Source organism: Lactobacillus sp. M0393 (assembly GCF_016102025.1).
Classification (GTDB): Bacteria; Bacillota; Bacilli; order Lactobacillales; family Lactobacillaceae; genus Lactobacillus; species Lactobacillus melliventris.
This window is the reverse complement of sequence record NZ_JACFPK010000010.1, coordinates 1-57,671: the sequence shown is the minus strand read 5'-3', so window position 1 is coordinate 57,671 and position 57,671 is coordinate 1. Positions and strand designations below refer to the sequence as shown.

Annotated in this window: 47 protein-coding genes and 2 pseudogenes (1 of these 49 running past the window's edge); 33 read left to right on the top strand and 16 right to left on the bottom strand. The window is 37.3% G+C overall.

Annotation, left to right across the window (positions count from 1 at the left end; translation table 11 throughout):
- The 3 genes in view from glpK to H3R29_RS08680 are tightly spaced (at most 26 nt apart) and all read left to right on the top strand, a layout consistent with a single transcriptional unit that may run on beyond the window.
- On the top strand, positions 1-2 hold a 2-nt sliver of the coding sequence (glpK, locus tag H3R29_RS08690; protein ID WP_198203036.1) for a glycerol kinase GlpK. Its footprint begins 1,501 nt before the window's first position; only 2 of the gene's 1,503 nt are visible here; its start codon lies beyond the left edge, outside the window; only part of the stop codon is in view: it crosses the left edge, with 2 bases visible at positions 1-2.
- Between the two features lie 26 nt (positions 3-28).
- Positions 29-802, top strand: a complete 774-nt coding sequence (locus H3R29_RS08685) for a tyrosine-protein phosphatase (protein WP_198203037.1) — start codon at positions 29-31, stop codon at positions 800-802.
- Between the two features lie 12 nt (positions 803-814).
- Positions 815-1,765 carry a LacI family DNA-binding transcriptional regulator gene (locus H3R29_RS08680; protein WP_046325650.1) on the top strand — a complete coding sequence of 317 codons (951 nt, stop codon included), beginning with the start codon at positions 815-817 and terminating at the stop codon, positions 1,763-1,765.
- A gap of 577 nt (positions 1,766-2,342) precedes the next feature.
- Here the strand turns inward: H3R29_RS08680 and H3R29_RS08675 are convergent.
- Entirely contained in the window at positions 2,343-3,461 is a 1,119-nt protein-coding gene (locus tag H3R29_RS08675) for an NAD(P)-dependent alcohol dehydrogenase (RefSeq protein WP_198203038.1), read from the bottom strand.
- Between the two features lie 214 nt (positions 3,462-3,675).
- On the opposite strand from H3R29_RS08675, the gene H3R29_RS08670 reads away from it, so the two are divergent.
- From H3R29_RS08670 to H3R29_RS08635, 8 genes are all read left to right on the top strand, one after another.
- Positions 3,676-5,343, top strand: a complete 1,668-nt coding sequence (locus tag H3R29_RS08670) for an alpha-glucosidase (RefSeq protein WP_198203039.1) — start codon at positions 3,676-3,678, stop codon at positions 5,341-5,343.
- Positions 5,344-5,354: 11 nt separating this feature from the next.
- Positions 5,355-7,079 carry a glycoside hydrolase family 13 protein gene (locus H3R29_RS08665; protein WP_198203040.1) on the top strand — a complete coding sequence of 575 codons (1,725 nt, stop codon included), beginning with the start codon at positions 5,355-5,357 and terminating at the stop codon, positions 7,077-7,079.
- Positions 7,080-7,226: 147 nt separating this feature from the next.
- Positions 7,227-9,500, top strand: coding sequence for a glycoside hydrolase family 65 protein (locus H3R29_RS08660; RefSeq protein WP_198203041.1), 2,274 nt, complete (start codon positions 7,227-7,229; stop codon positions 9,498-9,500).
- Complete coding sequence (gene pgmB, locus H3R29_RS08655) at positions 9,485-10,162, top strand: beta-phosphoglucomutase (RefSeq protein WP_198203042.1); 678 nt, start codon at positions 9,485-9,487, stop codon at positions 10,160-10,162. Before H3R29_RS08660 ends, pgmB begins: the two co-directional genes overlap by 16 nt.
- A gap of 4 nt (positions 10,163-10,166) precedes the next feature.
- Positions 10,167-11,273, top strand: a complete 1,107-nt coding sequence (locus H3R29_RS08650; protein ID WP_122038132.1) for an ABC transporter ATP-binding protein — start codon at positions 10,167-10,169, stop codon at positions 11,271-11,273.
- Between the two features lie 70 nt (positions 11,274-11,343).
- Entirely contained in the window at positions 11,344-12,567 is a 1,224-nt protein-coding gene (locus H3R29_RS08645; RefSeq protein WP_198203043.1) for an extracellular solute-binding protein, read from the top strand.
- Between the two features lie 66 nt (positions 12,568-12,633).
- Positions 12,634-13,992, top strand: coding sequence for a carbohydrate ABC transporter permease (locus H3R29_RS08640; RefSeq protein ID WP_122038130.1), 1,359 nt, complete (start codon positions 12,634-12,636; stop codon positions 13,990-13,992).
- Positions 13,993-13,994: 2 nt separating this feature from the next.
- Positions 13,995-14,852 (top strand): sugar ABC transporter permease, encoded by an 858-nt coding sequence (locus H3R29_RS08635; protein WP_046325641.1) that lies wholly within the window; start codon positions 13,995-13,997, stop codon positions 14,850-14,852.
- 102 nt (positions 14,853-14,954) lie between these two features.
- Here the strand turns inward: H3R29_RS08635 and H3R29_RS08630 are convergent, their stop codons facing one another.
- Genes H3R29_RS08630 through H3R29_RS08620 form a run of 3 tightly spaced genes read right to left on the bottom strand, consistent with a single transcriptional unit; the run spans position 14,955 to position 18,191 of the window.
- Positions 14,955-16,406, bottom strand: coding sequence for a glycerol kinase (locus tag H3R29_RS08630; protein ID WP_198203044.1), 1,452 nt, complete (start codon positions 16,404-16,406; stop codon positions 14,955-14,957).
- A gap of 14 nt (positions 16,407-16,420) precedes the next feature.
- Positions 16,421-17,365, bottom strand: coding sequence for a transketolase family protein (locus tag H3R29_RS08625; protein ID WP_198203045.1), 945 nt, complete (start codon positions 17,363-17,365; stop codon positions 16,421-16,423).
- On the bottom strand, positions 17,358-18,191 hold the full coding sequence (locus H3R29_RS08620; RefSeq protein WP_198203046.1) for a transketolase: 834 nt from the start codon (positions 18,189-18,191) through the stop codon (positions 17,358-17,360). The genes H3R29_RS08625 and H3R29_RS08620 overlap by 8 nt, the downstream gene beginning before the upstream one ends.
- Before the next feature lie 135 nt (positions 18,192-18,326).
- On the opposite strand from H3R29_RS08620, the gene H3R29_RS08615 reads away from it, so the two are divergent.
- The 7 genes from H3R29_RS08615 (at position 18,327) to H3R29_RS08585 (ending at position 28,079) form a co-directional block, all read left to right on the top strand.
- A complete protein-coding gene (locus H3R29_RS08615) occupies positions 18,327-19,343 on the top strand; it encodes a LacI family DNA-binding transcriptional regulator (protein WP_198203047.1) in 1,017 nt (338 codons plus the stop codon).
- A 114-nt stretch (positions 19,344-19,457) separates the two neighbouring features.
- Entirely contained in the window at positions 19,458-20,903 is a 1,446-nt protein-coding gene (locus H3R29_RS08610; protein ID WP_198203048.1) for an L-fucose/L-arabinose isomerase family protein, read from the top strand.
- 19 nt (positions 20,904-20,922) lie between these two features.
- The gene (locus H3R29_RS08605; protein ID WP_198203049.1) at positions 20,923-22,215 is read left to right on the top strand and encodes a DUF4038 domain-containing protein; all 1,293 of its coding nucleotides are present in this window, start codon (positions 20,923-20,925) and stop codon (positions 22,213-22,215) included.
- A 164-nt stretch (positions 22,216-22,379) separates the two neighbouring features.
- The gene (locus tag H3R29_RS08600; protein ID WP_370567397.1) at positions 22,380-23,249 is read left to right on the top strand and encodes a PRD domain-containing protein; all 870 of its coding nucleotides are present in this window, start codon (positions 22,380-22,382) and stop codon (positions 23,247-23,249) included.
- Positions 23,236-25,437, top strand: a complete 2,202-nt coding sequence (locus H3R29_RS08595; RefSeq protein ID WP_198203051.1) for a beta-glucoside-specific PTS transporter subunit IIABC — start codon at positions 23,236-23,238, stop codon at positions 25,435-25,437. Before H3R29_RS08600 ends, H3R29_RS08595 begins: the two co-directional genes overlap by 14 nt.
- A gap of 185 nt (positions 25,438-25,622) precedes the next feature.
- Positions 25,623-26,129 (top strand): O-acetyl-ADP-ribose deacetylase, encoded by a 507-nt coding sequence (locus H3R29_RS08590; protein ID WP_198203052.1) that lies wholly within the window; start codon positions 25,623-25,625, stop codon positions 26,127-26,129.
- A gap of 345 nt (positions 26,130-26,474) precedes the next feature.
- Positions 26,475-28,079: an ABC transporter ATP-binding protein gene (locus tag H3R29_RS08585; protein ID WP_198203053.1), complete on the top strand. Its 1,605-nt coding sequence runs from the start codon at positions 26,475-26,477 to the stop codon at positions 28,077-28,079.
- A 157-nt stretch (positions 28,080-28,236) separates the two neighbouring features.
- Here the strand turns inward: H3R29_RS08585 and H3R29_RS08580 are convergent.
- The 5 genes from H3R29_RS08580 to H3R29_RS08560 form a co-directional block, all read right to left on the bottom strand.
- Positions 28,237-29,618 (bottom strand): IS3 family transposase gene (locus tag H3R29_RS08580; protein WP_370567398.1). Its coding sequence is split into 2 segments (ribosomal slippage): positions 28,237-29,132 and positions 29,132-29,618, totalling 1,383 coding nucleotides; the frame shifts between segments, so codons are not numbered across the junction.
- Between the two features lie 92 nt (positions 29,619-29,710).
- Positions 29,711-31,327 carry an alpha-glucosidase gene (locus tag H3R29_RS08575; RefSeq protein ID WP_198203054.1) on the bottom strand — a complete coding sequence of 539 codons (1,617 nt, stop codon included), beginning with the start codon at positions 31,325-31,327 and terminating at the stop codon, positions 29,711-29,713.
- Positions 31,328-31,410: 83 nt separating this feature from the next.
- On the bottom strand, positions 31,411-32,484 hold the full coding sequence (locus H3R29_RS08570; RefSeq protein ID WP_198203055.1) for a P1 family peptidase: 1,074 nt from the start codon (positions 32,482-32,484) through the stop codon (positions 31,411-31,413).
- Positions 32,485-32,781: 297 nt separating this feature from the next.
- The gene (locus H3R29_RS08565) at positions 32,782-34,782 is read right to left on the bottom strand and encodes a MucBP domain-containing protein (RefSeq protein ID WP_198203056.1); all 2,001 of its coding nucleotides are present in this window, start codon (positions 34,780-34,782) and stop codon (positions 32,782-32,784) included.
- Between the two features lie 322 nt (positions 34,783-35,104).
- Positions 35,105-36,058, bottom strand: coding sequence for a class A sortase (locus H3R29_RS08560; RefSeq protein ID WP_198203057.1), 954 nt, complete (start codon positions 36,056-36,058; stop codon positions 35,105-35,107).
- A gap of 254 nt (positions 36,059-36,312) precedes the next feature.
- On the opposite strand from H3R29_RS08560, the gene H3R29_RS08555 reads away from it, so the two are divergent.
- The 3 genes from H3R29_RS08555 (at position 36,313) to H3R29_RS08545 (ending at position 40,734) form a co-directional block, all read left to right on the top strand.
- Entirely contained in the window at positions 36,313-37,182 is an 870-nt protein-coding gene (locus tag H3R29_RS08555) for a PRD domain-containing protein (RefSeq protein ID WP_198203058.1), read from the top strand.
- A 144-nt stretch (positions 37,183-37,326) separates the two neighbouring features.
- Entirely contained in the window at positions 37,327-39,273 is a 1,947-nt protein-coding gene (locus H3R29_RS08550; protein ID WP_198203059.1) for a beta-glucoside-specific PTS transporter subunit IIABC, read from the top strand.
- A gap of 12 nt (positions 39,274-39,285) precedes the next feature.
- Positions 39,286-40,734 (top strand): glycoside hydrolase family 1 protein, encoded by a 1,449-nt coding sequence (locus tag H3R29_RS08545; RefSeq protein WP_305067115.1) that lies wholly within the window; start codon positions 39,286-39,288, stop codon positions 40,732-40,734.
- 769 nt (positions 40,735-41,503) lie between these two features.
- Here H3R29_RS08545 and H3R29_RS08540 read toward each other — a convergent pair.
- Both H3R29_RS08540 and H3R29_RS08535 read right to left on the bottom strand, forming a co-directional pair.
- Positions 41,504-42,139, bottom strand: coding sequence for a hypothetical protein (locus H3R29_RS08540; protein WP_198203061.1), 636 nt, complete (start codon positions 42,137-42,139; stop codon positions 41,504-41,506).
- Positions 42,140-42,336: 197 nt separating this feature from the next.
- Positions 42,337-43,200, bottom strand: coding sequence for a helix-turn-helix domain-containing protein (locus tag H3R29_RS08535; protein WP_198203062.1), 864 nt, complete (start codon positions 43,198-43,200; stop codon positions 42,337-42,339).
- Between the two features lie 104 nt (positions 43,201-43,304).
- Here H3R29_RS08535 and H3R29_RS08530 point away from each other — a divergent pair, with 104 nt between their 5' ends.
- Positions 43,305-44,546, top strand: coding sequence for an MFS transporter (locus H3R29_RS08530; RefSeq protein WP_198203063.1), 1,242 nt, complete (start codon positions 43,305-43,307; stop codon positions 44,544-44,546).
- 572 nt (positions 44,547-45,118) lie between these two features.
- Here the strand turns inward: H3R29_RS08530 and H3R29_RS08525 are convergent.
- The 3 genes from H3R29_RS08525 to H3R29_RS08515 form a co-directional block, all read right to left on the bottom strand.
- On the bottom strand, positions 45,119-45,451 hold the full coding sequence (locus H3R29_RS08525; RefSeq protein ID WP_198203064.1) for a type II toxin-antitoxin system PemK/MazF family toxin: 333 nt from the start codon (positions 45,449-45,451) through the stop codon (positions 45,119-45,121).
- Positions 45,445-45,696 carry a hypothetical protein gene (locus H3R29_RS08520; RefSeq protein WP_052059690.1) on the bottom strand — a complete coding sequence of 84 codons (252 nt, stop codon included), beginning with the start codon at positions 45,694-45,696 and terminating at the stop codon, positions 45,445-45,447. The genes H3R29_RS08525 and H3R29_RS08520 overlap by 7 nt, the downstream gene beginning before the upstream one ends.
- A gap of 157 nt (positions 45,697-45,853) precedes the next feature.
- Positions 45,854-47,092 (bottom strand): MFS transporter, encoded by a 1,239-nt coding sequence (locus H3R29_RS08515; RefSeq protein ID WP_122038106.1) that lies wholly within the window; start codon positions 47,090-47,092, stop codon positions 45,854-45,856.
- Between the two features lie 142 nt (positions 47,093-47,234).
- Here H3R29_RS08515 and H3R29_RS08510 point away from each other — a divergent pair, with 142 nt between their 5' ends.
- From H3R29_RS08510 to H3R29_RS08475, 8 genes are all read left to right on the top strand, one after another.
- Complete coding sequence (locus H3R29_RS08510) at positions 47,235-48,173, top strand: cytochrome C5 (RefSeq protein ID WP_370567399.1); 939 nt, start codon at positions 47,235-47,237, stop codon at positions 48,171-48,173.
- 234 nt (positions 48,174-48,407) lie between these two features.
- Positions 48,408-49,751, top strand: a complete 1,344-nt coding sequence (locus H3R29_RS08505; RefSeq protein WP_187157118.1) for a 6-phospho-alpha-glucosidase — start codon at positions 48,408-48,410, stop codon at positions 49,749-49,751.
- A gap of 21 nt (positions 49,752-49,772) precedes the next feature.
- Positions 49,773-51,398 (top strand): alpha-glucoside-specific PTS transporter subunit IIBC, encoded by a 1,626-nt coding sequence (locus tag H3R29_RS08500; protein WP_198203065.1) that lies wholly within the window; start codon positions 49,773-49,775, stop codon positions 51,396-51,398.
- A gap of 73 nt (positions 51,399-51,471) precedes the next feature.
- Positions 51,472-52,263 (top strand): MurR/RpiR family transcriptional regulator, encoded by a 792-nt coding sequence (locus tag H3R29_RS08495; RefSeq protein ID WP_198203066.1) that lies wholly within the window; start codon positions 51,472-51,474, stop codon positions 52,261-52,263.
- Entirely contained in the window at positions 52,253-52,744 is a 492-nt protein-coding gene (locus H3R29_RS08490) for a hypothetical protein (protein WP_122026575.1), read from the top strand. The genes H3R29_RS08495 and H3R29_RS08490 overlap by 11 nt, the downstream gene beginning before the upstream one ends.
- 9 nt (positions 52,745-52,753) lie before the next feature.
- Entirely contained in the window at positions 52,754-53,236 is a 483-nt protein-coding gene (locus tag H3R29_RS08485) for a PTS glucose transporter subunit IIA (protein WP_046325615.1), read from the top strand.
- Between the two features lie 220 nt (positions 53,237-53,456).
- Complete coding sequence (locus H3R29_RS08480) at positions 53,457-53,789, top strand: hypothetical protein (protein ID WP_198203067.1); 333 nt, start codon at positions 53,457-53,459, stop codon at positions 53,787-53,789.
- A 20-nt stretch (positions 53,790-53,809) separates the two neighbouring features.
- Entirely contained in the window at positions 53,810-53,986 is a 177-nt protein-coding gene (locus H3R29_RS08475; RefSeq protein WP_198203068.1) for a hypothetical protein, read from the top strand.
- Between the two features lie 85 nt (positions 53,987-54,071).
- Here H3R29_RS08475 and H3R29_RS09265 read toward each other — a convergent pair.
- Positions 54,072-54,459 (bottom strand): annotated as a pseudogene (locus tag H3R29_RS09265) (type II toxin-antitoxin system HicB family antitoxin).
- Between the two features lie 258 nt (positions 54,460-54,717).
- Entirely contained in the window at positions 54,718-55,971 is a 1,254-nt protein-coding gene (locus H3R29_RS08465) for a Fic family protein (protein WP_198203069.1), read from the bottom strand.
- 384 nt (positions 55,972-56,355) lie between these two features.
- Between H3R29_RS08465 and H3R29_RS08460 the strand changes: the two genes are divergently transcribed.
- The 3 genes and pseudogenes from H3R29_RS08460 to H3R29_RS08450 form a co-directional block, all read left to right on the top strand.
- Positions 56,356-56,778 carry a helix-turn-helix domain-containing protein gene (locus tag H3R29_RS08460; protein ID WP_198203070.1) on the top strand — a complete coding sequence of 141 codons (423 nt, stop codon included), beginning with the start codon at positions 56,356-56,358 and terminating at the stop codon, positions 56,776-56,778.
- On the top strand, positions 56,771-57,370 hold the full coding sequence (locus H3R29_RS08455) for a Fic family protein (RefSeq protein ID WP_198203071.1): 600 nt from the start codon (positions 56,771-56,773) through the stop codon (positions 57,368-57,370). Before H3R29_RS08460 ends, H3R29_RS08455 begins: the two co-directional genes overlap by 8 nt.
- A gap of 56 nt (positions 57,371-57,426) precedes the next feature.
- A pseudogene (locus H3R29_RS08450) lies at positions 57,427-57,671 on the top strand (filamentation induced by cAMP protein fic); the annotation flags it as partial.

The following is a 57,671-nucleotide window of genomic DNA, read 5'->3' as shown; positions in this document are numbered from 1 at the left end:
AATTTTATGATAAAAGGAGGATAAGAAAGTGGCACATGATCGAATAATTGCATTAGATAGTCCGATGAACTTTCGCGATGTTGGAGGTTATCAAAGTGTAAGTGGTCAGACAGTTAAATGGAATAAAATTTATCGTTCAGATTCACTCAGCTCTTTAACAGCAAGAGACCAGGTTAAATTAGCTAAGTTACGCGTCACTGTCGACTGTGACCTGCGCTCTGAATACGAAAAGTCCTCTTCACCTGATATGTCATGGCCCGATGTGAAATATGTTGATTTGCCGGTATACTCAGACAATATCAATGATGTGCAAAATAACCGGTCAATCTACCGCTTTTTGCATCATATTCCTGATATGCATCATAATTTTATTGGTCGGATTTATCAACAAACTTTGCTAAGCTCCCACAGCCAGGAAATGTTTGCCCGCGTTTTTGCGGAACTGTTGGAATTGCCAGAAGATGAAGCACTGGTTTACCACTGTAGTGCTGGTAAGGACAGAACGGGAATGGTATCTGCCTTGATCTTAATGGCATTAGACGTAGACGATGACACTATTGCCCGTGATTATTTGTTAACCAATGAACTTTATGATTTTGCAGTTTCTCGGCAATTGCCAAGTAATGATGAAATTACGCAAATGGTTTCCAAAATGAACGTCACTAAAGGTGAGGGCATAGCAATTCGCGGCATTACGGAAACTGTTCGTGGCGGCTGGGGCGATTTTCCCACCTTTTTTAAAAAAGTATTGGGCTTTAATGATGATGACTTGGCTCAACTAAAACGAATGTACTTAGATTAGAGGCGAATCGTGATGGTAACCTTGCTTGATGTTGCTAAAAAGGCTAATGTTTCAAAGATGACAGTTTCGCGGGTGATTAATCATCCTGAACAAGTAACCGATGAATTGCGCAAATTAGTTGAACAGGCGATGGATGAACTGGATTATCACCCTAATTATGTTGCTCAGGCTTTGGTAAATAAGCGGACAAATGTGATTAAATTTGTCACGCTGGAAGATGTGGATACGACAGAGCCATATTATATGAACCTGTTATTTGGTATTGCTCGCGGGTTATCTAAAAAGCAATATGCCATCCAGCTGGTTACAGACAGAAATCAAATAGAAGATGGCAACTTTGACGGCTACCTGATTACTGGTGCCCGCTCCAGTGATTATGCTTTATTTGACAGCCTTAAAAAACCCTTTATTTTATTTGGCGAAAATCATCATGGCTATGATTATGTGGATAATAATAATCAGTATGGTGGAGAACTGGCGACAAAATATGCACTTTCGCGGTTATACCAAAACGTTATTTTCATTGGCATTGATGTCAGAGAGCCATTTGAGTATTCGCGTGAAACGGGTTATGTCAATACTTTACAGAAGCATAAAAAGGTCCCGCAAATCTACCGCATTGCTAATCACAGTCACGCTGCGCAAGAAGTAATCAAAAATAATTTCCACAAGTTTCCTAAAGATACTTGTTTTATCTGTGCCAGCGATCGTATTGCTACAGGAGTGGTCAGGCAATTGCAGGATGAAAAGGCTAAAGTTCCGGCTGACTTTGGTGTGATTGGTTACGATGGCGTTTTTCTGGATCAGGTTTCCAACTTGAAGTTAACTACCGTTAAACAGCCAATTTTTAAAATGGGTGAACTCTTGGCCAACATGCTCTTACGCAAAATTGATCAAAAAGGGTCTCCTCAAGGAGAGGCACTAATTAAGCCTTCCTTAGTTAAAAGAGAATCAACCAGGTGAAATATAAGTACAAACAGAAATACACATAATAATCAGGTATCGGCTTGATTACTATGTGTTTTTTGACGTCTAGTCTTTTTTAGGCAAAAAAAGTGAATGGACAGACAACATGTCTGACCACTCACCAACACTAAAGTAGATTATTACTTCTACTTACTTAATCACAAACTACGGTAAAAAATATGAATAACAGATTTACTTTGCACCCATTTATTTTAGCACAGATTAGCTTAAAATAATGATTTTAATATGTATATTTTTACGGTATGAAATCCGCGCAAGAGAATTGAACTGATATAAATAAACTCACAAAAAATGCCAAAACAACTAAAAAAGTTTTGGCATTAATTATTTAAAAATAAATATATCTTGCTTTTCCCAAATTTCACACATTTCTGGGGTATTGAACAAGAATTAAATTGTCCAATACCAAAATCTTATTATGAAATTAAGCCAAAGGCAAGTAAGAATGATATGACCCTCAAATTTGTCCTAAATTTGGGGGTCATATTTTCTGGAGAAAAACTAATTCTCTCAGACTCTAAGAAATGGTTTTAATGTAAGATTGTTTTCTTTATTATTCAGGTTTGTAATCAGGATCGATAATTAAAACAGGTTTGATTGTTTTACCAGAAATTGAATCAGCATTAGCCTGATTAATATCTTCAAATTGATAAAACTTTTCAGTCTTATCAAATGGAAACTTCCCTAATTGATAGAACTCAAGCAATCTTGGTATGTCAACTTGTGGAATGGCATCACCCATGTTAACGCCAACCACTTTTCTATCATCTACACAAAGATCGTTCCAAGTAGAAATAGTCAGGTTCTGAGCTGTTACGGCAATTGCTGCGCAAGTGCCGCCCTGTGCCAAGGCCTCAACAGCATTTTTAATAACGCCAGAAACACCAGTAGTATCAACTGTCCAGTCAACACCATATCCACCAGTTAATTCCTTGATCTTGGCAACTGGGTCTTCTTCTTTACTGTTGATTGTATGTGTGGCACCTAATTCTTTAGCTAATTCAAGCCGCTCTGGAACAACATCAACTGCTATTACTTTGGTGCAGCCACTAATTACACCAGCCATCATTGCAGCTAATCCTACTGCGCCAGTACCAAAGACAGCAATAGTATCGCCTGGTCTAGCTTTCAGAGTGTTGAAAACAGTACCGGAACCGGTAACGTAGCCGCAGCCTAGAGGGCCAACCTTGCGCAAGTCGATACTATCATCAATTTTTACTGCATTTCTCTGATCAACTACAGTAGTGGTAGTGAATGATGATTGGTTAAACATATCACAAATTCTGTGACCATCTTTTTGGAAATGATCATCACCATCTGCACGGACACCGGAAAGATTATAGTCGCTATAATGACGGCATTGGGTTGGGATACCCTTTAAACAATTATCACAAATACCATCAGCGTAGAAAGATAAAATTACGTGATCGCCTACACTGAAGTTTTTAACTTGGTCACCAACTTTTTCAACAATACCAGAACCCTCATGTCCTAGAATTACCGGGTAGCCAACACTTGAATCACCTTTGCGCAAGGCTTCATCTGAGTGGCAGATTCCGCTTGCCACCATGTGAATTTGCAAGTCAGTTGGTCCTACTTCGTGTAAATCAATATTGTCTTCGATCTCAAATGGATCGCCCATTTTTTTAACAACAGCAGCTTTTATTTTCATAAAAAAATCCTCCTTACCTGTTAGCGATTTCAAGATTATTGTGAACCTGTACACATAAAAATGCAATAGTTTTTTAGGAAAAAACATACCTGAATATACCGCACAACGCTAATTTAATTGAACTAGCGGCGATTTTTTTGATAGCGGTAACATTGCCATTACCATTGCCTCTCACCTGGTTTCTCAGCTAAACTTTAAGTGGAGGTATAAATTTATGACGCACTGGTATGAGCATGCAATAATTTACCAAATTTATCCCAAGTCTTTTCAAGACAGTAATGATGATGGTATTGGTGATTTAAATGGCATCAGGCAGAGATTACCTTATTTACAACAGCTCGGTATTAATACTATTTGGCTAAATCCTATCTTTGTTTCACCGCAGGTTGATAACGGCTATGATGTGGCAGATTACTTTAAAATCGATCCCCGAATGGGAACAATGGCAGATATGAAAGCTCTAATTGCTGCTTGTCATCAAGTAGGGATTCATGTGCTTTTAGATTTTGTTTTAAACCATACTTCTGATCAAAATGAATGGTTTCAAAAGGCCAAAAGTGATCCGCATAGTCAATACCGCGACTACTATATTTTTGCAGGTGCAAATAATCAGCGTCCCAATAACTGGGGCAGCTTTTTTGGCGGCAGCGTTTGGGAACCGGATCCGGCAGGTACGGGCCAATTTTATTTCCATTTGTTTGACAAGCACATGCCCGATTTAAACTGGCGTAATCCCAAAGTAAGACAAGAAATGCTCAAAATTGCGGAATTTTGGCTGGCTCAAGGAATAGATGGCTTGCGACTTGACGCTTTTATTCATATTGCCAAGGCAGATTTACGGCAAAGTTTTCCGGTAAAGAAAATAGCAAATGAAGATGACCAAACGATAGTTGCTGAACCCTTTTTTGCTAATTTGCCCCAAGTTCAGAAATGGCTGCGCCCATTTTGTGAGCAAATAAAAAAGGATTATCCGGAAGCTTTGCTTTTGGGGGAAGCTGCCAGCGCTAATGTTAACTTAGCAGCGGACTATACGATGAAAGATCACCATCTTTTAGATAGTGTTGTTACTTTTCGTTATTTTAAGGATGATCAAAGGCACATTGATCCTAACTTGCCTGCAGATTTTCAGCCTAAAGGACTTGACTGGGATGCTTTTAAGAAGACACAGGTTATTTGGCAGCAAACTCTGGCGCAGGTTTCTCAACCTACATTATATTGGAGCAATCACGACATGCCGCGACTGGCTAGCAGAATAGCAAAAACTGAAACACAGGCACGCAGCTTAGCAATGCTGATGTATTTGCAACGGGGAATCCCCATTATCTACTATGGCGAAGAATTGGGTTTAAAAAACCTGCTTTTTACTGCTGAAGAAGAGTTTAATGATCAAGAAGCGGAACGCTTTATCACGAAAGCTGCAGATTGGGATCTAACAAAAGCGGAAGCATTAAAAATGGTCAGTCAAACGCATAAAATGCCGGCACGAGGGCCGATGCCGTGGACAGCTAAAAAGCCAAATTATGGTTTTTCAAAAGTGAGTCCGTGGCTTGAAGGGCAAAGTCAAAATAACGCTAATGTTCAGGCCGAACTGGATGACCCTGACAGTATGTTTAACTTCTACAGACAACTGATTAGTTTGAAAAAAACGGCTTTGTTTCAATCAGGTAGTTTTTACATGCTAGCAACCGCGAATGACAGCTACGTTTATCAGCGGGATTTAGCAAATGATAGTGCAATCGTGGCTGTTTCACTAAGCAGTCAAAAATTAAAAATTAAACTACCTGGTGAATATAGGAAAGTCATGTTAACTGCCGGACAGCATTATTTAAATAATGATGAATTAATTTTGATGCCGTATTCTGGTGTGGTTTTAAGTAAATAATGGAGGAAAAAATGCAATTAGCAGCCCTGAAACATAGAACAGAAAGCGAAGACTGTTTTGTCATTAGTCAGCACCATGTGCGGATTCGGTTCCATAGTGCCAAAAATGATGTTAAAAAAGTAATAGTTCATTATACTGATAATTATCTTGATACCAAGACTGATAAAACCGTGGCCATGACTAAGGCGGGACAAGGGCAGGTAACTGATTATTGGGTAGCAACTTTGAAAGCTCCTTATCGCCGCCTTAAATATACTTTCGAAGTCATTGGCCAGGATGACGGCCATAAAATTGTTGGAGACCGCGGGATCAAAGACTTTACCGCAGCAAATTTAGCAGCTGACAGCAGCTACTTCAAATTGCCTTACTTGCATGAAATTGATCAAACCAAAACCCCTGACTGGGTTAAAAATACTGTTTGGTATCAGATCTTTCCTGAGCGTTTTGCCAATGGTGATAAAAATAATGACCCTCAAGGTACAAAACCCTGGAATCCGCAAGATCATCCCGGACGAGAAGACTTTTACGGGGGCGACTTACAGGGTATTATTGACCATCTGGACTATTTAAAGGAACTGGGCGTTAATGGGTTATACCTGTGTCCGGTTTTTAAAGCTAGCTCCAATCATAAGTATGATACGATAGACTATCTGCAAATTGACCCTGATTTTGGTGACAAGGATTTGTTTGCCAAGTTTGTGAGTGAAGCTCATAAAAGGGGAATGAAGGTAATGCTGGACGCTGTCTTTAATCATTTAGGCGGCCAGTCAATGCAGTGGCAGGATGTAATCAAAAATGGCACTAAGTCGCGGTTTGCATCCTGGTTTCATATTAATCATTTTCCAGTTAAACCATATCAAGGACCTGAGGCAGGCGGACCAAATTATGATACCTTTGCTTTTGAAGGACAAATGCCCAAATTAAATACTGCCAATCCTGCAGTCCAAGATTTTCTGCTGGAAATCGCAACTTATTGGGTAAAATATTTTGATATTGATGCCTGGCGGCTGGATGTTGCTAACGAAGTAGACCATCATTTTTGGCGAAAATTTCATGATGCGCTTACTGCAATTAAACCGGACTTCTATATTGTAGGTGAAATTTGGCATAGTGCACGGCCTTGGCTCAACGGTGACGAGTTTTCTGCAGTGATGAATTATCCGTATACTTTACAGATTGAGGAGCATTTTCTGCACAAAACAAAAACAGCCCAGGAACTAGTTGCGGCTCTTACTGATCAACTAATGATGTACCGCGACTGCACGAATCAGGCCATGATGAATATGCTTGATTCTCATGATACCGCCCGTTTACTGACACTTGCAGGTGAAAATAAAGCGCTGGCTTTGCAAACCCTGACTTTTATGTTCGTGCAGACTGGCAGCCCGTGCATTTATTACGGTACTGAAATGGGAATGACGGGAGGAGAAGATCCCGATTGCCGCAAGCCAATGGACTGGCAAAAAGAGGGCACGCCTTTTTGGTATGAAGTGCAAAAGCTGATTGCTTTTAGAAATAACCATGCTGCTACTTTAGGTAACGGCACAATCAGTCTAAGCGTTACGTCTACCGGCTTAATCAAAGTTAAGCGAATTGGTGCAGAAAAGATCACTGCTCTTTTTAATACAAGTCCTGATAAGATTGCTGTTGCCACAAAGGGCCAGGTAGTATTAAGTCAGAATTTTGCAGCTGGGCAACTTGCCGAGCACGGATTTGTCATTGAACTTGCAAATTAATTTTAAAAACAACTAGTTGGTGCTGGTTGTTTTTTTAAAACATGATTCTGATACCGTTAACAGCGATTTTGCTATTGTCAAATACCTCGTTTTTGCGAATAATGAAAGCGTAAACAAAAAACCTCACCAAAGAGGGAGCGAAAGTAAATGAAACGAATTTTTGAGGTTGACCCATGGAAAGTTGCCACACACAAGTTTTCCCCGGTGGATAAAAGGCTGCAGGAAAGCATTACTGCGATTGGCAATGACTATATGGGGATGCGCGGTAATTTTGAGGAAGGATATTCTGGCGATCAACTGCAGGGTACATACTTAGCAGGTGTCTGGTTCCCAGATAAAACGCGAGTAGGCTGGTGGAAAAACGGCTATCCGAAATATTTTGGCAAAACCATTAATGCCCCCAGCTTTATTGGAATTGGCATCACAGTTAATAATGAAAAAATTGACTTAGCCAAGATTAAATTTACAGATTTTTATTTTGAATTAGATATGCATCAAGGTTTGCTTAGCCGCAGTTTTATTTATGAGGGTGCAAATACTAAAATCAAGTTTGAATTTCAGCGTTTTTTACACATTAGGTTAAAAGAAGCGGCTTTAATCACTGTTAAAGCTACTGTACTTGCAGGTCAGGCAGAAATTGAGTTTAATTCAACGCTTGATGGCACAGTTACTAATGAAGACAGTAACTATAATGAACATTTTTGGCTTAGCTGCAATGAGAATGCTGCAAAGCGTTCTATTCAAGTTATAACCAAGCCTAATCCTTACGATGTGCCTCAATTTACGGTTTTATTAAAAGCAGGCCTGAGAAATAATAATCATGTTGTTAAGGGTACTGTTAAAACGGCAAAAGCAAAGTTAAGTGAGAAGTTGGCAGTTACTCTAAATGCTGGAGAAAGTTACACTTTAGAAAAAGATGTGATCGTAATTACCAGTCGTGATGTAGCACCCGAAAAGCAAAGTGATCGTGCGGATGAGTTGATGCAACAATTGCAATCAAAAAGCTTTGCAGAAAATTTGGCTGATCATACTGCGGTTTGGCAAAAGCGTTGGACTAAAAGTGATGTAGTTATTACTGGTAATGATGAAGCGCAGCAGGGTATTCGTTTTAACATTTTACAGCTATTCATGACGTATTACGGTGAAGACAAGAGACTTAATATCGGTCCTAAAGGTTTTACTGGTGAAAAATATGGTGGCGCCACATATTGGGACACAGAGGCTTTTATCTTTCCGATGTATCTTTGTATTACTAAGCCGAATGTCACGCGGGCGCTATTACAATACAGGCATGATCAACTTGACGGTGCCTATTATAATGCTAGGCAGCAGGGCTTAGCCGGAGCACTTTTCCCAATGGTAACCTTTAACGGGATTGAATGTCATAACGAGTGGGAAATTACTTTTGAAGAAATACACCGTAATGAAGATATTCCCTTTGCAATCAAACAGTATACTAGTTATACGGGAGACGACTCATACGTTAAGAACGAAGGCATGGATGTCCTGGTAGGCACTGCCAGATTTTGGGCTGATCGAGTCCATTATTCTAAATGGCGGCATAAATATGTTATCCACGGAGTAACAGGACCTGATGAATACGACAATAATGTTAATAATAATTGGTTTACCAACATTATGGCGCAATGGGTACTGCAATATACTTTAAAGAGACTGCCACTTGCGGATAAGGCTGCCCAGGAGCGTTTAAATGTAACTAAAGAAGAAAAGGCAAAATGGCAGGACATTATTGAAAATATTTATTTGCCTGAAGATAAAGAACGCGGCATTTTCTTGCAGCAAGATGATTTTTTGGATAAAGATATTAGACCGGCTACAGAAATTCCGCTTGACCAAAGACCAATAAATCAGCATTGGTCTTGGGATAAAATTTTACGGTCACCTTTCATCAAGCAGGCCGATGTATTGCAAGGTATTTATTACTTGGATGACAGGTTTACCAAGGAGCAAAAAGAGCGTAACTTTGCATTTTATGAGCCGTTGACGGTGCATGAAAGCTCCCTTTCCGCCTGTATCCATTCAATTTTGGCAGCGGAATTAGGGCGTAAAAAGCAGTCAGTAGAATTTTATGAACGCACGGCACGCCTAGATCTCGATAACTACAATAATGATACGAATGACGGCCTACACATTACTTCGATGAGCGGTTCTTGGCTGGCAATAGTCCAGGGATTTGCTGGCATGCGTTATGATCACAATCAATTGAGATTTAATCCTTTTGTGCCAGATAATTGGACCGGGTATAGTTTTAAAATTAATTATCGCGGCCGCTTAATTCAGGTGGAAGTGACGCAGCAGGAGACATGTATTACGTTAATTAGCGGACAAGAATTGACAATTTTAGTTAAAGAGCAAAAGGTTACTTTAAAAGAGGGTGAACAGAATTGCTTAAAGGCTTAATTTTTGATTTAGATGGTGTCCTAACGGATTCAGCCAAATTTCACCTGGCGGCGTGGAATAATTTAGCTCAAGAACTGGGTATTAAATTAACTAGCGCGCAGTTAGATTCTCTGCGGGGAATATCACGGATGGATTCTCTTAATTTAATTCTGAAGTATGGCAAGCAGGAAAATAAGTACACCAAGACCCAAAAAGAAGAATTTGCGGCAGAAAAAAATGAAAAGTTTTTAGAGCAGGTTGAAACCATGACGCCAGCTGATATTTTGCCCGGAATTACAGAATTATTAGCAGACGCCAAAAATGCAGGTCTGACAATGTGTATTGCTTCTGCTTCTAAAAATGCCCCCAAAATCTTGAGTAAATTAGGTATTGCTGATCAGTTTGATCAAATTGTTAATCCTGCTTTACTGGAACGCGGTAAGCCGGATCCGGAAATTTATCAAAAAGCACAGCAGTTGCTAAAGCTGCATAATGATGAAGTGATTAGCTTTGAAGATGCGGCTGCCGGTGTTGAGGCAATTAAGGCTGCGCACCAGTTTGCAGTGGGAATTGGAGATAAACAAATACTTAAAGGAGCTGATTATATCGTTAAATCTACAAAAGAATTAAAGCTGGATAAAATTGTGGCTGTATTTAAGAAAAATAATAAGAAGGTAGGTTAAAGATATGGTTGAAGTTGACTTAAACCATATGTGTAAAAAGTATGAAGGCAATGATCACTATTCAGTGAAAGACTTTGATTTACACATTAAAGATAAAGAGTTCATTGTTTTTGTCGGCCCCTCAGGCTGTGGTAAATCAACTACTTTAAGAATGATTGCGGGATTAGAGGATATTAGCAAAGGTACTCTTGAAATTGATCATAAGGTAATGAATGATGTGGCACCTAAAGACCGTCATATTGCCATGGTTTTCCAGAACTACGCGCTTTATCCGCACATGTCAATCTACGATAACATGGCATTCGGTTTGAAACTGCGCCATTATCATAAAGATGAGATTGATAAAAGGGTACAAAATGCTGCCAAGATTCTTAATTTGCGTGAATATTTGGATAAAAAGCCGGCAGAGCTTTCTGGTGGTCAAAGGCAAAGAGTTGCACTAGGACGGGCAATAGTGCGGGATGCTCCCATCTTCTTGATGGATGAGCCGCTGTCAAACTTGGATGCGAAACTGCGTGTTTCCATGCGGGCAGAGATTGCCAAGCTGCACCAGAACTTAGGTACAACTACGATTTACGTTACTCATGATCAGACTGAAGCTATGACCTTGGCTGACCGGGTAGTCGTAATGTCAGTTGGTAAAATTGAACAGATTGGGACACCGCAGGAAGTATATAACCATCCAGTTAATCAATTTGTCGCCGGCTTTATCGGTTCACCGCAAATGAATTTCTTTAATGTCCACTATCACGACGGTCAAGTCACTGATGGCAAGGGCCTTAATCTGGGAATACCTGAAGGCAAGTCAAAACTGCTTAATGAGCAGGGTTATAATGACCGCGACTTGATACTGGGTATTCGGCCAGAAGATATCCACGCAGAAGAGGCCTTTTTAGAAACTTGGCCTGACGCGGTGGTCGAATCTGAAGTCGTTGTTTCTGAACTCTTGGGAGCTACTATTCAGCTTTACCAAAGAGTGGATGAAACTGAGTTTGTAGCTAACATCAATGCCCGAGATGTTTATCAACCAGGGCAAAAGGTCAAGATGGGCTTTGATTTAAACAAAGCACACTTTTTCGACAAGGATACAACCTTGGCTGTAGTTAATTAGGGAATAAAATCAGTGACTTTAGTTGTCATTGATATAAAAACATGTTGTTTTATATTAGGAGGTAAATAACATGAATATTTGGAAGAAAGTAGCTTTAGGAAGTACAGCAGTTTTAGCTGCAATGTCACTTGCAGCATGTTCTAATGGTAAGTCAGACTCTTCGTCAAGCAGCAGTAGTAATCAAAATACTAAGTTGACTTTATGGGTTGATACTAACCAGGTATCATACTACAAGAAAATTGCCAGTGATTTTACTAAATCACATAAGAATATTTCAGTGCGCGTTACGCAAAATCCAACCGGATCAGCTAATGCTAAAACTGATGTGGGTAAGGACCCTTCAAAAGCAGCCGATGTTTTTGAAGCACCAAATGATCAATTAGGTCAACTGGCAGATTCTGGTTATATTAACCCGCTGTCACCAAAAGATAGTAACAATATCAAGTCTAATTACATTGACGTTGCAGCTAAAGGTGTAACTTGGAAAGGCAAGATCTATGCTTATCCTTATGCACAACAGGCACAAACAATTTATTACAACAAGTCTAAATTATCAGCAAGCGATGTAAAAGACTGGAAGACTTTAACTTCAAAGGGAGTTGTGGCAACAGACTTTACTAACGCTTATGTTATGTGGCCGGTATTCTTCTCTGCTGGTACAAAGCTTTATGGTGACAGTGGTGAAGATTTGAAGGGCTCAACCTTTAATTCTGCTAAAGGTGTTAACGCATTGAAGTGGTTTGCAGAGCAAAAGAATAACAAGGGCGTAATGCAGACCTCTAATGCTTTGAACCAATTGAAGAAGGGCAACGCTCAAGCCATCTTGGATGGTCCTTGGAACGCGGCTAACATTAAGAAGATTTTAGGTAAGAACTTTGCTGTTGCTAAGTACCCAATGATTAATGTTGGTGGCAAGAATGTGCAAATGCAGGCCTTTTTGGGAATCGAAGGGTTCGCTGTTAATGCTCATACCAAGAGTCCTAAGGCTGCATCACAATTAGCAGCATTTATTACAGATAAAAAGTCACAATTAATTGCGCACAAAGAAGCTGGTCAAATCCCTGTTCTTAAGGAAGCAGTTAATGACCCAGTAATTAAGAATGATCCAGTTGCTGATGCGGTTATTGAAATGTCTAAACCTGGCAATTCAGTCTTAATGCCGAAATTACCACAAATGTCTGTCTTCTGGAACGATGTTCCTCCTCTAATCAATGGTGCATATGATGGTAAAGTTAAACCTGATCAATATAAAGCACAACTTGATAAATTAGCTAAGCACTCATCAAAGAAATAGTTAATTAAAATACTTAAAGGTTGGACAAGTAGTGCCCAACCTTTTTGTTCAAGAAGAGGAAGAATTATGTTTAGAAAGAAAAAACATGCGGCACCTGAGGCAACCTTTAAGGAAGTATGGTCTAAAGGCAATATTGCTACTAAATTATCATTCTTTTTTATGGGTTCCAATGCTTTGGCAAATAAGCAATGGGTAAAAGGCCTAGCATTATTGCTGGCAGAAGTGGCCTTTATTGCTTGGTTTGTTTTTAGTGGCATATCCGCAATTAGTATGTTGTCAAGTTTGGGACCAATTAAAAGTAAAAAGGTTGTTTATGATAGCGCACAAGGCGTTTATATTACCAAGCAACCTTCAAATTCAGTTTTGATTCTTTTGTTTGGCTTACTGGCAATTATTGTTTGTATTGCAATGGTTTACTTATACATTGTCAATCTGCGCTCTACCAGAAAAAATTATGTGCTCCAGCGAGATGGCAAACACATTTTAACCAATAAAGAAGAACTGGCAAACTTGTTTGATTCTCGTTTGCATGATACTCTGATGACTTTTCCAATCATCGGTATTCTTTGCTTTACCATTTTGCCAACAATCTTTATGATTTCAATGGCATTTACCAACTATAACCGGCAACACCCAATTGCCTTTTCTTGGACAGGATTTCAAGCTTTTGGCAATGTCCTTAGTGGTGACCTCTCAGGCACGTTCTTTCCGGTTTTGGGCTGGACTCTTGTCTGGGCGGTAGCTGCTACGGCAACAACATTCTTTTTTGGAGTTTTGCTTGCCTTGCTGATTGAATCTAAAGGAATAAAACATAAAGGCTTCTGGCGGACAATCTTTGTGATTGTCTGGGCTGTACCTCAGTTTGTTTCTTTGTTAATGATGGCTCAGTTCTTAGATTATCAGGGCGCACTCAACAATATCTTAATGAATATCGGCTGGATTTCTCATCCGTTACATTTTATTGACAGTCAAGCCTCACCTTTGGTAGCACGAATAACGGTTATTATTGTTAATATGTGGATCGGTATCCCGGTTTCAATGCTGGTTTCGACTGCGATTATTCAAAATTTGCCAACTGATCAAATTGAAGCCGCAAAAATTGATGGTGCTAATGCATTACAAGTATTCAAATCAATTACTTTTCCACAAATATTATTTGTGATGGCGCCTTCTCTTATTCAACAGTTTATTGGTAATATTAATAACTTTAACGTGATCTTCCTGTTAACTGGAGGAGCACCAATGAATAACAAGTATAATGGTGCGGGTTCTACCGACCTGTTGGTAACGTGGCTGTACAACTTAACCTTTGGTCAGGAGCAGCGCTACAATGCATCAGCGGTCTTGGGTATTCTCATCTTTATTATTAGTGCGGTATTTTCATTAATTGCATACCGCCATACCAATGCTTTTAAGGAGGGCTAAAAATGAAATCATATCAAAATCAAAAACGCCTTTCACTCATTTTTCGTTATCTATTATTAATTATCCTGGCCGTAGTTTGGATTTTACCAATTATCTGGATAATATTAGCCAGTTTTTCCTATAATGATACGGGATTTGTTTCAACTTTTTGGCCTGAAAAATTTACTTTTGACAACTACATTGGTATTTTTACTAATTCACAGTACCCACTAGTCAGCTGGATTATTAACACATTGATTGTTTCTATACTATCAATGATCATTTCTACTTTTTTAACGATTTCGGTTGCTTATGTTTTGTCACGGTTACGCTTTTCGTTTAGAAAGCCGTTCATGCAGATTGCACTAGTCTTGGGAATGTTTCCTGGATTTATGTCAATGATTGCTCTTTATTACATTTTAAAGGGCTTAAACATGTTAAACCTGGGCGGCCTGCTACTGGTATATGTCGGTGGCGCCGGACTAGGATTCTACGTTGCCAAAGGCTTCTTTGACACGGTACCATTTTCAATTGATGAAGCAGCTGAAATTGATGGGGCCACTAAATGGCAAATCTTCATGCACGTTGATTTGCCATTAGCTAAGCCTATGATAGTTTACACTGCTTTAACAGCCTTTATTGGTCCGTGGACTGACTTTATTTTCTCGGGAATTATTTTGTCAACCTCTGGCAATCCTAAAACATACACAATTGCGTACGGACTTTATAACATGGTGCACAACACTAAAGGCAATGCTACCGCGTACTTTGCGGAGTTTGTTGCTGGTTGTGTGATTATCGCTATTCCAATCACGATCTTATTCGTCTTCATGCAGAAGTTTTACGTCAACGGTATTACTGCTGGCGCAGAAAAGGGATAGGACTTAGTAAGAAAAATGCGGCTCACATGGGTCGCATTTTTTGTTTGGGTAATATTTTATGAAATCGTTAAGTGGTCGTTAACATTCAATTTGTAATAATAGTTAGGCAAGTTTGTTAATCCAACTATGCCATTCTTGGATATAAAAATTAGAGTCACGTGGATCCATTTTAGGAATATAGAAAGTTGAATAATTTATTTCTTTAGAATAATGAACTGCATTATTTGCACTGCCGAAAGCACTGAGTTCTGAAATTGCGGCAGTTTTAACGTTTCTTTGAGCAATGTTACTCAAATACTGCATTAGATACTGATTGTGAATCATTCCCCCATCAGTATGAATTTCATGGTTGACATGAGGGAATAACTTTTTGAACTCAGAAAGGATATCTACAATCTGATAAACTAAGGAATTTAGCGTGGCTTTTATAAGTTCATTTTTACCAGTTGAAGAGGTCATTCCTACAAACGCTGCTTTCATGTTAGGTTTCCAATATGGGGCACCTAATCCGGCAAATGCTGGGATGAGATAAGTGCGATCGTTAGGATTGGCACTAAGAGCTAAATTACTTGTTTCTTCTGGAGACTTGATTAAATTCAAATTATCTTTTAGCCAGGTAATGCAAGCTCCTGCGTAATTAATATTGCCTTCAAGTACGTACGAAAGCTTGCCATTAAGGGACCAAGCAATAGAAGTATTTAATTTATTATTGATATTGTCTGGTAGTTTTTGCCCGATGTTTAACATAACGGAGGAGCCTGTACCAAAAGTAACTTTAAAATCGCCGGGATTAAAACAGCCCTGAGCAAATAAAGCTGCTTGTGAATCACCTAAAACACTCATTATGGGAATTGGTTGGTCCAGCAAGCCAAATAAGTCTGTGTCACCAAAATAAGCATTTGAATCTACTATTTCAGGTAAATCATCCAATTCAATACCAAAAATTTCTCCTAATTCTTTATCCCAAGTTCCTGTATGGACATTCATTAATTGAGTGCGACACGCATTTGAGGGCTCGGTTTTAAAGCTCTTTCCGTTAGTTAATTGGTAAATTAACCAACTGTCCATAGTCCCTAGACATAGGTCATTGTTTTGGTGTGCTTGAATGACTCTAGGCTCATTTAAAAGCATCCAACCCCATTTTGCACCTGTAAAATAGGGTGAAAGGGCTAAGCCAGTTTTTGCTTTGACAGTGTTAACTAATTCAGGATATGAAATACGGTTTATCAATTTTTCTGTTCGATTATCTTGCCACACTATTGTAGGACAAAGAGGACTACCAGTCTTTTTTGACCAGGCAGCAGCTGATTCACGCTGATTAGTAATTGCTAGCCCTGCGAGTTGGTCGGGGCTTATTCTTTTTAGCACCATCTTGAAAAGCACACTGAGATTATTCTTAATTTCATTTAAATCGTGACTAATCCATCCCTGATCGTTAATTATTTGTTTATGCGGTAAATCTGCTTTCCAAACCAGCTTCATATGCTGATCAAAAAGAATTAATTTAGTCGCTTGGGTACTCTGATCAATAGTTAAAATATATTTTTCAGGCATATAATTACCGGCTTCTATTCTGACAAAAAATCTTTGACTGATTGCTTAATACCTGCAGTATCTATACCATAGTGGTGAAAGACTTCGTCTTGTGTTCCTTGAATAGCAGGCTTGTCTGGAAAGCCTAAAATTCTCAGTTTAGCATGACTATATTTAGCTGCCTCACACGCTACTGCCGCACCAATACCGTTGATAACATCGTGTTCTTCGACAGTAACCAGATAGTCAAAATTTTGTGCTAATTTAGCAATCATTTCAGTATCAAGCGGCTTAATAGAAGCAAGGTCAACTACTGCTGCATTAATATTATCATTAGCCAGTTTCTTAGCAGCCTGAAGGGCAAAGTATAAAGTCTCACCTGTGGAAATTAAGCACACGTCTTTACCAGAAAGGATTACTTTAGCTTTACCAGGAACGAACTCGAAATCTTGCTGATAAACGTTGTCAAGCTTGCGTTTACCAATACGAACATATGCTGGCTTATCGGAATTTAACAGGTATTTAAATAATGCCCGAATTTGGTATTTATCACATGGTTGATAAACTTCAAGGTCGGGAATTGCTCGGGTGATTGCTACATCATTAAGAGAATGGTGAGTGTTACCCAGCCAAGTGTATGAATTACCGCCTGAAATACCTATTAATTTGACATTATTACGATTAAATGCCACGTCAACTTTAACCTGTTCGATTGACCGCATTGCTAGAAAAGATGCCGGAGAAAAAACATAGGGATGTTTGCCTTCATGAGCCATTCCGGCGGCAACTGTTACCGCATTTTGCTCTGCTATTCCCATTTCTATAGTTCTGTCGGGATGAGTGTTAGTAAATGGCACTAAACCGGCTGAACCACGGGAATCACAAGTGATAACTATTAGATTAGGGTCTGTAATTGTTGCCTGATCTAATGTTTGAGCAATAACTGTATTCGCGGTTAATTTTTCATCTACCTTAGTCATTATTTAAAGCCTCCATTTGTGCGTCTAATTCTTTTAATCCTTGTTTGTATTCAGTTGCACTTGGAATCTTATGATGCCAATCTGCTCTGTTTTCAGCCATTGAAATACCTTTGCCTTTGACAGTATTAGCGATAATCAAACGTGGTTTATTGGTGTTATTTGGCTTGGTTAAAATATTAACCAAGTCACTTATGTTATTGCCGTTAACTTCTACGACATCCCAGTTAAATGCTAAATATTTATCATTTAATGGATTGGAACGCATTACAGAATCGGTAGTGCCTGAAATTTGTAAGTCATTATGATCAATAATAGCTACTAAGTTGTCTAAATTATAGTTTCCTGCAGCCATTGCTGCCTCCCAGACAGATCCTTCTGCTTGCTCTCCATCGCCCATTAAAACGTAAACATGTTTACTAGATTGGTTCATTTTAGCTGCAAGGGCGACTCCAACACCTAAACCTAATCCATGACCAAGAGAGCCTGTGTGGAACTCCATTCCTTTAACTTCAGTTGTAGGGTGACCAATATAAGGGCTGTTAAAGGTTGAGTATCTCTTTTCGAGATCATCACGTTCGATATAGCCTTTATCCGCTAGTATTTCATACCAGATTTCTACTGCGTGTCCTTTACTTTGAATGTATGTATCAATATTTTTTTCGCCAATATTTTCCGCATTTTGGTTCATTACTTCATAATATAAGGCGACTAAAATATCAGTACAGGATAAATCAGAACCGGTATGACCATTTTGGTGATTATAAATTAATTGCCATGTTCTTCTACGAAGTTCAACAGCTTTCTTTTTTAATTCAAGTTCATTCATAAAAACACCTCATTATTAAATAAATACTTGTAATTGCTTACAATAATAGGTTATCATGTTTATATCTAATTTAGTTGCATTGATTAGTTAGTTTAGTTTAAATTAGTAAAATGTGATGTTAAAGAGATGATTTTTTTGAATCTAAAAATGAGCGATATTGCTAAAATGGCAGGGGTCTCTAAAGCTGCTGTGTCTTTTGCGTTAAATGGCAAGCCAGGTGTGAGTGAAGAGACAAGGAAAAAGATTTTTAAAGTGATTAAGGATCATGGATATGAGCCATTACGTAAACATAAAAGAGGAGGAGTACGCAAATTAGCCAGTATTAGCTTGATAATCATTCGTGATAAAACTGGAATGATGAATCGTAGTTATGCTAGCTTACCCTTTTTTGATGCTTTGGTTTCTAAATTGACTCAAAATGTGGGTGGTTTTGGCGGTCAGGTTCAAATAGTACAACTAGATATAAATCATTTGCGCGATGACTTAAACAAAAATAAGGCCTTAATGCAATCAAAAGCTTCGATTGTTTTAGCAACTGATTTGAATAAAAACCAAATTGAATTACTAAATAGAAACCTAAAAAACGTGATTTTTATTGATAATTATTTTGAAAATGTAAATGCGGATTTTGTGTCAATAGACAATTTTCAAGGAGCTTATCAGGCTGGCAAGTATATTTTAGAAAAGGGCTATCGTAGAATAGGTTATGTAGCTTCCAACCACATTATTTCTAATTTTTTACAAAGAAGATCAGGATTTAGGAGAGCACTAAGAGAAGAAAAAATTGATATTCCACCTGAGTTTGTTTATAGTCTGAACCCTACCGAACTAATGGGTGATTTGCCTGAATTTTTGCGGTTGGATAAGAAATTTCCAGATGCATTATTTTGTGAAGACGATTATATGGCTTTGCGCCTATTAAAAGAACTTACACAAAGAGGGATAAAAATTCCCGAAGATATTGCAATCATGGGTTTCGATGATATTTTTGAAGATACAATGGTTACACCGGAATTAACTACGATACATGTTCCGATCACCCAGATAATCAGTCAAACAATTAATCAGTTGCAAAGTAAAGTTGCGGATCGAAAATGGTTACCCCAAAAATGCTTTATTTCAACTAGATTGGTTAAAAGAAAGTCATTATAAAAAATGTAGTTTAGTTTAATTAAGTAAATACAGTATTGAATAGTCTACTAGTTTAGTTTATATTTTGTTTTGTAAGCGAATACAAAATATAAATAAATTAGGAGGCTATTTTTGATGGTAAGTAAACAAGGCTTGCAAAAAATAAAAATTGGTTTTGTTCCAACACGAAGAAACATTTTTTCAGCAACTGCCGCCATTGAGTTTGCTGATAAAACGCGTAAAAAATTAGACGAGTTAAGCATCAACTATGTAGATATTAAGGATGTTAATGCAGATGGGCTTCTCTATGATGATGAGGGACTAGAAAAGGTTACGGCGAAATTTAAGAAAGCCAATATTGATGGTCTGTTTATTGCAAATGAAAATTTTGGTACTGAATATGAAGTTGCTCGTTTGGCAGCAAAATTTAATGTTCCTGTACTTCTGTGGGGGCCTAAGGATGAAGCTCCGGCGGCAGACGGTTCACGGCAGAGAGATACGCAGTGTGGCTTATTTGCAATTGGTAAAGTGTTAAGGCATTTCAATGTCCCATTCACTTACATCAGAAATAGTGATATTTCTGATCCGACTTTTAGTAAAGGTATAATTGACTTTATTAAGGTATGTAACGTAGTAAAGACGTTTAAAAATACCAGAATTTTACAGATCGGTCCTAGACCATTTGATTTTTGGTCAGTAATTGTAAATGAGGGCGAACTGTTGGAAAAGTTTGGCATTCAACTTTCACCTATTCCATTAGGAGAACTTACTTCCTATATGAATAATCTGATTGAAAATAATGATTCACGTATTTCTGAAACTAAGAAAACCTTTAAAAAATGGGCTGAAATTGAAATTAAAGAGGATGATTTTACTAAAGTTGCAGCTCTAAAACTGGCTATGCAGGATAAAATGAAGCAATATGGTTGCAACTGCGGGACTATTCAATGTTGGACTGAATTGCAGCGTGAAATAGGTATTTTGCCATACGCTTCTGAGGCGTTATTACAAACAGAAGGGATGCCAGTAACTTGTGAAACGGATATTAACGGTGCTATTTCGGAAGTTTTAGTAGAATCAGCAACTCTGGGGGACGAAAAAGCGTTATTTGCAGATGTTAATTGTCGCCATCCTGATAATGAAAATGGTGAATTATTACAACATTTGGGTACTTTTGCTTTTCAAACTGCCAAAAACCGTCCGGTTCTGCCACCTTCACACTTCGTCTTTGATTATCCTGGTTCAGCTGCTTTTGAGGTCAAAGATGGCACATATACTTTAGTAAGATTTGATGGCGATCACGGAAAATATTCACTGCTCTTAGGTAATGCCAAAACGTGTTCTGGCCCTTATGAACAGGGAACATATGCCTGGTTTGAATTTAAAGATCTTAACAGGTTTGAAGCCAAGTATGTTTATGGTCCATATATTCATCACATGGCCGGTGTGCGAGCAGATGTTGTACCGATACTTGCTGAAGCATGTAAATATATCAATGTTACGCCGGATTATTTTGATCCAATACAAGATAAAGTAGCAGCGTATTGGTATGGTGACTGCGACACTATTTTAGATAATTAATAAATTATTGGAGGAAATCATGTTAAAGGCAAAAGGTAAATATTTATTTAATGATGATAAACGATTTTTTTACTTAGCAGACACTTGCTGGGGTGCATTTAGCAGTATTGAAATGCCAGATTGGCGTTATTATCTTGATACTCGCAAATCAGAGGGTTTCAATGTCATTCAGATTAATACACTACGGCAGTGGGATTCAAGTGCACCATTACCAAATAGAGAACCTTTCGCAGTTACTGAGTATGATAATGGCAGTTATGAATATAATTTTACTGAAATAAATAAGCAGTATTTTAATAACGCTAAAAAAATGCTGCAAGAAATGAAAGAAAGGGAAATGACCCCAGCATTAGTTCTATTGTGGGGGAATTATGTTCAAGGAACATGGATGAGTAAATTTGTTAAAAATAATACGATGCCTTTTGACCAAATTGAGCCCTACGTGACCTATGTAGTTAAGCAGTTTAAACAATTCAATCCAATTTGGTTCATCAGCGGAGATGTTGGGTTTACAAATAATGGTAAGCAAGATCCGTCAATTGCAACTAAATATTATAGAGAAGTGCTAAAAGCAGCAAAAGCAGCAGACCCTGAAGGCCTATTTACATTTCATATTAATGGTGAAAGTCATGATTTACCGCAAGAATTTGTTAAGCAAATTGACTTTTATAGTTATCAATCAGGTCATGGTTACACGGGTCAGAATACTGCTTTTACAATTCCGCTTTCTTTACGTGGCTCTCAAGATTTTAATGGTCCAATTATAGACACTGAACTGTGTTATGAAGGGCTAACTAAAATGAATGCACCTACACCTGAAAGATATAGTGCTTTTGAGGTGCGAAAAGCAGCGTGGAGAGCTGTATTATCGGGTGCAGATGCAGGATTGGGTTATGGTACATTCGGCATTTGGCCCTGGAATGATACAGTTAGACCAGAACAGAAACTTGAGCCTAACTTTAATGTTCAGTTAGTACCATATGATTGGCGCGATTGTTTGAGGTTTCGTGGGGCAAAAGATATGGGCTTTCTGAAAAACTTCATTTTAAAGTATGCTCCAGAGGGATTGGAACCTCTTAAGCAAGGCATTAAGGATAATTCTTCAGTTAGGGCAGCGGAATCAAGTCATTATATTTTTATTTATCTGCCGATAGCAGGTATTGTTAATTTTTCTCAGTTAGGATTAAAAGTGGATCACTGTAAATTAATTGATTTGAAAGAACATACTGTAATGGATGGTAAAATCCAGAATAATACGTTAAAGTTGTTACCAATTACGGAAGATGGACTAGTTGTGATTAATAAAGATTAACTTAATTAGACTAAAATAAGAATCATATTTAAGTTATCTACTGAAATCGATTTCAAATATGCTATACTAAAATTGAAATAAATCATCGGATTGTTACATTAAGTTGGCAAGACCATATTGAACTATATTTTGGCTCTTTTGGTCTTGCTCTTTTTTTGAAAGGCGTGAATATCTTGATCGTAATTAAAAGAGTACTAAACAATAATGCTGTAGTTGCACAAGATAATCATGGTCAAACGATAGTAGCATTAGGCGCAGGTATTGCGTTTCAACGTAAGGCGGGACAGACTATACCTCCAGAAAAAATTGAGAAATGTTTTTATCCTAAAAATAAAGAAGTAACAAATTCAATTAGTGAAACTTTAGCTCAAATCGAACCACAATATATTGAATTATCTGATCATATTATTTCTGAAACTGCTGCCAGTTCTGGAAAACAAATGAGTGATGATATCTATATTTCATTACCTGACCATTTGCAATTTGCTGTAGAACGTATAAAAAGGGGAATCCCGATCCAAAATAAGCTGACTATTGAAACTATGCAAACGTATCCGGATGAATTTCAAATAGGCAAACGCGTTTTAAATTATTTGACGGAAAAAACTAAGTTAGTTTTTCCTGATGATGAAGCAACTAATATTGCTATGCACCTGATTACTGCAGAAGAAGGTGATTCTCTAGAAAATACGGAAGGTACAATCGAGTTAATCAACAGGTTCATAAAAATTATTGAACAAATGCTTAATAAAAGTATCAACCCTCAATCTGTATCTTATTATCGCTTGGTGACTCACTTAAAATTTTTTATTCAGAGAATAAGAAAGAATGAAGTACAAGAGTTACCCCTTGATAAAGATTTATATAACATGATTGTGCATAGTTACCATAAAGAATATATTATTGCACAGCGAATTGCGGGCATTATTTTATCAGACTATGATTACAAAACTTCGGAGGATGAAATAATGTTTTTGACAATACACATTCATAGAGTAAATTTAACGGAAAGTGATGTTAATGAACAGATATGAAGAAGTAGCTCAAGCTATTTTGAAAGCGGTTGGTGGCAAAAACAACATTGCAGAAGCTTTTCACTGTGTAGCTAGAATCAGACTTTTTTTAAAGGATCCAAGAAAAGTTGCTGATTCTAAGCTGCAACAAATTCCAGAAATATATGAGTTTAATTTTACTGAACAGCAACTGCAAATCTTAATAGGAAATGATGTTAACCAATACTATGAGGCATTAATGAAATACATTAATAGCAATAAAGATTATTCCAATGCAAAGAAAGGAAAAATAAAAATGTCGCGTTCAATCGAAAGGGATAAAAAACTGGCTGACCAAATTGTTGAACTGGTTGGCGGTAAAAGTAACATCAGTAGTTTAATCCACTGTGTTACTCGTTTGCGTTTTAAATTAAAGGATGAAAATAAAGCAAATGATGAGGCCATTAAAGAATTAAAGGGTGTAATGGGAGTAGCACATGCAGGTGGTCAATATCAAGTTATCATTGGTAATAATGTTGCAGATATTTATGATCAAATCATACCTTTATTAGATACAAATATTAAAGAGAAAACTTCTGATAATGAAGAGGGTAATACTAATATTTTTAACCGGTTTATTAAACTGCTAACCAGAATATTTACACCTTTTTTGGGAACTTTAGCTGCCGCAGGTGTATTAAAAGGCTTTTTGGTTTTACTAACTGTACTACATGTTCTTAGTGCAAAAAGTGGTACATATCTGATTTTAAATGCTGCAGGAGATGCTCTATTTTACTTTTTACCAATAATGGTTGGCTTTTCTACTGCAAGGGCGTTTAAGATAAATGAATTTGTTGGAGCTGTGATTGGTGGGGCCCTATGTTATCCGGCTTTAGTGGCAGCTTATCAGGCAAAGCAAAGTATTGATTTCTTGGGCATACCCGTAGTTTTGATGAGTTATCCGCAGACATTAATACCGGCAATTGTAGCGGTCTGGCTTGCTTCTATTTTATATAAATTTTTGAATAAATACTTGCCAGCTTCTCTTAGACTGATTTTTACACCTTTGATAACAATAGCTATTTCCGTACCGCTTACTTATTTAGTAGTTGGACCGATTACGTCCTGGCTTAGTCAAGGCTTGGCCAGCATTGTGCTTTGGATCTATGCTCGTGCAAGTGTACTTGCTGGATTTGTTTTAGCAGGAATTTGGCAAGCAGTGGTATTAATGGGATTACACTGGGCGTTTATTCCGATTTTTTTAAACAATATCGCTACTAAGGGATTTGATCCAATTAATGCCATGCTTTATTGCACAGTTTTTGGCCAAACCGGTGCAGCACTGGCCATGGTTATTAAAGCTAAAGATGTTAAATTTAAAGAAGTTGGTTGGCCGGCTATTATTTCTGGCTTCTTAGGGATTACTGAACCAATCATTTATGGTGTTACTTTACCACATAAAAAATCATTTATTTTTGGTTCTATTGGTTCTGCCTTTGGGGGGGCAATAGCGGCTATTGCAAATGCAAAAATGTTTGGTGGTTTTGCCTCAGGTGGTATCTTTGGTATTCCAATGTTCATTGATCAAAAAGCTGGAATTAATTTTAGTTTTATAGGCTTTTGCCTATCACTTGTTGCAGCATTTGTCATTGCATTTATTATTACTTTTATTTGGGGCGATAAGGTAACCTCGGGTGATGATAACAAAAAGCAGGTTCAGTTGGCGGAAGTGAAGGATGAAAGTATTAATGCTCCTGTTTCTGGAACTGTCGTTGAACTAAATCAAGTCAAAGATGATGTTTTTTCGGCTGGAACAATTGGCAAAGGCATAGCAATTATGCCAGATAATGATGAAGTACGTGCTCCGTTTGCTGGTAAAATTGTTTCGGTTTTCCCAACTAAACATGCTATTGGTTTAAAATCAGAAAATGGTGTAGAGTTACTTATTCATTTGGGAATAGATACTGTTAATCTTTCTGGAAAGTATTTTTCTTCAAAAGTTGCGGACGGTCAAAAAGTTGAAAAAGGTGATTTACTAGAAACTTTTGATCGGGCTAAAATACAAAAAGCAGGATATGATACAGTAGTTCCTGTTATAGTTACAAATAGTGTGGATTTTGATGAAATATTAATTGAAAAGAAATCTGGAACTCACGTTGGATTCACAGATCAATTGTTGATGGCCGCAGTTGACCAAGAAAAGAGGGCAGTCAGAGCTGTCCCTGCTTAGTATTGAATAGAGCTAGACAATGAAGTTTTAAAAAAGATAATGAGAATAATCCAGATTAGTAAAAATATCAAATTATAAGATATATTTAGTAAGTATTAGAAAAATGCGGCTCACATGGGTCGCATTTTTTATTTGGGTAAAAAATCTTTTTAGGTTTAGAATGAAAGAAAAGGGGGGCTATGCTTATGGAAAATATCAAAATTATTCAAGGTGACATTACTAAATTAACTACAGATGCAATTGTTAATGCCGCAAACAAGTCTTTATTAGGTGGTTTGGGCGTTGATGGTGCAATACACCAGGCAGCTGGACCGCAGCTGCTGGCCGAGTGCAGACAGCTTCATGGCTGTGAAACAGGCCAGGCTAAGATTACCAAGGGGTACAAGTTACCTGCTAAATTTGTCATTCATACTGTGGGGCCAATTTATTCAGGCTCTAAACAAGATAATGAGTTATTAAAGGACTGTTATATAAACTCATTAGATTTAGCTAAAGATCATAATTTGCATAGTATTGCTTTTCCGGCAATTTCTACTGGGGCTTACGGTTTTCCTGCTGCACCAGCTGCCCATATTGCTTTTGCAGCCGTGCGGAATTGGCTTACGGAATATTCCGACTATCAAATGGAAGTTATTATGTGTGCCTTTGATGTCAAAACAGCAGAGTTATACCGAACAGAAGTTAAAAAATAGGCTTGAGGAAAGATTAAGAAGGTTATTTTCAATTGTTTTTCAAAAATTAATCTTACTAATGTCGAGTTATCCCTTTATCTTTTTTATTAAATTATAATTAACTTGTCTATAAAATAATAACCAAGCCAGTAACATGACTTGGTTTTTATATAAAAATAGTTCTGAAAGTTGACTAACTATAAAGGTTAATTAGTTTGCGGGGCTTCGACTACTGGTAGAGTGTTGCCAATTTCGTAGTTGTGAGGCAGGACAAGCTAAAATTAATGCTAGATAAGCTTGAGCAAAAATGAAAAAAGTAATATTATTAATTAAAAATATTAATAAAAAATAAAAATTAGGAGGAATATGCCTTTATTCAAATATTTTAAAAGAGCTAAGTGGCAATTTAGTATAGTAATTGCCTTAACTGTTATTAATTCCGGCTTTTCAACACTTGCAGGAATTGCCAGTGCAAATGCCCTAACTCAGGTCACCAAACTGCATGCCCAACTGTTTTTTATTTGGGTCACAATTATGGCTGCTGCCTATGTCATGTACGCGATCTTTACCTACTTAATTTCAATCAATCAAACAAAATTGAAGCAGCAAATTGACCTGCTGATTCGGCAGGATGTGGCACAAAAGTTGTCACAATCGGATTATCAGTCTTTTCATCAGCAAACAACTGCAACTTACGCGTCATGGCTAACGAATGATATTAACACGATTAATGACTTTGGCGTAGACGACTTGATGATGATTGTGCAGCAAATTAGCGAAATCTTGCTGGGAGCAGTCACTTTAGCATATTTTCAGGTCAGCTTACTTGTCACTGTTGTTATCTTAACTACAATTATGGCAGTAGTGCCTAACTTGTTTTCAAAATGGTTATCTAAACGTTCGCTTGAATTCTCCCATGCGCAAGAACGGCTAGTTAATAAAATTAATGATGTCCTGAATGGCTTCAATACCTTATTTTTAGCAAATTTACCCCAGGTAATTGTTAAAAGAATTAATCAGGGATCTGAAGATGTAAAGAAAAATGCTGTTGATTACGTTAAGGCAGCTGGGTTCACTCAATCATTTACCAATTGTATTGCCTATTTAAGCCAAGTAATTGTTTTAGCCCAGAGTGGCTATTTGATTTTACGGCATCTTACGCCAGTGGGAACTATTAGTGGTGCGCAATATTTTGCCGGTACAATTTTTGCCGAATTAAGCGGTATTAGCTTTAACTGGCAAGAATTTAGATCACTTAAACCAATTATGGATAAGCTGGCAAATATTAAAACGGCCACGCAGCCTGATCAAAAAACTGAAATTGCTGCCAGTCAAATTCAAATTAAGGGTCTTTCATATACATATCAGGGGAAGAACCAACCAATTTTAGACAATCTAAATTTAACTATTGAAGAAGGGAAAAAGTACCTCTTGCTCGGTGATTCTGCTGCAGGCAAATCAACACTGCTTAATATTATTAGTGGTCTGCTAAAAAATTATACTGGTACGCTTAAATTGGGTGACATAGACTATGCTAAAATAACTGACACCCAGTTGCATCGAGTAATTTCTTATGTCGAACAAACACCCTATATTTTTGCGGCTAGTTTAAAATGGAATATAACTTTGGGGCAAAAGGTTACTCCTGCAAAACTAAACCAGGTCATTACAGCATGCGGCATTGATAAAATAATTGCACATCTTCCTGCTGGCGTCAACACGATACTGGCAAATCAGGGGACTAATTTATCTGGTGGGCAAAAGCAGAGAATTGCACTTGCACGGGCACTTTTACGTGATACACCAGTGTATCTTTTTGATGAGGCGACTTCATCATTAGATAAGGCGGCCAGCATTTCCTTAGAAAAGTTGATTTTGACTCAGAAAAATAAAACCGTTGTTTTAGTAACACATCATCTACAAAAAGAAACAGCTGACTTATTTGACGGAAATATTATTTTAGATAAATAGGCTGTGAAACTGAATTCAAAGCCCTATTTGTGGTAAAACAACGGCAAAGTTTCACCAGTGATAGCTTTTTAATTGCTAAATCTTATTTCGGTAATTTAGTCATAATAATACCCCCAAATTTAGGTGAAGTGCAACTAAAAAGTTAGACATTTTATTATTAAGCAAGACCTAACGCACGATTCCGATATTTAATCGGAGTCGTGTATTTTAGTTTGTTTGATCTTCTGATATGGTTGAACCAGTAAACGTAATCGCGCAGTACTGCCTGCATTTCTGCTAGTGAACTGATCTTAATGCGGTTGAGCTTCTCCCGTTTCATTAGGTTGAAGATGGTTTCGCCCGGTGCATTATCGTGGCAGTTGCCCTTGCGCGACATGCTTTGCTTAATCTTCATTTGCCTTAATTTAGCTTGATAGCCGCTGTGGCGGTATTGAAAGCCCTGGTCTGAATGCAAAATAGGCTGGGCTGTTTCAGGCAGTTTTTGCTTGAGCTCTGCCAGCATGTCATAAACCAGCCTCATGTTAGGCGAATAGCTGACTTGACAAGCCAGTATTTCCAGTGAGGCCTCATCAATGACCGGTGAAATATAAACCTTTTTGCCTGAAGTCAGCTTGTATTCGGTAATATCCGTGTGTAAGACGTGGTAGGGTCTGGTTTCATTAAACCGCTGCTTTAAAATGTTTTCCTTGATTACGCCTGCAGTGCGCCTGCTGTAGACTCTGGTCTTTAGTCCCAGCTGCCGCATCAGCTTGCGCACGGTATTGGGCGCATAGCTAAAGCCTTGATCTAAGAGTGCACCATGCATACGTCGATAACCGTAAGTCTCATCACTTTCTTGGTAGAAGATAGACTTGATTACGCCTTTAACAGCAGCGTATTTATCTAATCGGTTCAATCGGTGACTGCGGTTGTCGTAATAAGTTTTGCGGTTAAGGTGTAGCTTGGCAAGCAAAAGCTTTAACGGCACCTCAGGTCGCTCAGCCCGAATCTCCACGGCTATTCTGGTTTTTTGCCGGTTGGTGAGCGTGGATATCGGGCAGCCACTTTTTTTAGGATTAAGTTATCCAATTCTAAGTCGGCTTTTTGTGCCTCTAGCTCAGCGACCTGACGACGCAATTGTTCTACTTCGGTTAGCTTCTTAGTGGGTTTAAGCTTCTTCTGACGCTTCTTTTTAGTCATGGTTGGTGGTCGTCTCCCCTTGGATTTTGGGAGCAGCCCAGAGTAGCCTGCAGCCTGATAAGCCGCCAGCCATTGTCTTACTACTGACCGCGAAAGATTAAAAACTGCGGCTACCCTGAGTACTCCCATGTGATGTTCATGATAGAAGCGTACCACATTTAGCTTGAATTCAGGCAAATAAGTTTGTCGGGTGTGAGTAACCTTTAAAGCGGCTAAGCCATGTTTACGGGCACGTTCTGCCCAGGCCCTAATCTCGGTATGATCAATGCCGTATTCGCGTTCTAGTTTAGCTAAAGAGTTTTGGTGGGATAAGTATTTACTGCAAATTTCCATTTTCAAAGCAGTTGAATATTTAGTCATGAAAAAAGTGCTCCTAATAGTCAGATTAATGTCTAACTATTATGGAGCACTTCAAGGACAAATTTGGGGGTATTTTCACAAAAATAAAGCTTTTATTTTACAATCAGGGCAAAGGCCTCATATGGCCTTAAGTTAATGCTATTAAGTGATTGCGGTGCATTATAGTTACTAATTAAAACCTGGTCAATTTTATCTGGTGCAGAAAACTGTTCAGTACTACCAGTCAAATTGGCAACGACTAACCAGCGCTTACCAGCAAGTTCACGATAATATGCCAAGACATTAGGACTCGCAGGAACAGGAGTAAAGCTGCCATTAGTGATAATTTCGTTTTCATGACGTAATTTAATGAGTTTTTGATAGGTATAAAAAATTGATTGTGGGTCCGCCAAAGCAGCTTGAACGTTAATATCGTGATAATTAGGATTAAGTGCCAGCCAAGGCTTACCAGTAGTAAAGCCAGCAGACTTAGCCGCAGACCATTGCATCGGTCTGCGCGCATTGTCGCGTCCTTTAGCATTGATTGACCTGATCAGTTCTTCTTTGGTATAACCTTGCTTGATTCGCTCATTATACATATTGATACTCTCGAGGTCTTCAATTTCTGAAATATCCTTGACCGGACAGTTAGTCATACCAATTTCTTCACCATTATAAATATACGGAGTACCACGCATTAAATGTAAGGCAATGGCAAACATTTTGGCAGACTGTACGCGGTATTTGCCGTCATCACCCCAACGTGAAATGACACGGGGAATGTCATGGTTTTCCCAAAATAAACTATTCCAACCGTGGTTATAATCTATTTGCGTCTGCCATTTAAGCAAAACTTCCTTAAGATCACTGGCTTTAAACGGCTTGAGATCCCATTTTGGTTTTCCCGGTTGCTTATCAATATTCTGATCTTCAAACTGAAAAATCATTGAGAGTTCATGTCGAGCGGGATCTGAATATTTACGGGCGCTGTCAAGGTCGGCACTCCAGGTCTCACCAACAGTGACTACATCCCGGTTAGCCAAAACAGCTTGGTTCATTTCCTGAAGATAATGATGAAGCTGTGGACCATTTTCGCGAATTTTGCGATCAGGCTCTTTGCCAATCAGTTCGATTACGTCCATTCGGAAGCCGCCAATGCCTTTATCAAGCCAGAAGTTCATCATGTCGTATATTTTGTGCCGTAATTGCGGATTTTGCCAATTCAAATCTGGTTGTTGCGGGGCAAAAAAGTGCAAGTAATACTGGCCCGTTTGATCATCGAATTGCCAAGCAGAACCTGAAAAGTCAGATTTTAAATCATTAGGTTCATGACCGGCAACAGGATCACGCCAGATATAAAAATCGCGGTAAGGATTATCTTTACTTTTGCGAGCTTCAATAAACCACTGGTGTTGATCAGAGGTATGATTAACAACTAAGTCCATGATGATCCGAATGCCGCGTTTTTTAGCCTCACTAATCAACTTATCCATGTCTTGCATAGTGCCATATTGCGGATCAATTGCTTCATAATCAGCAATATCATAACCATTATCGATGCCGGGAGATTTGTAAATTGGCGAAAGCCAAATTGCATCGATCCCCAATTTTTGCAAATAATCCAAGTGACTAATAATGCCGGGTAGGTCTCCGATACCATCACCATTGCTATCTTGGAAGGACTTGGGATAAATTTGATAAATTACTGCATTTTTCCACCAAGGTGTCATATTAATTCTCCTTTGCAATCGCTAACATTATCAGTTAATTATAACACTGCAAAATAATGAGAATTAATGTTACCGGTATCTGATTAAAGTCCTAACTCTGAGCGTAATTGCATTGCTTCTTCGTCATTGCCCAGTTGCAATAAAGCATCTTTTAAGCATAACATGGGCTTGCCGTCACGATCTGGCGTAGTTTGTGCATGAGCCAAAGAACTGAGAATGGCTTCGTTAACTATATCAACTGTAATCCTAAAGTAGCGGTCAATTTTGTCATCAGTAATTGCCTGAATTGTGCTTAATTCCTGGTCAGGAAAATGACTTACGCGGTTAGCAGTAGAAAAGGCCAGGGTAACCTCACCGCTGCCATTACCACTAAATGAGCCAGTGCGTGTAATGCCAATACCAGAACGCTTGGCAATGCGTTTTAATTGTCTCGAGTTAAACGGAATATCGGTAGCAATTATTGTGATAATGCTGCCTTTTTCCTTACTGTCCGTATTATCCACAAACTTTTTACCAATAGCATGGCCGTAAATATTGAGATCGGTACTAAGACCAAAATTGGACATGACTAGCGCGCCCATTGTAAAGGTCTTACCGTCAATCTCGACTTGCCTTGATGCAGAGCCAATACCACCTTTGAGTTCATAGCAGCGCATACCTGTACCGCCACCAACGCCGCCTTCAGCGAAATCAGTTGCGGCCGCGGCAAAAGCATCGTTAACATCGTCTTCGGTGACACCCAAATCGCGGATATGATTAATTGAGCTGTCATTGCATTCCATAATGATCGGATTGACACTACCAGTTGAAAGGCCAATTTCAGGGTTTTCGGCCAGCATTCTTTTGACCAAAGCCATCGAAGCAGTGCCAACGCTGAGAGTATTGGTTAACACTAGAGGCGTTTCGATTGTACCCAGTTCATTAATTTGAATTAAACCTGTACTTTTGCCAAAGCCGTTAATCACATGTGTAGCGGCCGGCATTTTTTCCCGAAAAATATTATCTGGGCAAGGGTTGATTACAGTGACACCGGTTCTGAGTCTATCAGTGACAACTGTCTTGTGACCAACTGTCACTCCCGCAACATCTGTAATTAAGTTTTTTGGTCCAGGCTTAGTATCGCTAAGCGCAAATAAAAGTGGTTTGTTAAGTCCCATTTTTACTCCTTTTGTTTTTTAAAAATTTTCTTCTCTTATTAAAACGGTTTGCCAATTTTAATGCAAGACAAAATGGTTCTACAAAGACAATCTGATGCAAGGCTAGGTAGTCAACAAGCGCACAGCTTTTGGCTGCGCCAATTTATGCAATCTGCTAATCAGGATTAGATTGGCAGAAAACAAGGCAAAGGAAAAAGAACCAAACAGTTTATTAACGGTTTGATTCTTTTCGTTTAATTTTTATCAACTGGTTTTGACAGAGAGCTAGAACTTTTTTATTTAATTATTTTTAAATTGCTAAAAATTAGCTTTTTTAATATAACGATTCTTACCAACAATATAGTATAACTTATGATTAATTTTAATAGCTCCACCATATGTTGTTAGCGTATATTTCTTTTTCAATACCTTGCGGCCCAAACGTTTAGCTTTTTTAGTGTAGATGTAAGCATTATGCTTTAATTTACGGTTAACTCCAGTTATATTAACTGCTTTGACAAAGTCATTATTGCCCAAATCATAGTATTTTTTGCCTTGAATTAGCTTAGTGCCATATGTTTTGACCGTTTCGCCAGCAAAGTATTCTCTCGTTTTACGGATACCACTATCATCATAAACATATGAATTATGGAAAACTGTTCTTATAATATGACTTAAACCGGTATCATTTTTAGTGTAAATATAATTAACGTCTTGACTCTGGTCACTGTAAAAGCCAGTAGCATTATCAGGCCTGGTCTTTAGCGTATAGCCTGCAATTTCTACAGGAGAGGTAATGTAGCCATCGCCGGCATTGCCTTGTAATACCATATCAGGTGCCAATTTATTGCCTCTTTCATCTTGATAATGAACAATTATATTTGCAGCTTTGACTGGGGTTGAAGCGGCTGGAATAGAAGAGACGGATACGGGAACAGCGGAATAAATAAACTTGACACTTTGCGGTTGATCAGTGAAAAAGCCAGTGGCGTTAGAGGGAATTTCCTTGATAACGTATCCTGGAATTATTTTAGGTGTCAGTTTATAGCTGTTACCGATTTTGCCATTTAAAGTTGTTTCATCCGCAATAGATTTGCCGTCAATATCTAAATAAAAAGCCTTAATAGGTGCACCCAGACGGATATACGTGTCACCAATTCCTTGGGCAGCTAAAACATTAGAAGATAATTTCTGGTTTGCTTGTGGTGCGTCTTCAGTGCCATTGCCAACATTAACCCACGTACCTGGAGTATCAAGATATGACTCGTTAATATGAGTACTTTTACCTAGTTTAAGGGTGTTTAATTTAGCAAGTCCCTGTAACATATAACCCTTGTCAATACCGGGATCTATGACGAAACTGCTGAGATCAAGTTCTTTTAAATTACTACAACCATTAAACATTCCAATCATATCGTTTACTTTAGAAGTATCAAAGGATGATAAGTCTAACTTGGTTAAGCTGGAACAATCTTCAAAAACCCTTATCATATTGGTAACATTACTAGTATTAAATTTGCTAAGGTCTAGAGCAGTTAAACTGGAGCACCCACTAAACATGAATTTCATACTGTTTACATTAGCTATTGTGAATTTAGGTGAAAACTTAATGCTCTGCAAATTTTCACAACCTTGAAACATGCCTTCTACATATTGTGTATTGGTGGTATCAAAGCCGGACAAATCCAGGTCAGTCAATTTACCGCAATCTTCAAACATATAAAGCATATTAGTAACTTTGGGAGTCTGTAAATTACCAATGCCGTCTATGCTGGTTAAATTTTCACAATTTGCAAACATGTACCTCATGTCAATGGCATCAGATGTATCAAGATTTTTTAGACCGGTAATTTTAGTTAAATTAGGTAAGCCCCTGAACATTTCTGCAGCCGAATTAACTTTTAATTGACCAGTAAACTTGACTTCCTGAATATCATCTTTGTTAATGCCATTAATATAGGCCATAGATCCGGGTTGAGTAACACTGCCGCCGGGAACAGTAACTACGTGGTTGCTATAAGTGACGTCGAGGTTTCCCCACTTAAAAGTATCAAGACTTGGATTAGGGGTTAAATCTTGAGATTGAGGTGCCTCTGGAGTGTTAACTTTTGGTTGATCGTTTGTGGAAGATTTAGGGGAAGCAACTGTATTGTTAACATAATTTTTACCAGCAACAGTTTGCGTGGCAGAGGTTATAGGCACTGTCTCATCGGCTTTAACTGTTTTAGGGGTTATAACTAATAAGCTTAAGGTGGCAGCAGCAATGCTAAAGTACACTAATGAAGTTTCTGCTTGCTTAGAATTCTTTTTCTTCCTCATGTTACTATTCCTTCTTCAACAATAAAATAAATGTATACATGATTAATATTTAGCTTATACTTTATTACAGGTATTATACATCCTTTTAGTTTATTAACATAATTTATACACTTTTATTTGAAAAGAACAAATAGTTAATTTGATTAATAAATTGCCAAGCTGGCTTGCTTACACACTACGAGTTATTATGCCAAGCAAAAAGAAACCCGATTAGCAGCGACACCTACTAATTGGGTTTCTTTATTTATGAAAAGTATTTTTTATGGCTCTATAATTTATCCTGTTGATGACTTATCCATGTAGTAAGCTGTTAATAGGTTTTTTAGCACAAAATCCAAATGCGCACAAGTCGCCAGCCAATGGCTAAAACAAAAATAACATTAAAAACAATGATTACCGACTTGATGAAGGTCATATTTTGGTAAAACTTTGGCCGGGCTGCAGGCCGAACCTGCTCGGACTTTTTAATCTTTTTCTGGTCTTTTTTGATTGATAAAGATGCATGGCGTCTTTTTTTACTTTGCGTTGGCTTAGCGCTTAATTCTGTAGCAATTAAGTTATGTTTTGTTGCTTTATTTTTAGCGATTAAGTCGCCTTGCACAACCGTCCGGTGCTGGCCGTAGCCATACTTAGAGGTATTAAAGTCAGAACAGGTAATCAGCGTGATCATGCTTTTATCCTGCACGTTGTTTTCGACTTCAACCTGAGTGGGTTTAATGGCAAAAGAAATTGTTTTGATTTTATACGTATATATATGATGTAAGTCAGTTATGTAAATGAGGTCGCCCGGGCGTGATAAGTGCAAATTATCTAAAACGGCAGGACCATAAGACCCCATGTAGTGTCCTGCAAGTACGTAATTATTAGCACCACCCATGACACGGTCGGGCAGGCAAGTTACCACACCGTATTCTAAATTTTGATTCTGGTCTCCATAACCGGCAAAAAGGGGATTATGAATATTGACACTGGGAATAGCAATTCTGCCAATGGCATAGGCCTTAATTTGTTTAGCTCTGAGAACTTCGGCTGCACTGACTGACTTAGTTTTGCTGGCATCGTAATTTGTTTTGCGTTTTTTATTTCTATCTGCTTTCTTTTGTGTTAAAGTGGTATTTGCTTTTTGCGCATTTTGTTGAACGACATAGGAGTTACCGAACCCGGAACCAAAAAAGATCAGAGTTACTCCCAGGTAAAAAAGGGCTCCTAATAGTAATACACGAATAGTAGACCACACTTGATATTTTAAAGAACGTTTTTGCTTTTTATTTGCCATTGAACTATTTCTCTTTAAACTTCTATATTAGGTTTCTGCTATTATTTAAGTATAAATTTGCGTAAAGCACAATTATTTGTTTTGTAGGAAACACTTAAAAATAATAATCAAATAAGTATTGAAATCGCTTATGCACTACTTTATAATATCAGCTGTAAGTAGACGTGTTACTGATTTGATCAGGCATTAACCTATGAACAATACTTATTTTGGTACTGTTTGTAGGTTTTTTTATTGGAAAGGAAGTAAGTTGAATGAAATTTGTAAAAAATTTTAACAACAATGCTGCCTTGGTGTCTGATAAATCAGGAGTAGATTGGGTGGTGATTGGTAACGGGATTGGTTTCGGCAAAAAAGCCGGCGATCCCATTGATGAGGACAAGATTTCGCGCCGTTTTATAGCAGTTGGGGAAAACCTTAAAATGGTTGACAGCGTGCGGGATATTGATCAGAGAACTTTAGCATTAACTACTGCTGTGATTAATTTGGCCAGCAAACAATTGCAGATAACTTTTTCGGATTATCAGTTTATGGTATTAGCAGATCATATCGACTTTATGTTAACCCGTGCTACTGAAAATATTGAATTGGGTCAGGATACGCTTGGCTGGGAAATGCGGAAATTGTTTCCTAAAGAATACGGTACGGCTCAGGAAGCGTTAAAGTTAATGCAGGAAAAAACCAAGCTTGATTTTCCTACAAGCGAAGCAGCATATCTGACATACCATTTTATTAACGCTGGCTCTGGTCAGACCAAACTGCAGGATACTATCAAAATTACTAAGCTTATTCGCGGAGTAGTTGATATTATTCAGTATCAATATGGGATGCAACTTGATACTGAATCATTTAATTTTAACAGGTTCATGACGCATTTACGTGCCTTCATGGTAAGGCATATGTGTGGCGAATGTGAGAAGGATTCGGGTGAAGAACTTGATAATTCTTTAATTGAACTGATGAAAGTCAAGTATCAAAAGGCGTATGACACTGTCCAAAAAATCGGCACGTACTTATATAAACAAACAGGCTGGAAAATGCAGCCTGATGATCAGGTATATTTAACTCTTCATGTCTGGCGGGTAACGCACAGACAAAATGATGAGCAATTACGGGAGAGTTAATTCTACGATATTTTAATAATTAATTAGTTTAAACGGTGTGTTACTGTTTACAGGCATTAACCCGAGAACTTTAGGTGGAAGTCTCACAATAAATTAGTGAGATGTTTTCTTGAAGTTCCCGGGTTTTGATTTTTAGGAGGAAAAATGGCTTACGAAGATCTAAGTCGTGAAATTATCGCCGATATTGGTGGTAAAGACAACGTAGTCAGTGTAGTTCACTGTACTACCCGTTTACGTTTTAAGTTAAAGGACATGAAGAAGGCAAATGATGACAAACTAAAAGCCACTGATGGCGTAATATCTGTTGTCAAGTCTGGTGGACAATACCAAGTCGTTATTGGTAATAATGTCGCTGATGTCTATGATACTTTGGTTAAAGTAGGTGGCTTCGCAAATGGCGGCAGCGTTTCTGATGATGACGTTGACAACAGCAATATGAGCTTAGCTGATAAATTTATTGACTTGATTTCCGGTATTTTTAACCCACTTCTAGGTGCAATGTGTGCTGGTGGTATGATTAAAGGCTTTAACGCAATGTTTTTGGCGTTTGGCTGGCTATCAGCAACTTCTGGAACATATGTTATTTTAAACGCCATTGGCGACAGTTTATTCTATTTCTTACCTATTATTTTAGGAATTTCTTCAGCAAAAAAATTTGGAATCAACACATATCTAGGTGCCACTATTGGAGCTGCCCTTTGTTATCCTTCAATTGTGTCGATGGCAAGCAGTAAAACTGCACTGTTTACTGTATTTAAGGGCACATTCTTAGAAGCACCTGTTCATATGACTTTTTTGGGCATTCCGGTAATTTCAATGAACTATACCACCTCGGTTATTCCGATTATCATTGCGGTCTGGTTTGCTTCCAAAGTGCAAAAGGTTGCCCGTAAGATTATTCCAGATGTTGTTAAAACTTTCTTAGTACCATTTATCGTTTTATTAATTACTGTTCCAGTTACTTTTCTTGTTATCGGACCAGTTGCAACTTGGCTAGGTAACGGAGTTGCGGAAATTGTGAGTGCAATTTATAACTTTAGCCCAGTGATCGCTGGTATCTTAATGGGTGCTTTCTGGCAAGTATTTGTCATCTTTGGCGTTCATTGGGGCTTTGTGGCAGTTATGATGACTAACATTGCTGCTATGGGCTTTGACCCGATTATTGGTTTATCATTTGCAGCCTCCTTTGCTCAAACTGGTGTGGTTTTAGCTATGATTTTTCAAACTAAAGACGAAAAGACTCGCAGTCTGGCTATTCCCGCATTTGTATCAGGTATCTTCGGTGTTACCGAACCAGCTATTTATGGTTTAACATTGCCACGCAAGAAGCCATTCATTCTTAGCTGTATTGCTTCTGCTGTTGGTGGCGGCTTAATTGGACTCTTTGGCACAAAAACTTATTTGATGGCTGGAATGGGTATCTTTGCAATTCCTTGTGCTATGGGTAAAAACGGCATTGACATGGGTGTCTATGGCTTAATGATTGGTATGGCTGCGGCAATCATTTTAGGCTTTATATTGCAAATGCTTTTGGGTAAGAAAAGTGTAGATGAGAATTTAACTGGACAAGCTGCCGGTTCCGCTGCAACAAATGGTGCTGCAGATTCAGCAGCTGTTAAGCCGGAAGTTTCATCTGATAAGGAAGAAAAATTAGTGGCTCCGTTAAACGGACAGGTTGTACCATTAAGCCAAGTCAAAGATGAAGTCTTTTCCAGCGGCTCAATGGGTAAAGGCGTAGCGATTAAGCCTAAAGATGGTCAAGTTTGCTCACCTCTTGATGGTGAAGTAGTGATGGTTTTCCCTACTGGACACGCTATCGGCCTTAAATCCAATAATGGTGCAGAAGTCATGATTCACATCGGTATGGATACAGTTGAACTTGATGGCAAGGGCTTCACTACTTTAGTTAAAAAGGATCAGAAAGTTAAAAAGGGTGAACCTTTGATTAGCTTTGATCTGGAAGCCGTCAAAGAAGCTGGTTTTGAAACTACAACACCAGTGGTTGTTACTAATTCTAATAATTATCATGAAGTTAATGCTGTTGCAAATGGTACAATAACCATTGGGGATGCATTACTAGATTTAAAATAACGAAAGGAGACAATGATGACTACAAACAATTTTCCTAAAGGATTTTTATGGGGCGGTGCTACTGCTGCTAACCAATTAGAAGGTGCCTACCAAGAAGGAGGCAAAGGCTTATCCTTGCCAGACGTTTTACCTGGTGGTAAAGACAGAATGAAGATTATTGCTTCACCTGACTTTGATTTTAAGCTAAACCCAGACTATGTTTATCCTAATCATATTGGTATTGATCACTATCATCATTACAAAGAAGACATTGAGCTTTTTGCTGAAATGGGATTCAAGTGCTACCGCTTTTCAATTGCCTGGTCCAGAATCTTTCCTAATGGGGATGAGGAAACTCCTAATGAAGAAGGCCTTAAGTTCTACGATGCTGTAATTGACGAGTGTTTAAAGCATCACATTGAGCCTGTAATTACTATTTCACATTACGAAATGCCGCTGCATTTAATTACTGAATACGGCAGCTGGAAGAATAAGAAGCTGATCGACTTCTACGAGCGCTTTGCCCGCACTGTTTTAACCCGCTACCAAGATAAGGTTAAATACTGGATGACTTTCAACGAAATCAACAGTGCCGCTCACTTCCCAATTATGGGTCAAGGCTTAACAACAAGTAATGGCGCTAGTGACAAGAAGAATGTTTATCAAGCATGGCACAATCAATTTGTCGCTAGTGCTAAGGCTGTTAAAATTGGTCATGAACTCAATCCTGATATGAAAATTGGCTGCATGATTCTATATGCTACAACATACAGCTACGATTCTAACCCTAAGAACCAATTGGCTACCTTGCAAGATAATCAGGCTAATAACTTCTTCTGTGCCGATGTTCAAGTTAGAGGACATTACCCAGCTTACACTAAGAGTTTATTGGCTCGCCAAGGTGTTAAATTATCAGACCTTGATTACACTGATGAAGAACTGGCATTGTTAGCTCAATATCCAGTTGACTATATTGGCTTTAGTTACTACATGTCTTCTGTAGTTGACGTTACCCACGAAAACCAAGAAACTACTAACGGCAACTTGATGGGCGGCGTTAAGAACCCATTCTTAAAGAGCAGCGATTGGGGTTGGCAGATTGACCCGACAGGCTTAAGAATTGCCTTAAATCAACTGTCAGACCGCTATCAAAAACCTGTATTCATTGTTGAAAATGGTTTAGGTGCGGTAGACAAGCCGGATGAAAATCATTATGTCGCAGATGATTACCGGATTGATTATTTGCGTGAACATATTGAAGCTATTTCCCAGGCAATAGACGATGGCGTTGACGTCATGGGCTATACTCCTTGGGGTTGCATCGACCTAGTTAGTGCTTCAACTGGTGAAATGTCCAAGCGTTATGGCTTTATCTATGTTGATGAAGATGATGAAGGTCACGGCACCTTTAAGCGCTACAAGAAAAAGTCTTTTGACTGGTACAAGAAGGTTATTTCTACTAACGGTGCTGATTTAGGGTAAATGTTTTGATTTAAAAATTGACTATTAAGTTAAGGCAATGTATCGTGGTATATGAAAGCAGGTAACTAGAGTATCTGCTAGATGTTGATTTGAGATGGGTGGATTGGACTTAGTTGCACTCACTCAAGGAGTCTTGATAGGGTTGTGTGTGAACACCTCAAGCCAATAGTAAAACACTCATTGTTGCAAATAATAAAGGAACTCTTTAAAGGAGTTCCTATTTTTTTGAAAGAAATATCACAGACAGCCTGGTAATTATGTTTGCGTAACAGATTTTTTTAAAAAAATTATAGTTTAGGTCAAATAAACATGACATTATTGCAAACAACATTAATTGATGGTGCACATAAAAAGATTATTTTCAAAAATCCGTCCTATAACTCTAATATGAAATGATTCCCAAGTTAATTTAAATTGTACTGCTTAATAAAAAGTAAGTTTCAAATTGATATAACCCCCAAATTTAGGAGTCATATCAAAGTCCTATTTTGATTATTTAAAATTTAGTTGGATGTTCCATGTCATTAAACTGAAAGCGGGCATATTTTTGCATTAACTTCTCGGTGCTTAATCTACTTGGGTAATTGCCACTTTCCTCTTATTTTGTCACTTATACTATATTGCGTTAATCATAGACTCAACAAAAAATCCTGCTTTTGTGGATAATGTAATTGTGCATTATCTACTTAAGCAGGATCATTCACTAAAACTACTTTTTCATATTGCAATAGAAAATTGGATAAGTTATGCTTTTCTAGTCCTAACACAACTATAATGATGCCCATTTACCATTATTAAAATGATTAAATAAGCTTTTGTTTTCTTCCAGCAGCCCAATTATCTGTTGTCTATCATAAACGGCTACTCCATGAGTATTAAAGATAGCAACAATTTCTACTAAATCTTTTGCTTGAATATTTCCTAATTCTAATTGAATTACTTTATTATTCACAGTCAAATTTAGTTTAAAAAAGTCTGGATTAAAATCAATTGGGCTAATTCTAACTTTTTTACGATATGTAATTTCAGCCTTAGTGATATTCTCAAATAAATATGATTTTGTATAAATTTTTTTGATATGTAATAACTGCATAAGTTTTATTACATCATTTGAACTATAACTTAACACAGTAATTCCGTTTTTATTAATCTGCCAATATCCACTAAAACATGTTGGTAAAGTAATAAAAATTCCCACCAAAATTATGAGTCCCAACACCCACCAAGGTTGATAACCAAATCCAGTCATAAATAATGACACCAAAATGACTAAAACTAGTCCTAAGATTACATGCAGAATGTTTACTTTATGTCCAACAGTTACACTTTTATCCAAGTTACTAAATCCTGAATTATTCGCAGGATAGAGTTGTTGTCCTGCAATCATTTCTTCGTTTGACTTCATGATATTCACACTTTCACAATTTAGCAGTAACCATTTTATTTGTATTTAATTATACTACGTCTTGTTTTTTTAGAAAGCGTTTTTCTTAGCAGTAATGAATAATTTTTGCTGTTTAGTAGGACTTAGAATATAAAAGTTCATTATTCAAATTGATAATAAAAAGCTGGTTACCAGTGAATGCTGGAACCGGCTTCTATTTATACTAAATTGCCACCGGTTTTTTCCTGCACAATTTTTTGCAACTGCTTACTATATTCAGTCATGCCGATTAAGGCAAACTCTTCTATTTGCCTTGCGCAATTATCCAGATAAACCTGTTGGGGATCAAAATGATAGTTAATAATGTTTTCCAAGAATAATAGAGTCATCTTATTAAAGCAGGTTAGTGGCTGGGTGTGAATCTCATGGGATTTTTCCACCAACTGCTTTGCTTGCTGGTACTTGCTTTTTTCCAGACAAATGCTAATCATATTGATTAATATTCCCAACACTATAAATTGAAGACCGTCATTTTCGCTATCTTTAAATTGTTGAAAAATTTTGTTAGTAATGATCATATCAGTGGCAAAATCATAAAAAACCATGCAATTCAGGAAAATTTTGATAGTTTTCCAGTCAAAATTCTCTTCATTAAAGAATTTATTTTTTAGTTGCTGAATTTCCGCAGCGCTTAATTTCTCTTTAGTACCATCTATAATAGCCAGGATCGAGTTCACACGTAACATTAACTCATTTTTACTAGCAAGCCCACTACCTGCAATAGCCTGTTTGATTTCTTTTAGGCGTTTAATATCAAAATTATAATAAGCGTCTGTCATTTGGGCATTAATCTTCTTTTTGAGATTATCTTCACTTTCAGCCTGGTAATCAAGTTGCTTAAAAAAAGTAGCAATTTTAACGTGATTTTGCCGTAATAGTTCAATTAAATCTGCCGCTGAAATACGGGTCAGATCTTTTTCTACTTTAGAGTAAAAAGAGGGGCTGATAACATCGCCAATCCATGCGCGTTGAGTTTTCCCAGCTTCTAAACGGTATTGTCTAAGTAAAGCACCTATAGTCATAATTTAACCTCACTAATTTTTTGTTTCATATATGACACTTTTTTATTCTCAATTTTAGCTTAAGTACAATTGAAAATAAAGAAAGCTAAAAAGGAGAAAAAATTATGACCATCTTTTTTAAAAATAAAGAATATCGCAAGTTTTCAATTGCCAGTATTTTATCTAGTGCTGGAGATATTTTATTCTATTTAGCACTGATGACGTATGCCAGTCGGCTCAAAAACTATTCGCTGGCTTTATCATTAATCGCTATTTCTGAGTCAGTTCCCCGGCTGTTTTCTAGTGTTGGTGGCTATCTAGCTGACCGGACGCAGAATAAATTTCAAAAAATAGTCTGGATGGCCATGATTAGAGGAGCGCTCTATTTGCTAGTCGGCTTTCTTTTTAGCCAAAATATTGCCGGTTGGAATTTAGTAATAATGGTGATTATCATCAACTTTATTTCTGATACGGCCGGAACTTATTCTGGTGGTTTAACAACGCCTTTAGTTATCAGTCTGGTTAAAAAAGATGAGATTGCTGAAGCTGAAGGCTTTACCAGCGGTGTTTCACAGGTAATTACTTTGGTTAGTCAGTTTGTTGGGTCAGGACTTTTGCTATTTATGTCATATTCTGCACTGGCTGTAATTAACGGTCTGACTTTCATTGTGGCTGGGTTAATTTATTACAATATTGCTGGAAGTCAGCGTAAAAAAGGTATTGCAACAGCTACACAAGAAGTCGATGATCGCGGTTTTGGGGCTACCTTGGTCTTAGCATTAAAGCAAGTGAAAAAGGCTAGTGGCCTAATTACTACCGTACTGGTAATCGCCGTTTTAAACGGAGTTCTCAGCACGATCGAGCCCCTGATTTCTATTGTCATTGCGGGCAATCGTCAGGTGATGGTCATCGGAACCTATAGTTTTACAATCGCGTTAATTGGCGCTATGGCAGGAATAGGCGCTGCCTTAGGCAGTATTTTTGGTACAAATTTATTTAAAAAAGTTAGCCTTTATCTCATTATTATATTTGCCAATATTGCTGGTGCAAGTGTCATAATTGCGATCTTATGCAAACAAATCTGGTTCTGTTTAATAACTTACTGTATCTTAGGCTTTTTTGCGGGAACTGCTACACCAAAATTGACGCAGTGGATGGTAGGTGCAGTTGATCATAAAATTTTGGCGTCTTCCATTGGCCTGATCAATACGATTTTATTAATTGCCAGTCCCTTAATGACAACTGCTTTTACCACCTTATCAGCGATGACAAACGTGCAGTATTCTCTTCTAGGATTATTGATCGTCAGTGTTCTGCTTTTTGCAATTACCTTATTGGTGATGAGAAAATCCGCACAAAAAGCGTAATAAATAGCCATTTAGCTAGTAAACTTGCAGTTGCTTTTTGCCAGCATTTTTCTAAGCCAGATATAAAAAGCCGTCAAGATAATGATGTGAATCCCAAAATTAGGATACTTTATTAGTTGTTAACTGAGAACTAATTGCACTTATTTGATCGGAGTTAGTTCTTTTAGTTTGGTCTTAATTTGATAATTATGCCAAAGCTGATAGATTATAATTTTATCTTGTTTAGCTAATTTAGACATAAAAAAGCCCCAAAAGTTGGATAATTTTTGGGGTTCAGTACAGTTTTTGCTTTTTAAAAAATTGAACTAAAATTGTGCTAATTTTTTCATATTAGCTTCGTCTAATCTTACTTTGATATTACCTTTCATTTTGACAGTTGGATCTATCGCCCTAACATGCTGCAGCATAGATTTCATCTTGATCTATCTCAACAAATAAAGGTGATTTAACAGACTTTTCTGCTACTCTATATTTCTTTGGTGAAGATATGAGAACTGTTAAGACCGTGTTAAAAAAAGGACCAATCTTAGCTTCACAACATATCATGGAATTATCTACAAAAAACCGCTTGGCTAATCTTTCTGAAAAACTACTTTTACAATTTTGAGTATCTTTCCCATATAGTCATCAGGTAGTTGCTCTAAATATTGAAATGATCGATTATGATAATTGATTGTAACTAGCTGATCTAGCATGACTACGCCTTTTGTTTGAGATGCAGCAGGTAATTCTTGATATAATGGGTAGCGTCTTTTAGTAGTAGATATAGGAGCAAACACAGCAATATGAGCGTATTTTTCAACCCCTTTATAGCTTAAATATAAATAAGGTCGTTTGCCAGATTGTTCATGCCCCTGTTTAGGACTTAAATCCATTAATAGAATAGATCCTTGCTTAATTACCATTTTTCATTTCCTTTTCTCTCATCTGGTAACTTAATTTCGGTATCAAATTCTTCACCTGAATAATCTTTAAAAAGTTCTTCAAAAGTTAAATCAGGTGTATCATCTTGCTTTGACATTATTACTTTGTTGTCCTCAATTTTAAAGTTTAGCTGATCTCCTATAGTAGCGTTTAATGCTTGCAAGACTGCTTGGTTTAATCGGATGCCTTTAGAATTACCCCATTTAGATATAGTAGCACGAATCATAATTTTCTCCCTATAAAAAATAAACAATGTATATCCTGAAATGTAATAAAATTATACAATGTTTATCTACGGAGATCAAGCAAAACAAAAAAGCATCCTGAACGAAATATGATGTGACCACCAAAATTAGGATACTTTATTAGTTGTAAGTTAGTTCTTATTTATTAGCACTTTTTCTCAAACTGAAAAAGATAATGAGAATAAAGTTAATCAGTAGGGTAAAGCCTGTAGTCCAGAAAACAGTTGCGTAGTTGAACAGTCCCGAGATAGTGGAGCCCATAAGTGACCCAAACACAGAACCAACTGCTTGAAAAGACTGATTGTAGCTAAAGATACGACCAAAACTTTCGGCCGGAGTGTTCAGTGTCAAAACGGTCTGTGCTGCCGGTAACATGGCAGCACTGGCAATTCCGAGCAGAAAACGCAATCCTGCCAGCACCCAAGGTGAATGTGTCAAAGCCATAGGTATAAAGAGGATCGCACCTACAAATAGACCAAGACGCAATATTTTTAGCGGACCAATTTCATCCATTTTATGTCCGATTTTGGAAGCAGCCAGCAGTGTTCCGAGACCTGGGGTTGCAGCCACAATTCCCGCCACAAAGGCAATGTTTTTGCTATTAGGCATCATTGACTTAACATACAAAGAAACAATTGGATCAATTGACATGTTAGCGGCCTGCACTAAGAGAGTAGTCACGAACATCACCACAATCAGCTTAACGTTAGGCAAAGACTGCATAATTTCTTTCATTGGCTTCATTTCTGCACGAGAAATCGGGGTAAAGTTTTCATGAACTAAGAAAGTTGAGCCCAAGAAAACCAGCACCATTAAGAAGCCGGTAATGAAGAATGGAATGCGGTAGCCCCAGACTCCACCTAACCAATTACCGAAGAAGTTTGACAAAACCCCACCTAAAAGTGGTCCTACCAAGTTTCCTGCCGTTCCGGCGGTCATCATTTGACTCATCACCCAGCCGCTTTTTCTATGGGGAGTTTCCCCTGCGATTAAAGCGGTGGCGTTGTTAATGTAGCCGGAAAAAGCACCCTGAATAAAACGCATCACAATAATGTAAATAGCGTTAGGAGCAAAACCGGTAGCGGTAATGGTCAAAGCCATGACTCCAGAAGCACGCATGCACATTAACTTACGGCCCTTTCTGTCGGCCAAATTGCCCCAATAAGGTGAAACTATTGCCTGAGCAATAAAGGTCATGGCAAAAGCAAGACCGGAATACATGCTAATCTGCAACTTGCTGTAGTTTCCTAGGTCAGCGATAAATAATGAAATAAAAGGCATTGTCATGGAGTAGCCCATGCCTGTAATAAAGCAGCCTAGCCATAAAGTAACAAAAGCTTTATGCCAGCCAGCTGGAAATTTTTCGGAAACTGTCAAAACGTCCTCGCTTTCTTTTTTAAGATTTTTCTAAAAAATACGATATCTTTTCTATTTTAGCACAATAAATTTGCTAAGAATTTGCTAAATAGCTGATATTTTCATATTAATCATGTTAGGATATTATTTCTGAAAGGAAGGGGTGGCTGGTATGGAAAGAAATTCACACTTGACCAGGCAGGAATATCGTGAAAAATACAGTCAAAAGTCTCAGCTTCAAAATAAAGAAATGACTAAAACAGCACTCAGAGGGCATGATACCTCTCAAACTCGTGCCGATTATCGTCATTTAAAATTAAATTTTTGGGATATATTTGCAGATCGACCATATGTTGCGGTGGCCATTGTTGTTTTGGCTATTTTCTTAGTTATGGCTAAACTGTGGTGGCTCCTTGCTGGGCTGGCTGTTATTGTCGCAATCGGTATTTTCGTCATTGGCCGCAGTCACCATCCCGATCGCGTTCTTAGCCTGGAATTTAAAATGAAGTCATCTCGGAAATTAAGCATGTTACGAGCTTTGCAATTTGGCGGCTCGATCATCATGTTTCTGGCTACTTACATGAAAAAAGTAGTAACAGTCAATTTTTCTACTGCTGGTTCAACCGATGGGTTACAGATTGTGCAGGGGATTTTATCTAATCGTGGCGGTGTCTATGGTCAACAAGGATCATATTTCTTGAGTTTATTAAATACCCTAACTGGTGGACAACTTTGGGGTAAATATCGCTATGCCACTAATAGTGCCCAAATGATGAACAGTAGCGCTGGACGCTTAATTATTATGTGGATATTACTTTTAATGATTGCGCCTGCCTTTTGCGTTTTAGCACAATTTTTCCGTGAACCCTATTCACGCAATACGGCTTTAGCAGCTTCAATTGTGGCAACCATCAGTTTCGTGTTAACTCCCCGTTTACTAAGTAAGTGGATTGTAGAATATGCGGTAGAAAACCGCATGGCAAGTGCTCAGGCACAAGCCGCTATTAGCGTGGGGCCAATGGCTTATGTGGCAATCTTCTGCGCAATTTTAGTTCTAGTTATTTCTATTTATCGGGTAATTAAAAAGGACAGGTTCGTCTAAAATAGTCTTCTCATAACGTTTAACTTAAATAGCATTAATGCTGGCACCTTAGTGGTGCCAGTTTTTTTGTGAAATTAATTTCTGAAAATGAAACAAATATTTCAAGTTGTGAAATACGTATTCACTTTCATGGAAAGCGGATACAAAAAATAAGAAAGATGTTATAAATATAAAAGTAAGCTAGCTTAGAAAATATCAGCTCAGGTTGAGCAGAGTGAATTAAAGGAGAAAAATATGTCCGAAAAAGATAAACGTTATTCCGTAGTCATTGCAGGTGGAGGTAGTACTTTTACTCCAGGATTTGTTTTAAGCTTGATTGCTAACGAGGACAGATTTCCACTGAGAAAGCTGAAATTTTATGATAACGATGCCGAAAGGCAAAAGAAAATTGGTGATGCGTGTGCAATTATTATGAAAGAGCGCGCACCGCAAATTGAATTTTCGTATACGACTGATCCTAAAGAAGCATTCACAGATGTTGACTTCGTTATGGGATCAATTCGGGTTGGTAAATACCACATGCGTGAACTCGATGAAAAGATTCCGTTAAGATATGGCGTTAATGGTCAGGAAACAACCGGACCCGGAGGAATGGCATATGGGTTGCGTTCTATTCCAGCTATTATTGAGATAATCGACTGGATGGAAAAGTATTCGCCAAATGCTTGGATGATTAACTATTCTAATACCATAGCTATTGTTGCAGAAGCTTGCCGCAGATTAAGACCAAATGCTAAAGTAATTAATATTTGTGATATGCCTGTAGCAATTATGACAAGAATGGCTCATATTTGTGGCTTAAATGATTACCATGATCTTGATGTTAACTACTATGGCTTAAACCACTTTGGCTGGTGGAAAGAAGTTCGTGATAAAAAGACGGGCAAAGACTTGATGCCTCTTCTCAAAAAGCATGTATCTGAAAATGGCTATTGGATCGGTGGCGAATACGATAAAGAAACTGAAGCAAGTTGGGCTGAAACATATAAGAAGGCTAAGGACTGCTATGCTCTTGAGCCAGAAACTTTACCTAATACTTATATGCAATATTACTATTATCCACAATATGAAGTTCAAAACGCTGACCCTAACCATACTAGAACAGATGAGATTCGTGAATACCGGCAAAAGATTGTCTTCGAAGAATGTGCCAGAATTGTCAAAGCTGGTACGGCTAAGGGCAATATTTGGGAAGCAAGTGCAGAACATTCTAATTATATTGTTGATATTTGTCATGCGATTGCTTATAACACTCACGAAAAATTCTTTGCTAACATTCCAAATAACGGTGCGATTGCTAATATGGATCCTGACTCTGTTGTTGAAGTACCTTGCTGGTTTGGTGCTGATGGAGTCCAACCTATGGCAACTGGAATGGCCGGCAGATTCCAAAAGGGATTAATGGAAGAGCAACAAGCATGTGAAAAGCTGGTCGTTGATGCTTATGAACAACATTCATACACTAAGATGTGGCAAGCCTTTGCTCTTAATAAGACGGTTCCGGATGCCTTAGTTGCTAAGAAGATTCTTGATGATATGATTCCGGAAAACAAGCCATACTGGCCAGAACTTAAATAGTTGTTAGGGAGATGATAGCTTATGATGCAGAAGTTTCAAAAGTTTGGTGCAGCAATGTTTGTACCGGTGCTTTTGTTTTCATTTGCAGGAATTGTCGTTGCATTTGGTAGCTTGTTTACCAATCAGGCAGTTTTCGGCTCTCTGGCAAGCCCAGGAACAACTTGGAATTCAATTTGGGATACCATTAGTGCAGGTGGTTGGACAGTTTTTAAGCAGGAAGCTTTGCTTTTCGTCGTGGGTCTACCAATTGGTTTAGCAAATAAATCCAGAGGTAGGGCTGCCATGGAAGCAGTAATTACCTACATGACTTACAACTATTTTGTGGGTGCTATTTTGACTCACTGGGGCGCCAGTTTTGGTATTCCTAACTTTGATAAAATTCAGATTGTGGAAAATTCCACTAACCACGGACTAACAGAAATAGCAGGGATCAAAACGCTGGACACCAGTATTATTGGTGCTCTAGTAGTTGCTGGTATAGTAATTTGGCTGCATAACCGTTATTTTGATAAGAAATTGCCGGACTGGCTGGGAACCTTTCAAGGGTCCACATATGTTTATATTTTAGGCTTTTTCCTTATGATTCCGCTGGCACTTATTACTTGTTGGGGTTGGCCTAAAGTCCAGCTAGGAATTACGCAATTACAGCATTTTATTGTTAGTAGTGGTGTCGTTGGTATTTGGATTTACAACTTTTTAAATCGGGTTTTAATACCAACTGGGTTACACCACTTAGTGTACATTCCATTTCAATACGGTCCAGCTGTAGTAGCAGGAGGTTTGCAACCTTATTGGTTGAGACATCTGACTCAGTTTGCTATGAGTACTAAACCATTAAAACAGTTGGCTCCTCAATTGGGCTTCCAATTATATAGTAACGAAAAGATGTTTCTTGCTCCCATCATTTGTTTGGCCTTTTATGTTACTGCTAAAAAGAATAAAAAGAAACAAACTTCAGCTTTGTTAATTCCAGCAGCTTTGACTTCCTTTTTTACAGGTATTACTGAGCCAATTGACTTTACTTACTTGTTTGCGGCACCAGTTTTATGGATCATTTATTCATTACTTTCAGCTACTATGAACACTATTATGTTTAGTTTTGGCGTTGTTGGTAATATGTCTGGTGGTGCCATAGATACGGCCGCAGAGAATTGGATTCCTTTGTGGGCTAACCATTGGCAAACTTTTCTTACCCAAATTGTGATTGGGATTATCTTTGCAATTATTACCTTCTTTATCTTTAAATATATGATTGTGAAGTTTAATTATATTACTCCCGGTCGTGAAGAGGATACTGAGGAAGTCCACTTGATAAACAAGAAAGAATACCAAGCTAGAAAAGCTGAGCAAGCAGTTACACAAACAGATGAACAAACTGCGACTGATCCATATATTGAAAGGGCAACTGCCTTTTTAGACTTATTAGGTGGAAGTTCCAACATCAAAGAGTTAAGTTCTTGTGCGACCAGACTACGTGTCACTGTGGCAGATCCTGATAAGATGGGCTCTGATGCTCAGTTTAAAGCAGCTAAAGCCATTAATGTTGTCCATCACGGCAAAGCAATTCAAGTTATTGTTGGCTTAGATGTTGCCCAAGTCCTTGAAGCAATGCAGGAACTAAGAAAGCAGGATAATAAACAAGATTAATTAGGGCTAGAACGCTTGTATAGGTAAAAGCAATTTGTCATATGTAAAATTACTTTATATGGAGCGTTGATCTATGTCAAAATTAGAATATTTAGTCTATCAAAATAGTAGTAAATTGAATGATTCTGAAATAAGGGTCATTCAATTTATTCTAAATAATGCAAAAGCGTGTAAAGGATTAAGTCTTACTGAGCTTGCGCGCAAATTATACGTTTCACGTTCGGCGATTTTCCGTTTGTGCAAACATTTGGGTTTAAGCGGCTATGGTGAATTGAAATTTATCCTAAATGAAATGGTTCAGGAGCAGGAGCAAAGTGAGAAAAATAAAGTTCTAACGAATAACTTTGGTTCCGACTTAATTAAAGAAACAGAAAATCTAGTCAAAAACTTTCAATCACTTAATTTAGACCCTTTTTTTACTGATCTGAGTAAAGCAGAACATAAATATATTTACTCTACCGGCTGGATTCAACAGATGCTGTCTGATTATCTTTCTCACGAGTTATTACTTTTTGGCATTTCATCAATAGTTTTGCCAGCTGCTGTCAGTGAACTGGAAATGGTAGGAAAAATAGCAGAAAAAGGCGACATGCTCTTTATTATTTCTTACACGGGCGATAATAAAGAAATTAACGATGAACTGGGTAAGTTTGAGATGGTTAACAACAAATTGCGTTATGTCTCCTTTACAGACCTAAAGCAAAATAAACTTGCTTCGCTTTCCGACTATAATTTCTACTATCCGACTGTAAAATTTTCGTCTAGCAATGATGTTTCGTTTATACTGGCTTACACCTTGGTGGATTTCATCATAAACAAGTTTGATATTTGGCAAAAAGAAAAAAGTGATAAAAATGGTAAGTAAGATAAACAACTTTGTGATTAGTTTCTTGAATAGGGCCCATTTAGACACCAAAAAAATTTTGACAACCTATATCTATGCTTTAATTTTAATTCCCTTGTTTTTCGGTTGCTTTATAATTTTGACATCATCTATTGCTAAACAAAACATCAATGTTGTTTTGAACAATACACCTTTGATTGCAATAGATATGATAGTAGCTCTTACGGATTTTATTATGGGTTATTATATTTGGCTCAAGAAAGATTTGATTCTTAAGCATGAGGGTAATTATCACTTTTTGATGTTCAGTCAGGCGATCAGCCAGTTAATGGTCGGTAACATTTTTTGCTTGATTTTGGCGCTTTTTGGCATCATACGTATTAATGAACAATCCGGCAAATTAAAATGTCAAAGCAGTTTTATCAAAGTGCCTGCTGTTATCTTTTTGACTATCTTTGGTTTTTGTTTAGTTTTAACAATTAGTATATTTATTAGGAAATAGGTAGAATTAATGTTTAATATATTTAAAAAACGCGGTTTTACAGTGGCTGCAGCTTGTGATGGGAAACTAATGCCAATTACAGATGTGAAAGATGAAGTTTTTTCTCAGAAAATGCTAGGCGATGGCTACGCCATTAAGCCTACAGATGGCAAAATTTATTCTCCTGTTGCAGGAACTGTCACCACAGTCTTTCCCACTAAGCATGCAATCGGCATTACTACTGATAATAATTTAGAAATATTGGTCCATTTAGGAATTGATACTGTGGAATTAAAAGGTGAGCCCTTTGAAGTGGCTGTCAAACAGGGTGATACTGTTAAGCAGGATGATTATTTGGCAAGTATGAATACAGAACTGATTACGGCTGAAAATTACGATGATACGGTAATAGTTGTTTATACTAATATGGACGTCATAAAATCTGTTTCTGATGTGTCGGCAGGTGATACGACCCACGGTGACACAGTTCAGACTCTGCAGTTTAACGCTTAATTATTTTTAAATAAGATGCTTCGACCGGTTAAATAAATTAAAGCCTTGAGCTTTAATTGCAATTTTAACTACCTCGGAGCGTTTTTTATTTGATATTGTAAAAGTATAGGTTTGGATTTATTATGAGGTTAACTAAAGATTAATCATAAATTGTATTGTAAATAGAGTAAAAGACTTGTTGTTTAAATTAATTTCAATGAAATTAGGAGGGGACTTGTTTATGCTTAATAATATTGTTCTGATCTTGCTAATAGTTGATGCTATTTACTTAATATATCTAGTTTGCATTAGATTAACACACAAAACACCACAGAATTCTAAACTTGTCCAGTTTTATCAGCAGCAACATGTACGGTGGACTAAATTTAAGTACTTCTTCCTTTTAGTTCCAATTGCTTTCTTTCTTCTGCCATATGATAATAGTTGGAATAACTATATAACATCTTTGTTTGTGCGTATTATTGGAATTATTTTGTGGACGGCAATATTTTTAATTGGCGACTTTCTGGATGGGAAAATGTACCACTGGTATTTTAAAAATAATAGTAGGTAAAGAATAGTGGTGAATTCACTTTGAGTAGTAAAAACACTAACAGTTTAATAATAAAAACATCCAATGGCATGATTGAGTTACCAGCTCATATATCTCTTGATCAAAAAACTAGAAAAAAGCTTGAGCAGCAAAGTGAAGAGAGCTTTTGGAATAATGAAGTATACATGAATGTTCTCAAAAGATTAGCGCAAGAATAAATAAAAGCACCTCTGGCTTAGCCTAGGGTGCTTTTAAAGTGAAACTATTTTTATTGTTTGAATGGGCTAAATTAAACTAATATTACTAAGCTTGCATTTGACGCAAAGCTTCCGTTGTAACTTTTGATACATTAATTTTATTTTTTTAGCCCAATTATTTAGATCCTCTGGCAATGAAATATTGCGCCGAACAGTTTTACTATATTTACTACGCCACTTTGTCATATTAACTTTAACCCAAGATATTTGCTGCTTTTTTTCAACTTCCACTTTGTTGGATCTTGAACTCTAGGATAGCCTTGAAGGTCAAGCATTGTTGCCATTGCATCTTCTGCATGATAAAGAGCTTCACCTATTGTTTGACCATCAGTGACTAAGCCTTGGATGTTAGGTGACGTAATTGCATAATAATGTCCTGATTCATCGTTACATTTTTCTATAATAACAGGATAAGCTGCAATTTCTTGTTTCATGTCAATTTAAATATGCCAAGTAAGAAACATTAATTTTTTAACCGGCTTCTCTGGCACACTCATAACCTTTCTTCTTAGTTTTCAAATATTATACACTATTAATGTGTATAATACACTTGAATTTCCAATACTATGTATATTTTTGACTGCTTAATAGATATCACATAATTAATAATTGGCTTCTGGAAATTTTATATAAAAAATACAAATAACTGGGTTTTAATTTAAAGAGATTTTGACTATGGAATTGTTTAAATTTTAGATATTCAAACCAATTTTATCTAAAAATTTAGTAGTTAATTTTCTTTTTTTGGGCCTTCCTTTAACGGTTTTAATTAAACCCTCTTTTTCTAAATCTTCTATAGCAGTTTTTACTTTTTTAGTTGATATTTTTTCTGTGCTTTTGATAAAGCTGATCAAACTTGTGTCTTGAACGCTGCCATCAAAACTATTGAATAAAAATGACTGTGCATATACATATAAGATATTGAATTCAAAGTTAGGATAATCAAAATCTTCTAATTTCTTTTTGACAAAATTTAAAATGTTATGGTCATCTTTTAAATTACCTAGGACATATTTTTGCCCAGAAACTAAGTATTTTAGCAAACTGATAACGAATAGTGTGATTTCGCCGTAATTTTTTTCATTTTCAACTTCTTGAAATTCTTTATAATATCTTGCCTTTTTTTGAGTGATCTGATAAGAAAAGCTGACAGCAGTATAAGGGTCAACTTTTTTTCCAATATAACTGCAAAAGAGATACCTTCCTAACCTGCCATTACCGTCATAAAAAGGATGAATATATTCAAAATAATAGTGGGCAACACAGGCCTTTAAAATAGGATCATATTTATCCAAATTGATAAATTTTAGCCAATTTTCTAATTGTTGATTTATCTCATCTTCGCTGTTTTTGGGAAGATGAACAGTTTGAACTGAGTTGCCAATTCTGACAAAACCATCCCTAAATAGTTTGCCGTCGGGTAAGTTACTTTTTGCTATTTCACCTTTTAATAAAGAGTCATACAATACTCTGATATCTTTTAGCTCATTAAGTTGATATGTTTTACCGTTTTCAATATCAAAATACATTTTAGCAAAAGATTGGAAACGCACAGTTTTATTATGATTATTAATATTTTCTACGGCTCTGTTAATTTCTTTTGTAGTAGAAGCAACATTTTCAATATCATTTGTACCTTTAATTTCTTTAATTAACAAATCAATGAAAAATTGCTCTCTGGCAACACCTGGAAGCTTGCCAATGAGTGCTTTGATTTGAGCGGAGTTCTCTCTAATGATAGTTAGCAGTGAATTATAATCTTCAATTTGTACCAAAAAAAGTGGCAATTGTGTAGGTATTCTAATTTGTTCGCGCACATCTATGGGGTTTATTGCTAACGGAAACTTAATTGTGCCATAGCCATTAAACCTTTTATTAAATTCACTAGTAACTGGCTTGCCTGGATGTTGGTAAGAATAAATTCTCAATAAGTGATATTTTGACATAATTTAGTTTACCTTTCTAATTATAAATTCAAAAAAGGCCACTTTTTGAATTTATTTTCGATTATACACTATATTTATTAAAAATATTGCGATTTTAGCAATAAATATTTTAAAAAGCTACATAAAAATACGAAATATACTGTATTGAACCAAAAAATTATAGAGTAGTTGAACTTTTTAGATAATTTCCCTGATTACCCTTTTCGAAATAGAGTAGGCTTTTCGAAATAGAGTAGGCGCAATTACACGGCATACCTGGCTCTAAATCTCAACCACTAAAAGAATTACAAGTTTAATATGCTTTAAATTTCCATAAATGGAATAGATATTTCCAAATATGGTATAATATATTTAGAAAATAATTTGAGAAGTGAGCATTTTAAAATGAGCGCAACAATTACAAAACTACTAAATAATAAACACGTTTCGGTAAGGGAAGTTGCCGAAAAGAGTCACGTTTCAGAAAGTACACTGAGAAAAGCAATCGCTAGGCCTATTGAATCTTGGTCAATCAGAATTCTTGACGCCTTCGCGGCAGGTTTAGATAAAAGAGCTGGTGATTTATTAAATATGTTAAAACCGCAATCATATAATTTAGAAATTGATGACGAAACACAGACCATTCAGGGCGTCTTTATACCAGATAAAGACATGTACTTCGAAATCCGGGGAGTAGTGGAAGCCAGTCATTTAGAGGGCTGGAACCCCACTAAGGAAGATATTCAAGCCGTCTTGGACGGAGTTGTAAACCCTGATCCAGAAGAAGTTAAGGAAATTGCTGCAATTTGGAATAGTAACAATGAGTGACTGGATAAAAGATACGCTGTATCCTAATGGCATTTTGAAAAACAAATATCATATTCGAGATCAGCAAAGGCTTGAACAAGTAGAGTATTTGGAAGCAACACGGAGAGCAGCAATTTTTCTCCACTCTAAGCCCCAAATTAAAAAAATTCAGGATATAAAAAAGATTCATAAAATCATGTTTGGCCGTTTATATGATTGGGCTGGAAAATATCGACCGGGTAATTTTCAAAAAAACGGTTATGACTTTTGTGATCATTCAAGATTTGGATATGCGGAAGCCAATATTAATAATATTATGCAAAATCTGCCGCAAAAGAAGGCGTTAAAAGCCACAGACTATGCGCAGTTGTTAGATGAAATCAACTTTATGCACCCGTTTAGAAAGGGCAACGGCCGGAGCTGTAAAGTTTTTCTTTCTGCATATGCTGCAAACCATGGCCAAGTGATTGACTACCCACGAACAAATGCAGAGATGATCCAAGCGCAGATGGATGCTGATGTGGGACGAATTGCACAATTAATTAAGGTTCAAAATATGCCTAGCCGAGAAAATGCTCTTACTATATTAGCTAATAGGTATGGTAAAAAATAACATGTGTCGGATTAAGATGAAGTTTTTGAGTTAGAGTAGAAAGCAGGATAAATCAATTGAAGTATGAAGACAAGTTCAGACTAACGCCTGAAGAAAATAGACGCTTTGCCAAAACCAATTTAACCAAATTAGTCTTCACGAACTCACGCTTTGAAGGCCTGACTACCACTATGCCGCAGACCCAGACAATCATTGATGGTCTGGGCGTTGACGGCGTTCCAATCGATGATATTAATATTATTGTTCAATTGAAGCGAGGCTGGCAGTTTGCTATCAATGAAAAAAAGCCCCTGGACTTAAA

Excerpts from the sequence above, each read along its gene's own strand:
- H3R29_RS08605 (WP_198203049.1), top strand. The coding sequence starts at position 20,923 with ATGTTAAAGGCAAAAGGTAAATATTTATTTAATGATGATAAACGATTT.
- H3R29_RS08590 (WP_198203052.1), top strand. The coding sequence starts at position 25,623 with ATGGAAAATATCAAAATTATTCAAGGTGACATTACTAAATTAACTACA.
- H3R29_RS08670 (WP_198203039.1), top strand. The coding sequence starts at position 3,676 with ATGACGCACTGGTATGAGCATGCAATAATTTACCAAATTTATCCCAAG.
- H3R29_RS08665 (WP_198203040.1), top strand. The coding sequence starts at position 5,355 with ATGCAATTAGCAGCCCTGAAACATAGAACAGAAAGCGAAGACTGTTTT.
- H3R29_RS08525 (WP_198203064.1), bottom strand. The coding sequence starts at position 45,451 with ATGGTAATTAAGCAAGGATCTATTCTATTAATGGATTTAAGTCCTAAA.
- H3R29_RS08640 (WP_122038130.1), top strand. The coding sequence starts at position 12,634 with ATGTTTAGAAAGAAAAAACATGCGGCACCTGAGGCAACCTTTAAGGAA.
- H3R29_RS08660 (WP_198203041.1), top strand. The coding sequence starts at position 7,227 with ATGAAACGAATTTTTGAGGTTGACCCATGGAAAGTTGCCACACACAAG.
- H3R29_RS08680 (WP_046325650.1), top strand. The coding sequence starts at position 815 with ATGGTAACCTTGCTTGATGTTGCTAAAAAGGCTAATGTTTCAAAGATG.
- H3R29_RS08560 (WP_198203057.1), bottom strand. The coding sequence starts at position 36,058 with ATGGCAAATAAAAAGCAAAAACGTTCTTTAAAATATCAAGTGTGGTCT.
- H3R29_RS08625 (WP_198203045.1), bottom strand. The coding sequence starts at position 17,365 with ATGACTAAGGTAGATGAAAAATTAACCGCGAATACAGTTATTGCTCAA.
- H3R29_RS08455 (WP_198203071.1), top strand. The coding sequence starts at position 56,771 with ATGAGTGACTGGATAAAAGATACGCTGTATCCTAATGGCATTTTGAAA.
- H3R29_RS08585 (WP_198203053.1), top strand. The coding sequence starts at position 26,475 with ATGCCTTTATTCAAATATTTTAAAAGAGCTAAGTGGCAATTTAGTATA.
- H3R29_RS08540 (WP_198203061.1), bottom strand. The coding sequence starts at position 42,139 with ATGAAGTCAAACGAAGAAATGATTGCAGGACAACAACTCTATCCTGCG.
- H3R29_RS08500 (WP_198203065.1), top strand. The coding sequence starts at position 49,773 with ATGATGCAGAAGTTTCAAAAGTTTGGTGCAGCAATGTTTGTACCGGTG.
- H3R29_RS08635 (WP_046325641.1), top strand. The coding sequence starts at position 13,995 with ATGAAATCATATCAAAATCAAAAACGCCTTTCACTCATTTTTCGTTAT.
- H3R29_RS08595 (WP_198203051.1), top strand. The coding sequence starts at position 23,236 with ATGAACAGATATGAAGAAGTAGCTCAAGCTATTTTGAAAGCGGTTGGT.
- H3R29_RS08480 (WP_198203067.1), top strand. The coding sequence starts at position 53,457 with ATGCTTAATAATATTGTTCTGATCTTGCTAATAGTTGATGCTATTTAC.
- H3R29_RS08460 (WP_198203070.1), top strand. The coding sequence starts at position 56,356 with ATGAGCGCAACAATTACAAAACTACTAAATAATAAACACGTTTCGGTA.
- H3R29_RS08465 (WP_198203069.1), bottom strand. The coding sequence starts at position 55,971 with ATGTCAAAATATCACTTATTGAGAATTTATTCTTACCAACATCCAGGC.
- H3R29_RS08545 (WP_305067115.1), top strand. The coding sequence starts at position 39,286 with ATGATGACTACAAACAATTTTCCTAAAGGATTTTTATGGGGCGGTGCT.
- H3R29_RS08675 (WP_198203038.1), bottom strand. The coding sequence starts at position 3,461 with ATGAAAATAAAAGCTGCTGTTGTTAAAAAAATGGGCGATCCATTTGAG.
- H3R29_RS08575 (WP_198203054.1), bottom strand. The coding sequence starts at position 31,327 with ATGACACCTTGGTGGAAAAATGCAGTAATTTATCAAATTTATCCCAAG.
- H3R29_RS08535 (WP_198203062.1), bottom strand. The coding sequence starts at position 43,200 with ATGACTATAGGTGCTTTACTTAGACAATACCGTTTAGAAGCTGGGAAA.
- H3R29_RS08570 (WP_198203055.1), bottom strand. The coding sequence starts at position 32,484 with ATGGGACTTAACAAACCACTTTTATTTGCGCTTAGCGATACTAAGCCT.
- H3R29_RS08630 (WP_198203044.1), bottom strand. The coding sequence starts at position 16,406 with ATGCCTGAAAAATATATTTTAACTATTGATCAGAGTACCCAAGCGACT.
- H3R29_RS08520 (WP_052059690.1), bottom strand. The coding sequence starts at position 45,696 with ATGATTCGTGCTACTATATCTAAATGGGGTAATTCTAAAGGCATCCGA.
- H3R29_RS08485 (WP_046325615.1), top strand. The coding sequence starts at position 52,754 with ATGTTTAATATATTTAAAAAACGCGGTTTTACAGTGGCTGCAGCTTGT.
- H3R29_RS08550 (WP_198203059.1), top strand. The coding sequence starts at position 37,327 with ATGGCTTACGAAGATCTAAGTCGTGAAATTATCGCCGATATTGGTGGT.
- H3R29_RS08620 (WP_198203046.1), bottom strand. The coding sequence starts at position 18,191 with ATGAATGAACTTGAATTAAAAAAGAAAGCTGTTGAACTTCGTAGAAGA.
- H3R29_RS08495 (WP_198203066.1), top strand. The coding sequence starts at position 51,472 with ATGTCAAAATTAGAATATTTAGTCTATCAAAATAGTAGTAAATTGAAT.
- H3R29_RS08650 (WP_122038132.1), top strand. The coding sequence starts at position 10,167 with ATGGTTGAAGTTGACTTAAACCATATGTGTAAAAAGTATGAAGGCAAT.
- H3R29_RS08610 (WP_198203048.1), top strand. The coding sequence starts at position 19,458 with ATGGTAAGTAAACAAGGCTTGCAAAAAATAAAAATTGGTTTTGTTCCA.
- H3R29_RS08530 (WP_198203063.1), top strand. The coding sequence starts at position 43,305 with ATGACCATCTTTTTTAAAAATAAAGAATATCGCAAGTTTTCAATTGCC.
- H3R29_RS08490 (WP_122026575.1), top strand. The coding sequence starts at position 52,253 with ATGGTAAGTAAGATAAACAACTTTGTGATTAGTTTCTTGAATAGGGCC.
- H3R29_RS08555 (WP_198203058.1), top strand. The coding sequence starts at position 36,313 with ATGAAATTTGTAAAAAATTTTAACAACAATGCTGCCTTGGTGTCTGAT.
- H3R29_RS08565 (WP_198203056.1), bottom strand. The coding sequence starts at position 34,782 with ATGAGGAAGAAAAAGAATTCTAAGCAAGCAGAAACTTCATTAGTGTAC.
- H3R29_RS08505 (WP_187157118.1), top strand. The coding sequence starts at position 48,408 with ATGTCCGAAAAAGATAAACGTTATTCCGTAGTCATTGCAGGTGGAGGT.
- H3R29_RS08645 (WP_198203043.1), top strand. The coding sequence starts at position 11,344 with ATGAATATTTGGAAGAAAGTAGCTTTAGGAAGTACAGCAGTTTTAGCT.